General features: G+C 66.5%; 51 protein-coding genes, 1 tRNA gene and 1 riboswitch (2 of these 53 only partly in view). Of the genes, 22 read left to right on the top strand and 30 right to left on the bottom strand.

From position 1 onward, the window contains the following. Together glyA and L3V85_RS16165 are read right to left on the bottom strand one after the other, a co-directional pair. Positions 1-56, bottom strand: the 5' portion of a protein-coding gene (gene glyA / locus L3V85_RS16160; RefSeq protein WP_237680073.1) for a serine hydroxymethyltransferase. The gene continues 1,189 nt to the left of window position 1, outside the view; the window shows 56 of its 1,245 coding nt (coding positions 1-56); it begins with the start codon at positions 54-56; its stop codon lies beyond the left edge, outside the window. 41 nt (positions 57-97) lie between these two features. Further along, a riboswitch (ZMP/ZTP riboswitch) is annotated at positions 98-223 on the bottom strand. A gap of 30 nt (positions 224-253) precedes the next feature. Further along, the gene (locus L3V85_RS16165) at positions 254-1,105 is read right to left on the bottom strand and encodes a lytic transglycosylase domain-containing protein (protein ID WP_237680074.1); all 852 of its coding nucleotides are present in this window, start codon (positions 1,103-1,105) and stop codon (positions 254-256) included. A 673-nt stretch (positions 1,106-1,778) separates the two neighbouring features. On the opposite strand from L3V85_RS16165, the gene L3V85_RS16170 reads away from it, so the two are divergent. After that, the gene (locus tag L3V85_RS16170) at positions 1,779-5,600 is read left to right on the top strand and encodes a DUF748 domain-containing protein (RefSeq protein WP_237680075.1); all 3,822 of its coding nucleotides are present in this window, start codon (positions 1,779-1,781) and stop codon (positions 5,598-5,600) included. Between the two features lie 203 nt (positions 5,601-5,803). Beyond that, positions 5,804-8,647: a DUF349 domain-containing protein gene (locus L3V85_RS16175; protein ID WP_237680076.1), complete on the top strand. Its 2,844-nt coding sequence runs from the start codon at positions 5,804-5,806 to the stop codon at positions 8,645-8,647. A gap of 70 nt (positions 8,648-8,717) precedes the next feature. On the opposite strand, the gene L3V85_RS16180 is transcribed toward L3V85_RS16175, so the two are convergent. From L3V85_RS16180 to L3V85_RS16205, 6 genes are all read right to left on the bottom strand, one after another. Continuing rightward, the gene (locus L3V85_RS16180) at positions 8,718-9,314 is read right to left on the bottom strand and encodes a hypothetical protein (RefSeq protein WP_237680077.1); all 597 of its coding nucleotides are present in this window, start codon (positions 9,312-9,314) and stop codon (positions 8,718-8,720) included. Between the two features lie 81 nt (positions 9,315-9,395). After that, positions 9,396-10,199 (bottom strand): zinc-dependent peptidase, encoded by an 804-nt coding sequence (locus L3V85_RS16185; RefSeq protein WP_237680078.1) that lies wholly within the window; start codon positions 10,197-10,199, stop codon positions 9,396-9,398. A 17-nt stretch (positions 10,200-10,216) separates the two neighbouring features. Further along, the gene (locus tag L3V85_RS16190; RefSeq protein WP_237680573.1) at positions 10,217-10,987 is read right to left on the bottom strand and encodes a UDP-2,3-diacylglucosamine diphosphatase; all 771 of its coding nucleotides are present in this window, start codon (positions 10,985-10,987) and stop codon (positions 10,217-10,219) included. Positions 10,988-11,018: 31 nt separating this feature from the next. Then, positions 11,019-11,531, bottom strand: coding sequence for a peptidylprolyl isomerase (locus tag L3V85_RS16195; RefSeq protein WP_237680079.1), 513 nt, complete (start codon positions 11,529-11,531; stop codon positions 11,019-11,021). A gap of 26 nt (positions 11,532-11,557) precedes the next feature. Beyond that, complete coding sequence (locus L3V85_RS16200) at positions 11,558-12,151, bottom strand: peptidylprolyl isomerase (RefSeq protein ID WP_237680080.1); 594 nt, start codon at positions 12,149-12,151, stop codon at positions 11,558-11,560. 86 nt (positions 12,152-12,237) lie between these two features. Further along, positions 12,238-12,825 carry a tetratricopeptide repeat protein gene (locus tag L3V85_RS16205; RefSeq protein ID WP_237680081.1) on the bottom strand — a complete coding sequence of 196 codons (588 nt, stop codon included), beginning with the start codon at positions 12,823-12,825 and terminating at the stop codon, positions 12,238-12,240. Between the two features lie 189 nt (positions 12,826-13,014). Here L3V85_RS16205 and cysS point away from each other — a divergent pair, with 189 nt between their 5' ends. From cysS to L3V85_RS16235, 6 genes are all read left to right on the top strand, one after another. After that, positions 13,015-14,391, top strand: coding sequence for a cysteine--tRNA ligase (cysS, locus tag L3V85_RS16210; RefSeq protein ID WP_237680082.1), 1,377 nt, complete (start codon positions 13,015-13,017; stop codon positions 14,389-14,391). A 17-nt stretch (positions 14,392-14,408) separates the two neighbouring features. Next, positions 14,409-15,059 (top strand): DNA-3-methyladenine glycosylase family protein, encoded by a 651-nt coding sequence (locus L3V85_RS16215; protein WP_237680083.1) that lies wholly within the window; start codon positions 14,409-14,411, stop codon positions 15,057-15,059. A 15-nt stretch (positions 15,060-15,074) separates the two neighbouring features. Further along, complete coding sequence (locus tag L3V85_RS16220) at positions 15,075-16,055, top strand: acetyl-CoA carboxylase carboxyltransferase subunit alpha (protein ID WP_198084781.1); 981 nt, start codon at positions 15,075-15,077, stop codon at positions 16,053-16,055. Positions 16,056-16,068: 13 nt separating this feature from the next. After that, positions 16,069-17,046, top strand: a complete 978-nt coding sequence (tilS, locus tag L3V85_RS16225) for a tRNA lysidine(34) synthetase TilS (RefSeq protein WP_237680084.1) — start codon at positions 16,069-16,071, stop codon at positions 17,044-17,046. Positions 17,047-17,100: 54 nt separating this feature from the next. Next, positions 17,101-18,369, top strand: coding sequence for an aspartate kinase (locus tag L3V85_RS16230; protein WP_237680085.1), 1,269 nt, complete (start codon positions 17,101-17,103; stop codon positions 18,367-18,369). Positions 18,370-18,396: 27 nt separating this feature from the next. Continuing rightward, positions 18,397-18,489: transfer RNA gene (locus tag L3V85_RS16235), tRNA-Ser, on the top strand. A 170-nt stretch (positions 18,490-18,659) separates the two neighbouring features. Here L3V85_RS16235 and L3V85_RS16240 read toward each other — a convergent pair. The 13 genes from L3V85_RS16240 to L3V85_RS16300 form a co-directional block, all read right to left on the bottom strand. Continuing rightward, positions 18,660-20,027, bottom strand: a complete 1,368-nt coding sequence (locus tag L3V85_RS16240; RefSeq protein ID WP_237680086.1) for an NHL repeat-containing protein — start codon at positions 20,025-20,027, stop codon at positions 18,660-18,662. 198 nt (positions 20,028-20,225) lie between these two features. Next, a complete protein-coding gene (ileS, locus tag L3V85_RS16245) occupies positions 20,226-23,006 on the bottom strand; it encodes an isoleucine--tRNA ligase (protein ID WP_237680087.1) in 2,781 nt (926 codons plus the stop codon). Continuing rightward, entirely contained in the window at positions 22,994-24,148 is a 1,155-nt protein-coding gene (gene argE, locus L3V85_RS16250; RefSeq protein ID WP_237680088.1) for an acetylornithine deacetylase, read from the bottom strand. The genes ileS and argE overlap by 13 nt, the downstream gene beginning before the upstream one ends. A gap of 279 nt (positions 24,149-24,427) precedes the next feature. Beyond that, positions 24,428-25,054: a Rieske 2Fe-2S domain-containing protein gene (locus L3V85_RS16255; RefSeq protein WP_237680089.1), complete on the bottom strand. Its 627-nt coding sequence runs from the start codon at positions 25,052-25,054 to the stop codon at positions 24,428-24,430. A gap of 28 nt (positions 25,055-25,082) precedes the next feature. Next, positions 25,083-25,808, bottom strand: a complete 726-nt coding sequence (locus L3V85_RS16260) for an alanyl-tRNA editing protein (RefSeq protein ID WP_237680090.1) — start codon at positions 25,806-25,808, stop codon at positions 25,083-25,085. A 24-nt stretch (positions 25,809-25,832) separates the two neighbouring features. Beyond that, a complete protein-coding gene (locus L3V85_RS16265) occupies positions 25,833-26,735 on the bottom strand; it encodes a DMT family transporter (RefSeq protein WP_237680091.1) in 903 nt (300 codons plus the stop codon). Between the two features lie 80 nt (positions 26,736-26,815). Next, positions 26,816-27,115, bottom strand: a complete 300-nt coding sequence (locus L3V85_RS16270; protein WP_237680092.1) for a DUF1330 domain-containing protein — start codon at positions 27,113-27,115, stop codon at positions 26,816-26,818. Positions 27,116-27,130: 15 nt separating this feature from the next. Then, positions 27,131-27,943 carry a hypothetical protein gene (locus L3V85_RS16275; protein WP_237680093.1) on the bottom strand — a complete coding sequence of 271 codons (813 nt, stop codon included), beginning with the start codon at positions 27,941-27,943 and terminating at the stop codon, positions 27,131-27,133. 48 nt (positions 27,944-27,991) lie between these two features. Next, positions 27,992-28,984, bottom strand: a complete 993-nt coding sequence (locus L3V85_RS16280; protein WP_237680094.1) for a class I SAM-dependent methyltransferase — start codon at positions 28,982-28,984, stop codon at positions 27,992-27,994. Positions 28,985-29,282: 298 nt separating this feature from the next. Next, a complete protein-coding gene (locus L3V85_RS16285) occupies positions 29,283-30,122 on the bottom strand; it encodes a helix-turn-helix transcriptional regulator (RefSeq protein WP_237680095.1) in 840 nt (279 codons plus the stop codon). 137 nt (positions 30,123-30,259) lie between these two features. Continuing rightward, the gene (locus L3V85_RS16290; protein WP_237680574.1) at positions 30,260-32,167 is read right to left on the bottom strand and encodes a sensor histidine kinase; all 1,908 of its coding nucleotides are present in this window, start codon (positions 32,165-32,167) and stop codon (positions 30,260-30,262) included. A 168-nt stretch (positions 32,168-32,335) separates the two neighbouring features. After that, positions 32,336-32,692, bottom strand: a complete 357-nt coding sequence (locus tag L3V85_RS16295) for a c-type cytochrome (protein WP_237680096.1) — start codon at positions 32,690-32,692, stop codon at positions 32,336-32,338. Positions 32,693-32,721: 29 nt separating this feature from the next. Beyond that, on the bottom strand, positions 32,722-33,162 hold the full coding sequence (locus L3V85_RS16300) for a DUF3592 domain-containing protein (protein WP_237680097.1): 441 nt from the start codon (positions 33,160-33,162) through the stop codon (positions 32,722-32,724). Positions 33,163-33,294: 132 nt separating this feature from the next. On the opposite strand from L3V85_RS16300, the gene L3V85_RS16305 reads away from it, so the two are divergent. Further along, the gene (locus L3V85_RS16305) at positions 33,295-33,966 is read left to right on the top strand and encodes a hypothetical protein (RefSeq protein ID WP_237680098.1); all 672 of its coding nucleotides are present in this window, start codon (positions 33,295-33,297) and stop codon (positions 33,964-33,966) included. 25 nt (positions 33,967-33,991) lie between these two features. Here the strand turns inward: L3V85_RS16305 and L3V85_RS16310 are convergent, their stop codons facing one another. From L3V85_RS16310 to L3V85_RS16330, 5 genes are all read right to left on the bottom strand, one after another. Next, a complete protein-coding gene (locus L3V85_RS16310; protein ID WP_237680099.1) occupies positions 33,992-34,174 on the bottom strand; it encodes a hypothetical protein in 183 nt (60 codons plus the stop codon). A 123-nt stretch (positions 34,175-34,297) separates the two neighbouring features. Then, positions 34,298-35,104, bottom strand: coding sequence for a polyphosphate kinase 2 family protein (locus L3V85_RS16315; protein WP_237680100.1), 807 nt, complete (start codon positions 35,102-35,104; stop codon positions 34,298-34,300). A gap of 42 nt (positions 35,105-35,146) precedes the next feature. Then, positions 35,147-35,581 carry an RNA-binding S4 domain-containing protein gene (locus L3V85_RS16320; protein WP_237680101.1) on the bottom strand — a complete coding sequence of 145 codons (435 nt, stop codon included), beginning with the start codon at positions 35,579-35,581 and terminating at the stop codon, positions 35,147-35,149. Between the two features lie 18 nt (positions 35,582-35,599). Then, entirely contained in the window at positions 35,600-37,030 is a 1,431-nt protein-coding gene (locus L3V85_RS16325; protein WP_237680102.1) for a sensor histidine kinase, read from the bottom strand. Beyond that, on the bottom strand, positions 37,027-37,707 hold the full coding sequence (locus L3V85_RS16330) for a response regulator transcription factor (RefSeq protein WP_237680103.1): 681 nt from the start codon (positions 37,705-37,707) through the stop codon (positions 37,027-37,029). Before L3V85_RS16330 ends, L3V85_RS16325 begins: the two co-directional genes overlap by 4 nt. A gap of 131 nt (positions 37,708-37,838) precedes the next feature. Between L3V85_RS16330 and L3V85_RS16335 the strand changes: the two genes are divergently transcribed. From L3V85_RS16335 to L3V85_RS16345, 3 genes are all read left to right on the top strand, one after another. Further along, positions 37,839-38,798, top strand: a complete 960-nt coding sequence (locus tag L3V85_RS16335) for a Bug family tripartite tricarboxylate transporter substrate binding protein (protein WP_237680104.1) — start codon at positions 37,839-37,841, stop codon at positions 38,796-38,798. A 98-nt stretch (positions 38,799-38,896) separates the two neighbouring features. Further along, positions 38,897-39,433, top strand: a complete 537-nt coding sequence (locus L3V85_RS16340) for a tripartite tricarboxylate transporter TctB family protein (protein WP_237680105.1) — start codon at positions 38,897-38,899, stop codon at positions 39,431-39,433. Position 39,434: 1 nt separating this feature from the next. Further along, positions 39,435-40,958, top strand: coding sequence for a tripartite tricarboxylate transporter permease (locus tag L3V85_RS16345; RefSeq protein WP_237680106.1), 1,524 nt, complete (start codon positions 39,435-39,437; stop codon positions 40,956-40,958). An 88-nt stretch (positions 40,959-41,046) separates the two neighbouring features. Here L3V85_RS16345 and L3V85_RS16350 read toward each other — a convergent pair whose 3' ends face one another. From L3V85_RS16350 to L3V85_RS16365, 4 genes are read right to left on the bottom strand one after another with little or no spacing between them, the layout of a single operon-like run. Further along, complete coding sequence (locus tag L3V85_RS16350) at positions 41,047-44,163, bottom strand: efflux RND transporter permease subunit (RefSeq protein WP_237680107.1); 3,117 nt, start codon at positions 44,161-44,163, stop codon at positions 41,047-41,049. A gap of 20 nt (positions 44,164-44,183) precedes the next feature. Next, complete coding sequence (locus L3V85_RS16355) at positions 44,184-45,320, bottom strand: efflux RND transporter periplasmic adaptor subunit (RefSeq protein ID WP_237680108.1); 1,137 nt, start codon at positions 45,318-45,320, stop codon at positions 44,184-44,186. Next, positions 45,317-46,843 carry an efflux transporter outer membrane subunit gene (locus tag L3V85_RS16360; RefSeq protein WP_237680109.1) on the bottom strand — a complete coding sequence of 509 codons (1,527 nt, stop codon included), beginning with the start codon at positions 46,841-46,843 and terminating at the stop codon, positions 45,317-45,319. Before L3V85_RS16360 ends, L3V85_RS16355 begins: the two co-directional genes overlap by 4 nt. Continuing rightward, on the bottom strand, positions 46,840-47,535 hold the full coding sequence (locus L3V85_RS16365) for a TetR/AcrR family transcriptional regulator (protein WP_237680110.1): 696 nt from the start codon (positions 47,533-47,535) through the stop codon (positions 46,840-46,842). Before L3V85_RS16365 ends, L3V85_RS16360 begins: the two co-directional genes overlap by 4 nt. Positions 47,536-47,680: 145 nt before the next feature. Here L3V85_RS16365 and L3V85_RS16370 point away from each other — a divergent pair, with 145 nt between their 5' ends. The 10 genes from L3V85_RS16370 to L3V85_RS16415 all read left to right on the top strand — a co-directional run. After that, a complete protein-coding gene (locus L3V85_RS16370) occupies positions 47,681-49,213 on the top strand; it encodes a sigma-54 interaction domain-containing protein (protein WP_237680111.1) in 1,533 nt (510 codons plus the stop codon). 56 nt (positions 49,214-49,269) lie between these two features. Continuing rightward, complete coding sequence (locus L3V85_RS16375; RefSeq protein ID WP_237680112.1) at positions 49,270-49,608, top strand: hypothetical protein; 339 nt, start codon at positions 49,270-49,272, stop codon at positions 49,606-49,608. Next, complete coding sequence (locus L3V85_RS16380; RefSeq protein ID WP_237680113.1) at positions 49,605-49,880, top strand: hypothetical protein; 276 nt, start codon at positions 49,605-49,607, stop codon at positions 49,878-49,880. The genes L3V85_RS16375 and L3V85_RS16380 overlap by 4 nt, the downstream gene beginning before the upstream one ends. 144 nt (positions 49,881-50,024) lie before the next feature. Continuing rightward, positions 50,025-51,212, top strand: a complete 1,188-nt coding sequence (locus tag L3V85_RS16385; protein ID WP_237680114.1) for a substrate-binding domain-containing protein — start codon at positions 50,025-50,027, stop codon at positions 51,210-51,212. A 192-nt stretch (positions 51,213-51,404) separates the two neighbouring features. Then, complete coding sequence (locus tag L3V85_RS16390; protein WP_237680115.1) at positions 51,405-52,862, top strand: extracellular catalytic domain type 2 short-chain-length polyhydroxyalkanoate depolymerase; 1,458 nt, start codon at positions 51,405-51,407, stop codon at positions 52,860-52,862. Between the two features lie 44 nt (positions 52,863-52,906). Next, positions 52,907-53,674: an ABC transporter ATP-binding protein gene (locus tag L3V85_RS16395; RefSeq protein ID WP_237680116.1), complete on the top strand. Its 768-nt coding sequence runs from the start codon at positions 52,907-52,909 to the stop codon at positions 53,672-53,674. 139 nt (positions 53,675-53,813) lie between these two features. Continuing rightward, positions 53,814-54,542, top strand: a complete 729-nt coding sequence (locus L3V85_RS16400) for an ABC transporter ATP-binding protein (RefSeq protein WP_237680117.1) — start codon at positions 53,814-53,816, stop codon at positions 54,540-54,542. After that, positions 54,539-55,519: a branched-chain amino acid ABC transporter permease gene (locus tag L3V85_RS16405; RefSeq protein WP_237680118.1), complete on the top strand. Its 981-nt coding sequence runs from the start codon at positions 54,539-54,541 to the stop codon at positions 55,517-55,519. The genes L3V85_RS16400 and L3V85_RS16405 overlap by 4 nt, the downstream gene beginning before the upstream one ends. Before the next feature lie 16 nt (positions 55,520-55,535). Then, positions 55,536-56,603 (top strand): branched-chain amino acid ABC transporter permease, encoded by a 1,068-nt coding sequence (locus L3V85_RS16410; RefSeq protein WP_237680119.1) that lies wholly within the window; start codon positions 55,536-55,538, stop codon positions 56,601-56,603. Further along, on the top strand, positions 56,600-56,656 hold the start of the coding sequence (locus L3V85_RS16415; protein ID WP_237680120.1) for an alpha/beta fold hydrolase. The gene runs 837 nt beyond the window's last position; only the first 57 of its 894 coding nucleotides appear in the window; the start codon lies at positions 56,600-56,602; its stop codon lies off the right edge, out of view. Before L3V85_RS16410 ends, L3V85_RS16415 begins: the two co-directional genes overlap by 4 nt.

Raw genomic sequence — 56,656 nt, forward strand, 5'->3', positions numbered from 1 at the left:
ATCGCGGCCCAGATTTCGGGATCGGTCTGTTCGACCAGGATATTGCGTTGGTACATGGCAGTCCTTTGAAGACGAGGTCCTTGTTCTTCAACCAAACAAGGGCTGCCCAGGCGAACGGCTGAACGCCTGTGGTGACCAGGCGGCACGCTTCCCAGTGGTATTCCACGTCAGCGCGTGGCACCTTTTTCGGGTGCTGCGCCTATCGCCAGTCGCGTACGAGGCCGAGTGTAGCTCACACCCGGCCAAGGCAGCTTCAGGAAACGCCGGAAAGCAGGGCGACCTTTGCGGGTTCGGAGCCTTCATCGGCCTTGACCGGCGCGGGTGCCGGCGTCACGACCGGAATCGGCTGTGCGCGCACGGTCGTGCGAGGCGGCAGCACAGACGGCGCGCGGCCGCTGGCAACCTGCAGCAGGCGCTCGTGCTCGGCCATCACCTTGCCGGCGTAGCCGCCGTCGTCTTCGAGGTTGGCCGCGCCCACGTAGTAGCGCAGGCCGCCTTCGAGAGAGCCGGCACGGGAGATGCATTCCTGAAGCACCTTCACGCCGACGCGCATGTTGGTCACCGGGTCGAAGGCGGTGAGCGTGCCGCCCGCGCTTTCGTACTTGTCGCCATGCACGCGGGTCATGACCTGCATCAGGCCCTGGGCGCCGACGTGGCTCTGGGCAAAGGGATTGAAACTGGATTCCACGGCCATGATGGCCAGGATCAGCGTCGGGTCGAGCTTGGTGCGCTTGCCGATGTTGTAAGCCTCGGCGACGAGCACGCTCAGCGGCTCGGGCGCCACGCTGTACTTCTTGCTCAACCAGTAAGCCACGGCGGCCTGCTGCTTGGGCAGGTCGCTGGGACTCGCGGCCGTGGTGCGCTCGATGGCGGTCGGCTCGAGGTCGGTGGCTTCAGGCGCGGGCTTGCGCGACTGCAGCCAGCCCATCAGTTGCTCCTCGCCGGTCTTGCGCAGGTCGGGCCGCGCCACGAGGGCGAGGGCCGCGAACACGATGGCCAGACCGACCAGTGCAAACCCGTTATGGGTAATTTCAAAAAAGCCGTCTGCCACATCGGACACGAAGGTCCGTAGCCCGCGGGCTGTGGCATCGAACGCCTTGTTCATCGCTCTTCCTTTCTGTGCGGCACCTGAAACGCAAAGCCGGTGAGGGCGATGGATGAAGGCAGCGGCGCTTGGATTGGTACGAATCAGGCTCCGCGCATGGAGTGAAGGAGGGTTAGGAGCGCGGTGACCTGATCAAGCCGGTTGGGATTCGGCAGCGGATTCAGGGAGGCTCTGCTGCGTCGGGCAGTCAGAGCAGGGCGGATTCTAGCGTGGGTTAATACCGGGTCAAGCATAAGAAATTGAATCGTTATGCTAATAGTTGTTTAAAAAAGTCGCCGTTTCGAAACGTTTTGGCTTACGGGAAACCCCTTTGTAATTTGCATTTGCAAAGCAAGGGAGGGACGCCTAATCTGAACAGGCCTGAGGTTTCAGGCGTTTTTCCGAGGTCAGGCAGCCCGAGGTGCAAGTCGAAGGCTCGAACGACCGAGGATCCACGGTGGCAATCTCTTGCTGCCAGCACGGCGGGAACCATTGACTTCCGGTCGCGCGAATCGATGGCATGGGTCTAGCGCCCGCCATCAAGCCCGGTGACAAGACTTTCGTCGAGCCACCGGGCTTTCTTTTTTGCCCCTGCCGGAGCCGCTTCCCCTGTGTTTCCGGTATTTCTTCCGCAGCGGGCGTTCGGCTGCTTTGGCAGTGGAGTGTTGACGCGTGTTTGCGGCACACTCCGGCGATGGACGTAGCTTCGATCAAACAAAACAAATGGGTGCGGCGTGGGATCGTCGCGTTGCTGTCGTTATTGGCCTTCTGGGCCATCGCCTGGCTGGCGGTGCCGCCGATCCTCAAGAGCCAGCTTCAGAAAATCGCGAGCGAGAAGCTCGGCCGGCAGGTGACCGTCGGCAAGGTCGACTTCAAGCCTTGGACGCTCGAACTCACGCTGAACGACCTGCGCATCGCCACCGCCGACGGCAGCAAGCCGCAGGTGGCCATCCAGCGCATCTACGCCGACGCGGAGCTGCAATCGGTCTTCCGCCTCGCGCCGGTGATCGATGCGGTGACGATCGACGCGCCGGCCATCCTGCTCACGCACCAGGCCGACGGCAAATACGACATCGACGACATCCTGGCCAAGCTGTCTTCCGGCCCGCCAGCCGACCCGAATGCCAAGCCCGCGCGCTTTGCCATTTACAACATCGCGATCAATGGCGGCTCGGTCGACTTCGACGACCAGACCGTCAAGCGCAGGCATGAGCTGCGCGACTTCGTGCTCAAGGTGCCCTTCCTGAGCAACCTCGATTCGAAGCGTGACGTCAACACCGAGCCCAAGCTTGCCTTCGTGCTCAACGGCAGCAAGTTCGACTCGGGCGCGCTGACCACGCCCTTCGCAGAAAGCCGCAAGACCGACGCCCGCGTGCAGTTCAAGGGGCTCGACCTGGTGCCTTACCTCGGCTACATCCCGGGTGGCCTGCCGGTGCGCCTGCAGGCGGGCAGCCTCGACGCCGACCTGAAGATCGGGTTCGAGCACGGCGCCACCAACGGTCTGAAGATTTCCGGCACGGTCGAGGCGCACACCACCAAGGTGGCCGACGCGCGCGGCCGCGACCTGCTGGCTTTCGAGTCGCTCAAGCTCGCGCTGGACGACGTGCGGCCGCTGGAGTCGGTGTTCCACCTGAGCGAGGTCGCGCTGGTCAATCCGCAGCTGGCGGTGGCGCGCGACGCCGCCGGCCAGCTCAACCTGCTGGCGACCGACCCCGCCACCGGCGCAACCGAAAAGGCCGCGGCCCTGCCGGCGGCGCCGGCCACCCCTGCGGCCGGCCAGCCCGCTGAAAAGCCGGTGCTGAAGGTGCAGGTCGACAAGATCGCGCTGAGCGGCGGCCGCATCGGCTGGCGCGACGAAACCGTCAAGCCCACTGCGGCCGTCGACGTGACCGAGCTCGGGCTCGACGTCACGGCCGTCATCTGGCCCATGGACAAGCCAGCCCAGTTCAGCGGCAGCACCGCCATTGCCGGCGCCTCGCTCAAGTTCAAGGGCAGCGCCACCGACAAGATGGCCGACGTGGAAACCGAAGTCGATGCGCTGCCGCTGTCGCTGGCCGCTCCTTATCTGGCGCAGAGCCTGGAGCCCACGCTGGACGGCAAGCTCAGCGGCCAGATCGACATTTCCTGGGCCCAGCCCGACCTCAAGTTCAAGGCGCGCCGCCTGGCCGCCGACGGGCTCGCGCTGACGCAAGCCAAGACGGCGTTGGCCAGCGTGGGGCGCTTCGAGCTGATCGACGCCGAGGCCGACATGACGAAGCACACGCTGAACGTGGCCTCGTTCACCGCCACCAACCCCAAGGTGCGCATCGAGCGCGACAACGAAAAGCGCTGGATGTTCGAGCGCTGGCTCAAGACGCCGGCCGGCGGCGGCACCAAGGAGGCCGAAGCCAAGGTGGCCGCACCCAAGCCGGCCGCCGCCGAGGCGCCGCAGCCCGGTGCCAACACCAAGCCCTGGGCGTTGACCGTCGGCAAGCTGGCCATCGACAACGGTGCGCTCTCTTATGCGGACAAGGCTTCCGCCACCCCGGTGACGATGGAAGTCACCGCGTTCAAGCTGCTGGCCCAGAAGATCGCACCTGAAACCAACACCGTTTCGCCGCTGGAGGTGTCGGGCCGCATCGGTTCCGGGCGCTCCGACCCGGGCCGCTTCGACTACAAGGGCAACGTCGTGCTCAAGCCGCTGGCGGCCGAGGGCCGGCTCGAGGTGGCGTCGTTCCCGGCGCATGCCTTCAAGGCCTACTACGCCGACGCGCTCAACGTCGACATCCGCCGCGCCTTCGCGAGCTACCGCGGCACGGTGCACTACACGACCACGCCCGCCGGCATGAGCATCAAGTTGGCCGGCGACACCGCGCTCGACGACTTCCGCGCCAACAGCGTCTCGCTGACGCAATCGCCGGGCTTTGACCGGAACACCAACCAACTGCTCAGCTGGAAGACGCTGAGCCTGCGCGGCCTGCAAGTCAGCATGGCGCCCAACGCCGCCCCGACGGTCGATGTGCGCGAAACCACGCTGACCGACTTCTTCGCCCGCGTGATCGTCGACCCCACCGGCCGGCTCAACCTGTTGAGCCTGACCAAGAAGGGCGAGGCGGAAGCCACCGCAGCAGCCGCGGCGGCTGGCGAGGCCAGCACCCGCAAGGGACCGGGCGGAACGACTACCACCACGACGGCCCGCGCGCCGGCTCAACGGTCCACAGGCCGCGCGGTGTCGGCCGAGGAAATGGTCGGCGGCGCCCCCGAGCCCGCCAAGCCGGTGGCAACCGCCGCGGCCACGCCCGCGCCCGCTGCTGCCGACACGGGCCTCGCGCCAGTCATCAACTTCGGCCCGATGAGCCTGGTGAACGGCAAGATCGACTTCACCGACCTGTTCGTCAAGCCCAACTACTCGGCCGACCTCAGCGAACTGACCGGCAAGCTCAGCTCCTTCTCGTCCAATCCGCCGAAGGGCGAGGGCGGCCGGCCCGCGCTGGCCGACCTCGAGCTGCGCGGCAAGGCGCAGCAGACCGCCGCGCTGGAAATCACCGGCAAGCTCAATCCGCTGGTCAAGCCGATCGAACTCGACATCACCGCCAAGATGCGCGACCTCGACCTGGCGCCGCTGTCGCCGTATTCGGTGCGCTACGCCGGCCACGGCATCGAGCGCGGCAAGATGAGCATGGACGTCAACTACAAGGTGGCGGCCGACGGCCAGCTCACGGCCACCAACAAGCTGGTGCTCAACCAGCTGCAGTTCGGCGACGAGGTGGCGGGCGCGCCCGCGAGCCTGCCCGTGAAGCTGGCGGTGGCCCTGCTGGCCGACCGCAATGGCGTGATCGATGTCGACCTGCCGCTGAGCGGTTCGCTCAACGACCCGCAATTCAGCGTCGGCCCGCTGATCTGGAAGGCCGTGGTCAACCTGATCGTCAAGGCCGTGACGGCGCCGTTCAGCCTGCTGACCGGTGGCCTGGGCGGTGGCAGCGGCGAGTCGAGCGCCATCACCTTCGATGCCGGCAGCTCCGACCTGAGCGCGGCCGCCAAGGAAAGCCTCGACAAGGTCGCGAAGGCGCTGACCGACCGGCCCACGCTGCAGATGACGGTCGTCGGCACCGCCAGCCTCGAGAAGGAACGCGACGCCTACCAGCGCCAGCGCGTGCGCCAGCTCACCCTGGCCGAGAAGCGCCGCGTCGCCGTGCGCGGCGGCCAGACCGGCACCGACGTGCCGCCCGTCACTGATGCCGAATACCCCGAGCTGCTGACCGCCGTCTACAAGCGCGCGGACATCACGAAGCCGCGCAACCTCGTCGGCCTCGCCAAAGACCTGCCGCTCAAGGACATGGAAAATCTGCTGTTCGCGAGCGTGCCGGTCGACGAAGAGTCGATGCGGCAGTTGGCGGTCGAGCGCGGCGCTGCAGTGCGCGACTACCTGCTCGCGAAGAACCTGCCGAGCGAGCGCCTGTTCCTGGGCGCGGTGCGCACCACCGCCAGCGGCGCCGACTGGAAGCCGGGCGCGGAACTCAGCCTGACCATGAAGTGACCGGGCCGAACCTCCTCAGGGACTTGGTTTTTTTCTACAGCTTGCTATATATGTAGTCCGACAATCTCCCAGCCAGCAACCCCGGGGCTCGCCACGGTTCCAGGACGGAATTCGGTGGCCGGCCGCAAGTGGGTGAAAATGTCGATGTGCGCCGGCCTTTGCCGGCGCCTTCGCTTTCTCTACTAAGACAACGATTTCGCGCAGTGACCTCTACTTCTTCCAAGCCACACGACATTCAGGCCCTCGACACGCTGACCGGCGGCGCCTTCACCGCGCCGACTTCCGGCGAGCGCGCCGCGCGCATCCGCGACTGGCTCGCTGGCAACCCCGCGCCCGAGCAGATGCAGGAAGTCTTCAAGGAACTGAGCGGACGTGACAAGGGCGCCGCGCGCCTGCTGCGCGAAAAACTCGACGAACTCAAGCGCGCCAAGGGCCAGGAGGCCATTGCCGCCGAGTGGGCACAGAAGGCCGAGGCGCTGCTGGCGCAGTCCAAGCTCAACATCGCCGACGCACTGGCGTGGCAGCGCGACGCCGCCAAGGCCGGCGCACCGCTGTCGCGCGAACCGCTGGCCGGGCTGAAGCTCAAGCTGGCCGAGCGCGTCAAGGGCATCGAAGACTTGCAGCACCGCGCACAGGTGCACCGCGAAGCCGCCGTGCTGCTGGCCCAGCGCTTCGAAGTGCTGTCGACCAAGGGCTGGCAGGACGCCCAGGCGGCTGAAGAATCGCTGCGCGCCGACGTGTCCCACTGGCAGCAACAGGCGACAGAAATCACCGGCGACGCCAACTGGACTAGCCTGGACGCCAAGTTCGCGCCGCAGCTCGAATCGTCGAAGTCGCAACTGCTGGTTGTCTCCGACTCCTTCCATAGCGCGCTGGCCCTGGCGATTGCCGCCGCTGCAGACGCCGCGGCGCCGCTGCCGCCGGTGCCCGTGTGGGCCGACGAACTGCGCGCCGCGCGCGGCGAAGCCGTGGCGCCGAAGCCCGCCGCTCCCGCACGCCCCGCCGCGCCCAAGGTCGATCCGGCCGTCCGCGCTGCCGCGCAAGACGCGGTGCAGGCTGCGCTCGCCAAGCTCGAGCAGGAAACCGCCGAAGGACACGGCAAGGCCAGCGCCGGTGCCGCCGCCGCGCTGCGCGCCGTGCTCAAGGAGCATGGCAAGCTGGTCGAGGCACCGCTCGAAGCCCGTGTGCACGCCGCACTCGTGGCCGCCGGCGAACTCGAAGGCTGGCAGCGCTGGAGCGCCGACAAGGTGCGCGAAGACCTCGTCGCCAAGGCCGAAGGCCTGCTCAAGCGGCCCGAAGGCCAGGCCCTCGGCGGCCGCAAGATGCAGGAAACGCTGCGTGCCCTGCGCGACCAATGGAAGCAGGCCGACCAGGGCGGCGTCCCGAACCACGCGCTGTGGAAGCGCTTCGACGAAGCCTGCAACGAGGCCCACAAGGTGGTCGAGGCCTGGCTCGAGAAGGTTCGCGCCGACGCGGCCGAGCACCGCGCCCACCGCGTGGCACTGATCGAAGAAGTCAAGGCCTGGGCGGCGGAACACGCCGGTGCCACCGACCTGAAGGCGCACAACCGCGCGCTGCACCAGTTTGCCGACCGCTGGCGCGACGCCGGCCATGTGGGCGAGAAGGTGTTCGCCGAACTGCAGCCGCAGTGGAACGAAGCCTTCGGCGCCGCCCGCGCACCGTTCGAGACCGCGCAGAAGGCGAGTGTCGAACGCCGCCAGGCCATGATCGCCGAGGCGACCGAGCTCGGCGCCCAGCCGGTGCTGCGCATCGACGCCGTCAAGGCGCTGCAGCAGCGCTGGCAGGCCGAGGCACAAGGCGTGCCGCTCGACCGCCGCCACGAACAGAAACTGTGGGACGCCTTCCGCGCCCCCATCGACGAGGCTTTCAACCGCAAGACGGCCGAGCGCGAAAAGGCTTCGGCCGCAATGAGCGAGCACGACCGCCATGTGCTCGAGGCCTCCAAGGCGCTCGATGCCGCCAATGCCGGTGGCGACGTGCAGAAGATCCGCGCGGCCATCGCCCGCCTCGAAGGCGCGCTGCGCGGCGAAGCGCCGCCGCCGGCCCCGAAGGCGGAGCAGGCCGCCCCGGCGAGCGACGGTCCGTCGGTCGGTGCGACGGAGGTCGTGGCACCGGGCCAGGCGGCCGCCGAATTAGGCGAAAGCGCCGAACAGGCGCCGAGCCCGAGCGATGCGGAAGCCTCGCCCGGCACGCACACAGAGGCACCCGCTGCTTCGGCCGACCTGGTGGCGCCCGCCGACGGCGCCGATGCGTCGGCTCGCTCCGATGCAGTTGCGGAAGCACCCGCGGCCGCGCCGAAGCCGGCGCCCAAGCCCGTGGTGGCCATGCGCGGCGACGACCGCCCGAGCAGCAAGAAGACCGAGGCGGCGCCCGCCGCTCGCGGTGCCGGCGGCCGCTTCGGCGACCGGCGTGACGCGGGTCGGCCCGGCGCGGGCGGTCCGGGTCGCCCCGGCGGCGATCGTGGCGCTCCGCGTTCCGACGCGCGCGGGGACCGTGGCGATCGCGGCGCGCCTGGTGGCCGCTTCGGCGACCGTCCGCCGCGTTTCGAAGACCGCGGCCCGCGCCTCGGCGATGCGGCTTTCCGTGCCCAGCGCGAAGCGCTCGAGCGCGCCGACATGGCGCTGCGCAAGCTCGCCGCGCAAGCGCACGGCGAAGCCCTGACGCAAGTGCTTGGCGCCTGGGAGCAGCGTGATGCCGCCCGCCTGCCCAGCGTCCAGGAGCTGGGCCGTGCGGTCACGCCGGCCGTGCGCACCGGCTGGTCGCAGGCGATCGGTTCCGCGCCGACGGCTGCTGCCGGCGATGCCGCCGAAGCGCTGCTGCGCCTCGAAATGGCCGCCGAAGTGCCGACGCCTGCAGAACAGCTCGACGCACGCCGCGCGCTGCAGCTCAAGCTGCTGACGAAGCGCGGCGATCCGGCGCCGGCCCAGACCTGGGGCCAGGATGCCGGCAAGGTGCTGGCAGCCGCGCACGACGCAACGAGCGCCCGCCGCCTGCAGAACGCGCTGAAGGCACTGCTGCGCAAGTAAGCGCACATGAAAAAGACGCCCTCGAAGGGCGTCTTTTTCTTTGGGCCGCAGGGTGGTTACTGCGGCGTTGTCAGACCTTCTCGCCGATCACGGGCGTCTGAACCGCGCTGGCCTGTTCGGCCACGTAGCCGCTGGCAATGCGGCGCCGGACGAAGAGCCCGCCGATGCCCAGCAGCAGGGCGACGGCGCCGACGATCAGCGTGCCCTTGTCGGTGGCGCTCGATGCCGCTGCCTTGTCCTTGTTTTCCATGATCTTCTGCACGTCCGCGAGCGAGACCACCGGCTGCCCCTTCAGCTTGACCTCGTAGACCAGGTTGTTGTCCGAGGGGTCGACGCGCACGTCGACGGCTTCGTCGATCAGCGGCTCCAGCTTGCTGCGCCCGACCGCATAGTCGACGCGCCATTTCTCGGTGCTGCCGTCGGCCACCTTGGCATCGAGCACGAAATAGTGACGCGTCGTGCTGCCGCCTCGCCGGCGCTTGGTGGTTTCGGTGATTTCGCTTCCGCTGACGATGGTGCCGCTTTTGGCCACCAGGTCTTCGACCGCCGTGCCGTGCGTGTCGGCGTTGGCCTTGAACTGCGCGTAGCCCGCCCACCCCAGTATCCCGATACCGAACACCAGCGCGAGCCATGCCTTGCCGGTGATTTGATAGATCCAATCCCTCATGTTGTTTACCTTTTTTGCGAGTTGATAACCCGTCAATGCTAAAGGCTAAAGTGCTATTGAATAGATAGCAAACAATCGAGATCAGGCGTGAGATTGAGGCCTTTTAGGCAGAAAGAATTCATCGAAAATCGCGAGCACTTCGGGGAAGTCCCGGCCGAAATTCGGGCGGTTCACGAAGTAGGCCTCGCAGGCGACCGCGAAGAACTCGCTGATCGACGTGGCCCCATACGCATCGAGCCACGGCGGCTCGGCGCCGAAGCGTTCTGCCAGTATGGTTTTCTCGCGGAAGTCGTCATAGGCGGGCTTCAGTACCGCCATCCATGCCGCGCGTGCCTCGCGCGGATTGCGCTTGCCCGCAAAGCCGGCCGGCAGCGGCGGGCAGCCGTTGGCGTCGCCGTTGCGCATGTCGATCTTGTGGGCGAACTCGTGGATCACGACGTTGTAGCCGCGGTCCGAGGTGATGCTGCTCGCGAGCACGTCGTCCCAGCTCAGCATGACCGGGCCACGGTCCATGGCTTCGCCGGCCACGACCTCGTTGTACTCGTGCACGACCTGCGCGTCGTCGACCACCTTGCGGCGGGCCACGACCTCGGAGCGGTGCACCACGATGCCGACGAAATCGTCGTACCAGTCCAGGCCGCCCCTGAGATGCAGCACCGGCAGCACCGCCTGCGCCGCGATGGCCAGCGCCACTTCGTTGGTGATGCTGAAGTTGCGGGCGCCGTGGAATTCCTTGTCGCGCAGGAACTCGGCCGTGAGGGTGCGCAGCCGCTGCCGGTCGGCGGCGGGACGGTCGGCGAGGAAGGCGTATCGCTTGAGCACGGCCTGCCAGGCGGCATCAGGAATCGGGGGCAGGGCGCGCAACCGGCGCAGCCACTTGAACATCGGTGGCGGCGGCGCGGCTAGCGCAGATCGACGCGCTGCGCGCCGGCGGAGGAAAGACAGAGCAGCTGCGCGCGCGGCGGGTGGGCGGCGGCGTCCCAGTCGCTCAGCACGATGCGGCGCAGGCCTTCGCCCAGGTCGTGATCGGCGGGGCGGTGCGTGTGGCCGTGCACCAGCACATGGGCTTGTGCCTGCTGCAGCCATTGGCGCGCGGCGGCGGTGTCGACGTCGGCCCAGACGACCGAGGGATCGCGCTTGCGGTCTTCGCTCTGCACCCGCATCGAGCGCGCGAGCGCCCGGCGTTCTTCGAGCGGGCGCGCGAGAAACGCGGCCTGCCATGCGGGCGTGCGCACCTGGGCGCGGAACTTGAGGTAGTCGGTGTCTTCGAGGCAGAGGGCGTCGCCGTGGCTCAGCAGCCATCGTTGGCCATGCAGCACCAGCACCGTGGGGTCGTCGAGCAGCGTGAAGCCGCATTGCGCCGCGAGCGCGGAGCCGACGAGGAAGTCTCGGTTGCCGTGCATGAAGTACACCGGCAGCCGCTGCGCCGTGCGGCGCAGCAGTTCGGCGCATTGCGCCTCGAAGCCGGGTTGGGCGGCGGCATCGTCGCCGACCCACACTTCGAACAGGTCGCCGAGGATGATCAGCGCGTCGGCCGGCGTGGTCTGCAGGTAGCCCTGCCAGGCCTCGAAGGTGGCGGGTTCTCCGGCCTGCAGGTGCAGGTCGGAGATCAGGTCGACGGTGCGCCACGTGGGCGGCGCCACCAGCTCTGCGAAAGCCGGGTCTGCCACCATGTTCATGCCGCGCCGCGCCTGTTGCCGCTCATCATTCAGCGGTGACGACGGCCTTCTCGATCACGACGTCCTCGAGCGGCACGTCGTCATGGAAGCCCTTGCGGCCGGTCTTCACGGCCTTGATCTTGTCGACCACTTCGGTGCCGGCGATGACCTTGCCGAACACGGCATAGCCCCAGCCCTGGGCCGAGGGTGCGGTGTGGTTCAGGAAGCCGTTGTTCGACACGTTGATGAAGAACTGGGCGGTGGCCGAGTGGGGCGCGCTGGTGCGGGCCATGGCGACGGTGTAGTTGTCGTTCTTCAGGCCGTTGTTGGCTTCGTTCTCGATCTCGGCGCCGGTGGGCTTTTGCGTCATGCCGGGCTCGAAGCCGCCGCCTTGCACCATGAAGCCGGGAATCACGCGGTGGAACACCGTGTTGTCGTAGTGGCCCTTCTTGACGTACGAGACGAAGTTCTCGACCGACTTGGGCGCCTTGGCGGCGTCGAGTTCGAGCGTGATCACGCCGTAGTTCTTGATGTGCAGTTCGACTTGGGGGTTGCTCATGAGGGACTCCTTCTTCGGAAAACGGATTACTTTGCCACCACGGTGGCGGACTGGATGGTGATGGGCTCGACGGGCACGTTCTGCATGCCGCCCTTGTTGCCGGTCTGCACGGCGCGGATCTTGTCGACCACGTCGGTGCCGGAGACGACCTTGCCGAACACGGTGTAGCCGTAGCCGTCGGGGCTGGGCGCGTTGAGCGAGTCGTTGTTCTTCACGTTGATGAAGAACTGCGAGGTGGCCGAATCGGGGTTGCCGGTGCGGGCCATCGCAATGGTGTACTTGTCGTTCTTCAGGCCGTTGCTGGCTTCCAGCGGAATGGGCGCGCGGGTGGGCTTTTGCTTCAGGTCGGCGGTGAAGCCGCCGCCCTGGATCATGAAGCCGTCGATGACGCGGTGGAACACCGTGCCGTCGTAGTGCTTGTCCTTGACGTACTGCAGGAAGTTCTCGACCGACTTGGGTGCCTTGGCGGCGTCGAGCTCGACCACGATGTCGCCGGCCGAAGTGGCGAGCTTGACGCGCGGCGAGGCCGTCTGTGCGTGGCCGGCGGCGGCGAAGGTGAGGGCTGCGGCCAGCACCAGGGCGCTGCGGCGGCTGAATCGGGAAAAGGCGTGGATCGTCAAGTGATGCTCCGTATGCGTATGAGAAAGAGCCGGGGCCGCGCGACGAAGAGATCGCCGTCGCGCAGGAGACCTTGCTCGCTTGCTTCTTACTTGCTGGTGCGGCCGACCGGCTTGCGGATGACGGTGGGCGCGGCGGGCAGCGCGGCGGCCTCGGCTTCGGTCTTGGGCGTGAAGATCTGGCGGATCAGCGCCAGCTTGGGCGCGACGCTCGGGTTGGTGCTGGCGAACTGCTGGGCGCGCACGTATTCCTGGGCCGCGAGGCGGGCGTACACGTCGCCGAGGTTCTCGTGCGCCGTGGCGTAGTTCGGGTTGAGCTTGATGGCCTGCTCGAGGGCCGAGCGTGCCTGGTCGAACTTGCTTTGCGACGCATAGAGCGCGGCCAGGTTGTTGTAGGGCTCGGACAGCTCGGGGAAGTCTTGCGTGAGCTGGGTGAAGGCGGCGATGGCCTCGTCCTGCTTGTTCTGCTCGGTGAGGATCACGCCGCGCAGGAAGCGCATCTGCGGGTCGCGCGGCTTGCCGGCGATGTAGGTGTCGGCCTTGGCGAGCGCCTCGGCCGGCTTGCCCTGGCGCAGCAGCGTATTCACGTCGTCATACTCGTTGGCATGCGCGGCGCCCCACAGGCTGAAGAGCAATACGAAAGCAAGGGAGAGTCTGGAGAAAGCGGCGTGCTTCATGAAGCCTCGGAGTGGGAAGTGCGGGCTTGGGGAACACCCGGGAGATACTCGGCAGCAGCCGTTTATACTAGGTTGCATTGTAGCCGAGGGGCCATGTCCAACCCCTCGCGACCACAGCCCCCGTCACCCCTGAAAAACACCGTCGTTCGCCCGTGCCGCACGTGCGCGAAGCGACGTTTTCCGAATCTCATGAGTCTGCGCATCTACAACACGCTGTCGCGTGAATTGGAGGAATTCTCCCCCCTGCAACCCGGACAGGTGCGCATGTACGTTTGCGGCATGACGGTCTACGATTTCTGCCATATCGGCCACGCCCGCATGATGATGGCGTTCGACGTGGTGCAGCGCTGGCTGCGCGCCAGCGACTACGCCGTGGCCTACGTGCGCAACATCACCGACATCGACGACAAGATCATCGCCCGCTCGGTGCAGCGCGGCATCACCATCCGCGAGCTGACCGACGAGGTGATCGCGGCCATGCACGAGGACATCGGCGCGCTCGGCATCGAGCCGCCCACCATCGAGCCGCGCGCCACCGAATACGTGCCGCAGATGCTCGGCATCATCGAGAAGCTGGAGCACAAGGGCCTGGCCTACCGCTCGGACAACGGCGACGTGAATTACGCGGTGCGCAAGTTCCCGGGCTACGGCAAGCTGTCGGGCAAGTCGCTCGACGAACTGCACGCCGGCGAGCGCGTGGCCGTGCTCGACGGCAAGCAGGACCCGCTCGACTTCGTGCTCTGGAAGGCCGCCAAGCCGACCGAGCCCGCCGACGCCAAATGGGAAAGCGCCTACGGCACCGGCCGGCCGGGCTGGCACATCGAGTGCTCGGCCATGAGCTGCGCCACCCTGGGCGAGACCTTCGACATCCACGGCGGCGGCGCCGACCTGCAGTTCCCGCACCACGAGAACGAAATTGCCCAGAGCGAAGGCGCCAACGGCAAGCCGCTGTCGCGCTTCTGGGTGCACAACGGCTTCGTGCGCGTGGACAACGAGAAGATGTCCAAGAGCCTGGGCAACTTCTTCACCATCCGCGAAGTGCTGCAGAAGTACGACGCCGAGAGCCTGCGTTTTTTCCTGGTGCGCACGCACTACCGCAGCGCGCTCAACTACAGCGACGCCCACCTCGACGACGCCCGCAATTCGCTCAAGCGCCTGTACACCGCGCTCGACCTGGTCGCGCCGGCCGACGTGTCCATCGACTGGACCCAGCCCTATGCCGCGCGCTTCAAGGCCGCCATGGACGAAGATTTCGGCACGCCCGAAGCCATTGCCGTGCTGTTCGAGCTGGCCGGCGAAGTCAACCGCACCAAGTCCGCCGAGACGGCCGGCTTGCTGAAGGCGCTGGCCGGTTCGCTGGGTTTGCTGCAGGGCGACCCGCGATCCTTCCTGCAGGCCGGCAGCACGCTGGACGACGCCGCCATCCAGGCCCGCATCGCGGAGCGCGCCGCTGCCAAGGCGGCAAAGAATTTCGCCGAAGCCGATCGCATTCGCCAGGAACTCCTCGAGCAGGGCATCGTGCTCAAGGATTCGCCCACGGGAACGACCTGGGCGGCCGCGCAGTGAACGGTACGACGAATCCCATGCCCGCCACCAAGAAATCCAGCGTACAGATCTATACGCCGGACTATTGGGAAGAGGCATGCAAGCATCTCTCCAAGAAAGACCGCGTCATGAAGCGGTTGATCCCGAAGTTCGGCGACGCCTGCCTGGAGTCGCGCGGTGACGCGTTCACCACGCTGGCGCGCAGCGTGGTCGGCCAGCAGATTTCGGTGAAGGCCGCGCAGTCGGTCTGGGACAAGTTCGCCGCGCTGCCGCGCAAGCTGACGCCGGCCAACGTACTCAAGCTCAAGGTCGACGACATGCGCGGAGCAGGGCTCTCGGCGCGCAAGATCGAGTACCTCGTCGACCTGGCCCTGCACTTCGATTCGGGCATGGTGCACGTCGATTCGTGGAAGGACATGTCGGACGAGCTCATCATCGAAGAGCTCGTGGCCATCCGCGGCATCGGCCGCTGGACGGCCGAGATGTTCCTCATCTTCCACCTGATGCGCCCGAACGTGCTGCCTGTGGACGACCTGGGGCTGCTCAACGGCATCAGCGTCAATTATTTTTCCGGCGATCCGGTCAGCCGCAGCGATGCCCGCGACGTCGCCGTGGCCTGGGCCCCGTATTGCAGCGTGGCGACTTGGTATATTTGGCGATCACTGGACCCGGTTCCAGTCGCATATTGAACACAGGAGAAGACGTTGGCGAAACGAACCTTCCTCGACTTCGAGCAGCCCATTGCTGAACTCGAAACAAAAATCGAAGAACTGCGCTATGTACAGACCGAATCGGCGGTCGACATTTCTGAAGAAATCGATCAGCTCGGCAAGAAGAGCCAGCAGCTCACCAAGGACATCTACAGCGACCTGACGCCCTGGCAGATCACCAAGATCGCCCGGCATCCGGAGCGCCCCTACACGCTCGACTACGTCAACGAAATCTTCACCGATTTCGTCGAACTGCACGGCGACCGCCATTTCTCGGACGACCTGTCGATCGTGGGCGGACTGGCGCGCTTCAACGGCGTGCCTTGCATGGTGCTGGGCCACCAGAAGGGCCGCGACACCAAGGAGCGCACCGCGCGCAACTTCGGCATGAGCAAGCCCGAGGGCTACCGCAAGGCCCTGCGGCTCATGAAGACGGCCGAGAAATTCAAGCTGCCCGTGTTCACCTTCGTGGATACGCCCGGCGCCTACCCAGGCATCGACGCCGAAGAGCGCGGCCAGTCGGAAGCCATCGGCCGCAACATCTTCGAGATGGCGCAGCTCGAGGTGCCGATCATCGTCACGATCATCGGCGAGGGCGGCTCCGGCGGCGCGCTGGCCATTTCGGTTGGCGACCAACTGGTGATGCTGCAGTATTCGATCTACTCGGTCATCAGCCCCGAAGGCTGCGCTTCCATCCTCTGGAAGACCAGCGACAAGGCCCAGGAAGCGGCCGATGCACTGGGCATCACCGCGCACCGCCTGAAGGCGCTGGGCCTGGTCGACAAGATCGTGAACGAGCCCGTGGGCGGCGCGCACCGCGACCATCGCCAGATGGCCGCGTTCCTGAAGCGCGCGCTCAACGACGCCTTCCGCCAGGTCAGCGACCTGAAGCCGAAGGAACTGCTGGAGCGCCGCTACGAGCGCCTGCAGAGCTACGGCCGCTTCAACGACACCAAGGCCGACAACGGCAGGTAACGCAGTCTCCGTCATGAACTCCGCTTTCGAACGCGCCATGGCCGCGTTCGAGCCGGCGCATTGGCCGCTGGCGGTGGGGTTCAGCGGCGGCGCCGATTCCACGGCCTTGCTGGCTGCCTGCGCGACACGCCGGCCGGGCGAGGTGGTCGCCTTCCACGTGCATCACGGGCTGCAGGCCGCGGCCGACGATTTCGAACAGCATTGCCGCGACGTCTGCGAGCGTCTGGCCGTGCCGCTGCGCGTGCATCGTGTCGATGCGCGGCATGCGCGCGGAGACAGTCCGGAAGATGCGGCCCGCCGCGCCCGTTACGGCGCGTTTGCCGAAATGGCGCGCATGAGTGAGGGAAGGGCGGCTGTCAAATCGATAGCGCTGGGCCACCACGCCGACGACCAGATCGAAACCCTGCTGCTGGCGCTTTCGCGCGGTGCGGGGCTCCCTGGGCTGGCTGCCATGCCGGCGCGCGCGGAGCGCAGCGGGCTCGAAATTTATCGCCCGTTGCTGGCTGTGTCGGGTGCCGATATTCGCGAATGGCTGGCCGGGCGTGGCCTGCCCTGGATCGAAGACCCGACCAACGGCGACGCGCGCTATACCCGCAACCGGATTCGCGCCGTGGTGCTTCCGGCATTGGCGCAGGCTTTTCCGCAGTTCCGCGCCACCTTCGCGCGAAGCATCGGCCATGCGGCGCAGGCGCAGGAGCTGCTGGACGAATTCGCCGCGCAAGATCTCGAGACGGTGGGCAACCCGCCGCGCATCGCGACGCTACAGACCCTGTCGCATGCCCGGCAGGCCAATGTGCTGCGCCATTGGCTGATGCAGGCCCACGGCTGCGCGCCCAGCGCGGCGCAGCTCGACCAGTTGCTCAGCCAGGTCCGCGCCTGCACCACGCGCGGCCACCGGATTCATCTCAAGGTGGCCGCCGGATTCATCGAGCGGCAGGGCGATTTCCTGCATTGGTACAATGCCCCGCCCTCGCCGAAGACTTTGCTCTGACAGCTTGCAGGGCGCCGTCTTCAAGCGGCCCTTTTCTTTTCTCTGATTTCACCCATGGCATTGATCGTTCACAAATACGGCGGTACGTCGATGGGCTCGACCGAGCGCATCAAGAATGTCGCCAAGCGCGTCGCCAAGTGGGCGCGCGCAGGCCACCAGATGATCGTGGTTCCGAGTGCCATGAGCGGCGAGACCAACCGCCTGCTCGGCCTGGCCAAGGAGCTGGCGCCCAGCAAACCCGGCGTGGCCCACAACCGCGAACTCGACATGCTGGCCTCGACCGGCGAGCAGGCGTCTTCGGCGCTGCTGGCCATCGCGCTGCAGGCAGAGGGCGTCGAGTCGGTCAGCTACGCCGGCTGGCAAGTCTCGGTGCGCACCGACAACTCCTACACCAAGGCCCGCATCGAAAGCATCGACGATGCGCGCGTGATGGCCGACCTGAACGCGGGCAAGGTGGTGGTCATCACCGGCTTCCAGGGCGTGGACGACGACGGCAACATCACCACGCTCGGCCGTGGCGGCAGCGACACTTCGGCCGTGGCCATTGCCGCGGCCATGAAGGCGAACGAGTGCCTGATCTACACCGACGTGGACGGCGTCTACACGACCGACCCGCGCGTCGAGCCCGATGCGCGTCGCCTGACGACCGTGAGCTTCGAAGAGATGCTCGAAATGGCGAGCCTGGGCTCCAAGGTCCTGCAAATCCGCTCGGTGGAATTCGCCGGCAAGTACAAGGTGCCGCTGCGTGTGCTCTCGAGCTTCACGCCGTGGGACATCGACATCAATGAAGAGGCCAAGTCCGGCACGCTGATCACTTTCGAGGAAGACGAAAACATGGAACAAGCCGTCGTATCCGGCATCGCATTCAACCGCGACGAAGCCAAGATCTCGGTGCTCGGCGTGCCCGACAAGCCCGGCATCGCGTATCACATCCTCGGTGCCGTGGCAGACGCCAACATCGAAGTCGACGTGATCATCCAGAACCTGAGCAAGGACGGCAAGACCGACTTCAGCTTCACCGTGCATCGCAACGAATATGCGAAGACGGTCGACCTGCTGCAGTCGAAGGTGATGCCTTCGCTGGGCGCGACCGAGATCGTCGGCGACACCAAGATCTGCAAGGTCAGCATCGTGGGCATCGGCATGCGCAGCCACGTGGGCGTCGCGAGCAAGATGTTCCGCGTGCTGAGCGAAGAGGGCATCAACATCCAGATGATCTCGACCAGCGAAATCAAGACCTCTGTCGTGATCGACGAAAAATATATGGAACTTGCAGTGCGCGCACTGCATAAAGCCTTCGATCTGGATCAACCGAGCGCCTAAGTAATGGCATAATCGTGGCTTCTTTCAGGAACTGTGACCGAGTGGCCGAAGGTGCTCCCCTGCTAAGGGAGTATGGGGTGTAGAGCCTCATCGAGGGTTCGAATCCCTCCGGTTCCGCCAAACAAGCCCAGTAGCTTTCACGCTACTGGGCTTTTTTGTTTTTTGCAGCTGTGCTGCATCGAGAGCACTCAAGCGTCGTGCAGTTTCGGGAGCCCGCACAACACCACTCGGTACCGCCCGTGGGCAACGCCCACCGCGAGCGGTGCGACGTTGACCTCCGGCCGTGCCGCTCAGGGCGCGCCGACTGGTGCGATCTTGCGGATGCGATTGCCCAGGGTATCGGCCACATAGATCGTGCCGTCGGCTGCGACTGCCACGCCGGACGGTTGGCTGAACGTTGCCGCCGAGCCGATGCCGTTCTGCGAGCCCATCACGCCGGCCTGGCCAGCCACCGTGGACACCACGCCCTGCGGCGTGATCTTGCGCAGGATGCTGTTGCTCGTGTCGGCTACATAGAGGTTGCCGGCGGTGTCGAAGGCCAGGCCGCCTGGGCGATTGAAGGTTGCACTGAGGGCCTCGCCGTCCGCGGCGCCTGGTGCTCCCGAGCCCGCGAAAGTCGTGACCACGCGCCCTTTCACCCTGCGGATCCGGTTGTTTTCGCTGTCGGCCACGAAGATGTCGCCCGCGGCGTCGACCGCGATACCGTAGGGCCGGTAGAACGACGCCGCGCTGCCGGTGCCCTCGGCATAGCCGAACCCGCCGGAGCCGGCCAGCGTCTCAACGTCGCCCGCCGGCGTGATCTTGCGGATCAAGGAAGTGTTGAGTTCGGCCAGGTAGAGGTTGCCGGCACCGTCGACCGTCATCGCGATGGGGCCGGTGAAGCTGGCGGTCGCGGCGTTGCCGTCGACCGAACCAGCCGTATTGGTGCCTAAGAAAGTGGTGACGTCGGCCGCCGGGGTGATCCTGCGAATGCGGTTGCCGGAGAATTCCGCGGCGTAGAGATCGCCAGAAGGCGCAAGGGCGATGGCGGTCAGTGCGTTGAACGAGGCAACCCCGCCGTTGCCGTTGATCGTCTCGAACTTGCCGTCGCCCGCAAAGGTGGTGACGTCGCCATTGGCCGTGATCTTGCGCACGCGGTTGCCGGCCACGTCCGACACGATCAGGCCGCCGTTCTTGTCGATGACGATGCCGAAGGGGTCGGCAAAAGTCGCCGCAGTGCCTTTGCCGTCAAGCGCGCCGGAGGCGCCGGAGCCGGCGAGTGTCGACACTTGTGGTTTGGCCGCCGAGCAGGCCACGGCCACGTCGCCGACGTCGGCCGTGACGGTGCCGCTGCCCTTGGTCACTGTGCAGAATTGCCAGAAGGGCTGGGTGCGCACGGTCACCGCGTAATTCGATCCCGCTGCGATTGCTGTGGCAAAGCTGAACTTGCCGTCGGCCGTCACCTGAAGGTCGTCGCCCGCGTTGTTCTGCAGCACCAGGCTGCCGGCCAATCCGGTCACAGTGCCGCCGACCACATACTTTGTGACGACGGGGGGCACTATTGGAAGAAAAGCGCCCCCACCGTTGTTTCCGCCTCCGCCGCCACAGGACGCCAACAGCGCAATCGCACCGGCAACGGCGCCGCAGCGCCCATAGAAGAAACTTGCTTGAAACGTCATCCTCTGCCCCTTAATAATTTATTGGCACACAAGAAGCTCCCCTGGAGCCCAAGCTTCCAAGAGAGTTTCTAGTTGTTGATTTTTGTAACAGCGACGTTCCGCGCCTATCCCTGGAATTGGGTATTTCTGATATTTCTAGGGGACTGAAAGGCCGGCTCAGACGGCTTCATCTTCAGGATGGAAGCATTGGCGTGCGCCTCAGGCGTCGTTCAACTCCAGGAGGCCGGACAACACCGTCCGGCACCGCCCGCAAAGCATCTTCTGCTCGGCGTCATCCGTCACCGTGGCGTCGTGCCGCCAGCATCTCATGCAGCGCAGCGACGAGGTGCGCCTGACCTTGACCTCGACGGCATCGCTCTCTTTGAGCGCCACGTCGGCCACCATGAAGATCGACGGCAGTTCCGAGCCCAGCAGCGCAAGCGATTCGACGATTCCCACAGGCGCTTCGATGACGATGCTCGCCTCGCTCGATCGGCCGATGGCGCCTGACGAGCGAATGTCTTCTATCGCCTTCATCACGTTGGGCCGAAGCAGCCTCACCTGCCGCCAGAACTCCGAAACCTTCGAGTCGTCGATGCGAGGCGGCATGGCCTCGTCCCAGATGTGGACGAACACGCTGTCTTCCTGCGACTTGAACAGCACAGCCCAGGCTTCTTCCGCGGTGAAGCTGAGGATCGGCGCCGTCAGAAGCAGCAGGTTCTTCAAGATGGCGTGCAGCGCGGTCTGCGCGGAGCGTCTTTCGCGGCTGTCGCGCGCGCTGGCGTACAGCCGGTCTTTCAGCACGTCGAGGTAGAACCCGCCAAGCTCGTCCGCGCAGTAGCCGTGCAGCAGCCGCGTCACGGCGACGAAGTCGTACTCCCGGTAGCTTTTGCGGCATTGCTCGGCAAGCTCGCGGCAGCGAAGCATCGCGTACTGGTCGACGCTCTCGAGATCCTGCGCGCGCATGCAGTCGGCGGTCGCATCGAAGTCCGACACGTTCAGCAGCAGGAAGCGGATTGTGTTGCGGATGCGCCGGTACATCTCGACGACGCGGTCCAGGATTTCCTCCGACACCGAGATGTCCGTCGAGTAGTCGGTGCTCGCGATCCACAGGCGGATGATGTCGGCGCCCCGCGTGCTGGCCACCTGCTGAGGGCTGACGGTGTTGCCCAGCGACTTGCTCATCTTCTTGCCGTCACCGTCGACGGCGAAGCCATGCGTCAGCACTGCCTTGAACGGCGCGCGTGCATCGGCCGCGCAACCGGTCATGAGCGACGAGCCGAACCAGCCGCGATGCTGGTCGGAGCCTTCCAGATACAGGTCCGCGGGATAGCCGTGCGCGTCGGGGCGACGGGCGTCGCGGTACACGGTGGCATGAATGGAGCCGGAGTCGAACCACACGTCCAGGGTGTCCGAGAGCTTTTCGTATTCGGCCTCGTCAACGCCCAGGTCGGCGGGCTTCAGGCGCGTCCAGGCAGAGATGCCTTCGCGCTCGATGCGCAGCGCCACTTCCTCGACGAGGCGCGCGGTCTGCGGATGCAGCGACTTGTCGCTGCGCCTCACGAAAAAGGGCAACGGAACGCCCCATGTCCGCTGCCGCGAAACGCACCAGTCGGGCCGGCCGTCGATCATCGCTTCCATGCGCGAGCGGCCCGACGCGGGGTAGAACGGCACGTCCCTGATCGCTTCGCGCGCGGTCTCGCGCAGCGTGCGTGTGTCGCCTGTCGCCCGGCGGTCCATGCCGATGAACCACTGCGTCGTCGAGCGAAACAGAATCGGCGTCTTGTGGCGCCAGCAGTGCGGGTACGAGTGCTCGATGCGCTCCTGTTTGAGCAGCGAGCCGTCGGCCTGCAGCATGTCGAGAATCAGCTTGCTGCCCTCCTCGAGCCCCATGCCGCCGACCATCGGCAGCCCGGCCACGAAGCGCCCGGCACCGTCGATCACGTTCTCGCCGCCAATGCCCAGGCTGCGGCACAGCTCGAAGTCTTCGGCGCCGTGCGCAGGTGCCAGGTGGACCAGCCCTGTGCCGGTGTCCAGCGAAACGAAGTCGGCCGCCACCAGAGGCACTTCGGTGTCCAGCAAAGGGTGCTTCAGCCGCAGGCCGACGAGGTCGAGGCCGGGCGCGACTGCGCAGAGTTCGTGATCAATGCCGAGCCCTGCGAGCAGCTTCCCGCCGGTTTCCGCCGCCATGACCAGCATGCCGTTCGGCGTGTCGTACAGCCCGTAGCTGGCTCGAGGATCGAGGCCCACCGCCACGTTGCCCGGCAGCGTCCACGGCGTCGTGGTCCAGATCGTCAACCGGGCCTGTTTGCCCGGCATGGGCTGGCACTTGAAGCGCGAGGCGAAATCGACCGCGTCCAGCGCCAGCAGGCCGACATAAGCGGTCGTCGAGCGCTTGGGCGCGTATTCGAGCTCGGCCTCGGCCAATGCCGACTGGCAATCGACGCACCAGTTGACCGGCTTCTGCCCGCGAAACAGCAGGCCGCGCTGGCGGATGCGGTCGAGAAAGCGGATCTCGTTGGCTTCGGTCTCGAAGTCCATGGTGCGAAAGGCCCTGTCCCAGTCGCCCAGGAGGCCCAGCCGCAGAAAGTCTTTCTTCTGGCTCTGCGTCTGCTGCAAGGCGTAATCGCGGCACAGCTGCTGCACCTGTTCCGTCGGCAGGCCCCGGCCATTCGTCTGCTCGATGCGGTGTTCGATGGGCATGCCGTGGCAGTCCCAGCCGGGAATCCATTGCGAATCGAAGCCGTCGAAGAAGCGGCTCTTGAACACCATGTCCTTGAGCACCTTGTTCACCGCGTGCCCGATGTGGATGTCGCCGTTCGCATAGGGCGGCCCGTCGTGCAGGATGAAAGGAGGGCGTCCGGCCGCCGCGGCGCGCATGCGTTCGTAGACGCGCTGCTCGGCCCATCGCTTGACCAGTTCGGGTTCGCGCGTGGGCAGGTCGCCCTTCATCGGGAACGGTGTCTTCAATAGGTTCAGGGTGTCTTTCAGGTCGGGCATCGGGTCTTTTCTTTGGAAGTGGTGGGAGCGAAAGCGGTGGTGGGCGCCATTGCCCATGCGCCGGCCGACTGCATGAAGCGATCGGCGGCCTGCAGCTGCGTGGCGCAGATCCATTCGTCCGGCTGGTGCGCCTGCGCGATCGAGCCGGGGCCGCACACCACTGTCGGAATGCCTACCTGCTGGAAGAAGCCCGCCTCGGTGCCGAAGGGCAGATCGGCCTCGGGCCAGAGCGCGCCGAGTTCGCGCGCGACCGAGACAGCCATGTCGTTGTTTCGGCTCGAAAGCGCAGGAACCCCCGCGACCTGGAAGGCCTCGACCGTGACGCCGGTGGGCAGGTCGGCGAGCGCGCCCCGGACCGCATCGCGCACCAGCTCCGCCGCCGTCTCGTCCTGCGGGCGAAACTCCCACAGCACTTCGCAGCAGCCCGGCACGATGTTGATCGCCGTGCCGCCGTCGATGCGGCCGATGTTGAGCGTGGCCCCGCCGCCCCGCGAGGCAAGGCTGCGGCGCAGCCCCGCGAGGCAAGTGACGAGATAGGCGGCGGGCTCGATCGCGCTGGCGCCGAGCGACGGATCGCTCGAATGCGCGGGCAGGCCGCTGAAGAGCGCGCGATGCCCGAAGAAGCCCCGGTGCCTGACGCCGATCCGCATCTCGGTCGGCTCGCCGATGATGGCCAGGGCCGGTGCTTCCACCTGGGTCTTCAGCCGGTTCACCAGGCGCGGCACACCGAGGCAGCCGATCTCTTCGTCGTAGGAGAACGCAAGATGAATGGGCCGGCTCAATGCGCGTTGCTGCCACGACGGCACCGCGGACAGGCAGGCGGCGATGAACCCCTTCATGTCGGCCGCGCCGCGCCCGTGGAATCGGCCGTCGCGCTCGACCAGCGTGAACGGGTTGGCGCTCCAGTTCTGGTCGGTGACCGGCACGACATCGCTGTGCCCCGACAGCACCATGCCGCCGGCGGTGTCGGGGCCGATGGTGGCGAGCAGGTTCGCCTTGCGCTTGTCCTCGCTGTGCACGAGCTGCACCTTCGCCCGATGCGCCGCGAGATAGTCGGCCACCCAGTGGATCAGCTCGAGGTTCGAACGGTGCGAGGTCGTGTCGAAGGCCACCAGGGTCCGCAGGATGTCGACGGTCGTCATGCGGCGCCCCTTGCCCGACGGGATTCGGAAAAAAGGACAGTCATCTTGTCTCTATGGAATTTGTTGGGAAGCAAACGGACAGAAAAAAGCTAGAAACAACAGAAGGCGGTGCAGATATAGCAATAGAGGAACGGGACGCACATCGAGCGCCGCGTCATCGAGGAGCAGGACCTCAGGGCTGGATTGGCGAAGTGTTTGCGTCATGTGATTGCCTTGCTGTGTGATGCAGCATGACAGGGGGAGACGCAGCGATATTGGTGAAAATTTCGAGTGCGGCGGCTAGATGCATTCGCCGTCGAGCTGCATGCTGAGGCCCATCGCGTGGAACAGCTTCTGGTACTCGTTCAGCGCGATTTTTCGAAGCGCAAAGTGGTTGTCTGAAAAATCGAGTTTTTCCACGTCCATGAAAACTTCGTTCTGAAGTTTGATCGGCGATGCAAATCCGCTCTGCAAGACTTCCGAGGTTTCGTGCCGAACGACGGGGATCTTCGGCTCGCCGCCGGGCATCAGGCATGTCCAGATAAGGCCGTGGCGCTCGACCACCGGAAACATCGAAATCCTCAGGCACTCCGGCGTCTTCAATGCAAGTTTTTCGGGCGCCTTGCGGCATTGGCCATTGGGGCCGAAGCGCAGCCCGTGGTACGCGCAGACCAGTTCGTCGCCCTCGATGCGCCCCGTGGTCAGCGGCAGCCCGCGGTGCGGACACATGTCGCGTCCGACGCGAACTCCATCGCGCATGCGGTAGACGGCCAGACGCACGTCCAGCAGGACCCGTTGCACCGGCTTCGGCAGCACAGCGTCGGCACGCGCGACCGGAAACCACTGCGCGGCGAGCACCGGCCAGTCGTCGTCGGAGAAGCTGCAGTTCGCCGGCCGGAATCCTTCAGGCAGCGCGCCGGTGGTCATCGCTTCGCTCGGCATGTTCGGCCCGACGCTACTTGACCAGGCCGATCCGGATCCTCCGGTTGTGCTGGCCCTTGTTCTCGATCTTCAGGATGCGCAGCGGTGCCGACTGCGAGGTCTTCGAGAGGTGGGTTCCGCCGCAGGCCTGCCGGTCCAGCCCCACGATCTCGATGATGCGCGTGCTGCCGTCGGCTTGGCTCGGCGGCGCGACCGAGCGGCTGCGCAGCACGCCGGGTTCGCGCGCGAGCGACGCCGCGTCGAGGTACACCGCGTTCACCTGCAGCCCGTCGGAGATCAGCGTGTTGAGTTCCGGCTCGAGCTTGCGCAGTTCGTTGTTGTCGGCCGCGGGCAGGTCGAAGTCGATGCGGGCGGTGCCGTCGGCCGCCATCTGCACGCCGGTGACCAGCGAGCCCTCGAAGCGCTGATAGACCAGCGCATTGAGGATGTGCAGGCCCGTATGCAGCTGGCTCATCATGAAGCGGAACTCCGGGTCCACGCTCGCGACGATCTTCTCGCCGGGAACGGCGGCCGCTTCGGTTTCGTCGAAGCAATGCCAGGCGTTGCCGCCTTCCATTTCGACGTGGCTGATCCTGAGCTCGCCGCCGTTCCACCGCAGCGTGCCGCGATCCGCCAATTGCCCGCCGCCGCCCGGATAGAAATACGAACGGTCGAGAAGAACGGCATTCGCGCGGCGCGCTATGACGTTGGCTTCGAACTGGAGGCAATCGGGCTCGGTGTGGCAAAGATAAGTTGACATGAATTCCTCGGATTTGCGGGACGCTCAGGAGAACTTTCGTGCGGTGACGATGCCGACCAGGATGATCACGCCGCCCACGAATTCGGTGACGCTCAGGTACTCGTGAAACAGGTAGGCGCCGAGCACGGTCGCGATCACGGGCTGAATCAGCAGCGTGATCGAGGAAAGCGCCGCCGGAAGCTTGGCCAGCGCATAGGCGATGAGGCCCTGGCCGCCCACATGGGAAATGAGCGCCAGTGCCAGCAGCATCAACATGCCGTGCAAGGTGTGCGGCACCAGCGACTCGCCGCGCAGCAGCGTGATGGGCAGCAGGACGATCAGCGTGCCGACGCTGCTCCACGCCATGACGGTCATCGTCCGGTAGTTGGAGCGCACCAGGCTCACCGCCAGCAGATAGGAGCCATAGAACACGGCGGTCAGCAGCCCCAGCAGATTTCCCGCCATGTAGCTGGAGCCGAAATCGAGACGATGGCCAATGAGAATGAATGCGCCGGCCAGCGCGAAGAGCATTCCGAACAGGAACCCGGAGTTGAATTTCTTGCCCAGGAACAGGTTGGAACCGAGCACGACGAAGATCGGCGCGAGGTTGGCCAGCAAGTTTGAGTTGGCCAGCGTGGTCAGGGTCATCGACCAGTGGTAGAGCGCCAGATTCCCCGAAAAGATGAATCCCACGAGGATGAGCTTGACCGGTATGAGCGGCCTGCGCTCCGCGGGCTGGGCCGGTTCGGATCTTGCGGCAAGCATGTCGAGCAGAAAGAAGATTGGAATGGCCAGCGCGACGCGATAGACCGCGCTTGCGGTCGGGGGCAATTCGCTGTGCCGCAGAAAGACGCCGCCCAGCGCCAATGCCGCCGCGCCGAGAAACAGCGCAACGAAGGAAAATAGACTGTTTTTTGAAGTGGCGGGAAGTGCGATGGATGTCGTCATATTCAATTCCGACACGATCGAGTCTCCATCGATCGTGCCAGTCGGTTTGTTTTATTGAGCTTTGATGGGATGGGCGAAATTCACCGCCCTTCAAATCCCTCGATCACCATGAGTTGCATGTCCGCCGCGGCGCCCTCGCGCAATCCTCTTGCGTAGGTGTATTCCGGCGATTCGTAAAACTTCCTCGCGGCATCGGCGGATTTGAATTCCACGAGCACTACGCGCCGATCGTCCGGAGCGCCTTCCAGATGCATGCGATCGCCTCCGCGCGTCAGGAATTTGCCGCCGAATTTTTCGATGATCCCGGGCGTGAGCTGCTTGTATTGGTCGTATTGATCCGGGTCCACGATGGACATCCGGCCAATCAGATAGGCGACCATCGCTGTGCCGGCCGCTCAGACGTACGCGGCCTTCTTCTCGGACACGCCCGACCGCAGCAGGGCCGCGTCCAGCACGTCCCAGAGGCCGGTCAGCGAGTCCAGGAAGTCGTCGGCGCCTTCGACGACCAGGTGGGCGTATTCCGTCTTCAGCGCCAGTTCCACCGCGGTGCGGGCGTTCTGCTCGTGATGCTGCTCGGCGCCGACTTCGCCCCAGTGCTCCAGCAGGTAGTGCATCTCGGGCACGTCGAGCGGCGCGTCGTAGATGCCGCTGTCCACCAGGCAGTATTTTTCGCCCGGGATCAGCTGCTGGTTGGAGATCATCTCCAGCGCCAGCGTGGTGCCGAGGTTGCGGTAGGTGGTTTCGATGTCGGTGAGCTTGCGGTGCTCGAAGACACCGATGGCCTTGCGCACCTGCGCCGTCATGCCGGTCTTCAGGTCATAGCCGGGCAGGGAGCCGAGCAACTGGTTGGAGAAGTCCTTGAGCTTGGCCTCGACTTGTTCCTGGTTGTAGAGGTCCGAGAAGACGGGCGCTTCGGCGGACTGGTTGACGATGTATCCCGCCATCGTGGCCAGTTCCGGGCCGTGCCCCGATTCGCTTTCGACGATTTCCTCGAGCAGCTCGCTCTGCCGGTGCAGGCCGTGCTCCTTGAGGGCGTCCGGAAAATTCCAGCCGGGGCGCGTGGATGCGCAAAAGCTCTGGATCTGGTGGAAAAGGGCCCCCACGACGGGAGGTTCGGGGTCGACCTTCACCCAATTGTTGAAAATCGGGTGGGAATAGCATCGGTGATTTTTAACTCTATCAACCAGATCGGAAATGGTAACGCTCATTTCTTGCTCCTAATTACATGCGGTTAAAAAATACAGTGGGGAAATTAATTATCTACTTGCCATCAGCATTCGCCCTCCAGGGTGATCGAGGATTTCAATCCGCACGTTGGAAAAACCGGCGCGGGTTAATTTTTCAGTCCACTCCTTTTCGCTGAGGAGCTTTCTGGACATGAAATGGTTGTGCAGGTGGTTGAATGCAGCGGCGAACGGCTTTTCCCAATTCGATTGGGCGACCGGTATCGCATCGACAATGATCAGCGTGCCCTTGATTGCATTGGCGCAGCACGCGCGCAGCAGTGCATCGAGCGTTTCTTCCTCGGCGGGAAGAAGATCGTGCATGACGAAACCGGCATGAATGATGTCCGCATCGCGTATGAGCGACGGGTCCGTCACGAGGATCTGAATGGGCGCGGTCACGAACTGGAGCCTGTCGCTCATTCCCGCTTCGCTGGCCGCGTGCACCGCTTGTTCGGTGGCCGATGGGCTCAAATCGATTCCGATGCCCGTGGAGCCTGGGATTTTCCGGAGCATGCGAATCAGGAATCCGCCCGAGCCGGAGCCGAGGTCGACGATTTTCTTGGGCGCCATCGCCACGATGGCGTTTTCCGGCTGCGGATAGAACGATTTCTCGCCCATCCATTTCGAGGTGCGCGCGACCAATCCGCCGCTGCGGGGATATTTGAGCTGCGCCTCCTCGTTGTTCTCGGAGAATTCTTTTGCGTTATTGATCAGCGGCGCACAGGCACGCAGCGCCCAGGACAGATATCCCACCTCGTTGATCAGTTCGTCGAAATGGTTGCTGGTCCTGTAGGTGGCCGTCGGCTTCTTGTCCAGTTCCTCGATGATCCCGGCCTTGCTCAGGGAATCGAGGTAGGCGGCAATGACGGGTTCCTTGATTCCGCTCGAGCGGGACACCGTGGCGGCGTCCAGCACGGGCGAGTTCTGGAGGGTTTCGATAATTCCGTATTCCGCGCCTATTTCAAGCAGGATTGCAGAGCCTGCGAGCGAAGAACCGGTAATGCCGCGATCAACATTTTGCATGTGCCACCTGTGTATTCAGTGTTGTGAAAATAAAAGGATTACTTTGCGATAAGTGAGACCGTTCGATTGCACGATAGACAGCGTGCCGGGCTTCGTATTGGTAAAAATTGCGGGCGTGAAGAAGCCCGCAATGCAAAAAAGCGGGATTGCGGAGATTTCGCGGCGCATAAAGGCTGCGAGAAGATTTGAGGGTGGCGAACGCAGGCAGCGTCGCGAATGGCGCCAGCCTGAAGATGCCGTTCAGGCGGCGAAGGAAAGGCCCTTCAGTTCGGGGCCAGGGCGCCGGGGCGGCGCCCCGTCAGCACATGCCGGCGCGCACGTACTGCAGAGGCGTCATGCCGAAGGTGCGCTTGAAATGCTTGGTGAGCGCGCTCTGGTCGTAGAAGCCGCTGGCAATGGCGGCTTCGATCAGCGGCCGGCCCGCCGCGAGCTGGGCGATGGCCGCCCTGAGCCGCAACTGCGTGAGATAGGTGTGCGGCGTGAGGCCGATGGTGCGGTTGAATGCGCCGATCAGCTGGAACGGCGTCAGGTCGGCGGCGGCGGCCATCTGTTCCAGGGTCAGCCGCTCCGCGAAGGCGTCGTGCAGCAGTTCGAGTACCGGCGCGAGCACCTGCGCATCCGCCGGCACGCCGAGCACGCGCTGGCCGGCCTGCCCGTGGCTCTGAAAGAGGCTGCCGAAGCTGTGCACGAACAGCTCCTGCTGCCGCAGGGCATCCCACTGCTCCCTGTGGCCGTCGAAGGCACGGTGCAGCTCCAGGAAGCTCGCGATGAGTTCCCGGTCGCCGAGGATGTTCGACATGAAGTACCGGGTCTGGTCGATGCCCAGTGTGGTCAGCAGGTGCCGGATGCCCGGCTCGGCCAGGTAGAAGGCGCGATAGCGCCACCGCGAACTGCCGCCCATGCGGCCCGAGTGCGGCTCGGAAGGATTGAAGACGAGCAGCGCCTGCTGGTGGGCGATGTCGGTGCGGCCGCGGCTCTTGAACTCGGCGCCGCCGACCTCGGTGACCGCGATCACGAAGGAATGGTGCACATGGGGTGCGTATTCATGCGTCGTGAAATCCGCATGCAGCATGTCCATGCCCGGCAGGTCGGGCACATGCCAGTAGCGCGAAGTGTTCCGAGGGTCAAGCCTTGCCAACGAAAGCCTCCGTTCGGGTCGACGGTTGCGACGCTTCATGCGTCCGACCGGTTGCGTGGCACCTAAATGGTGAGCGAAGCCGTCGCGAAGCTTCGATCAAGCAAACGCTGTGCCATTTTCCACTGTTCGCGCCCGCCCTAGGCGGCCTCGGCCTCGCGTATCAGCGGCAGCCACAGCATGAAGCGCGTTCCCGTCGGCCGCGATTCCCAGCTGACGGCGCCCCCGATCGACCGCGCCCGCCGCCGCTGGTTCTGCATGCCCCGGCCCGACGGCGAGGCCAGCACCTTGTCGACGTCGAAGCCCGGCCCGTTGTCCTCGATCGTCACGCGCACGCCGGAGTCAACCAGCGCGGTCTCCACCCGGATCTCGGTCGCACGGGTGTGGCGCAGGATGTTCGAGATGCTCTCCTGCACGATGCGCAATATGTGCAGCGCGCTCGACGGGTCGAGCCAGGGCAGGGCGGGCAGCTCCTGCACTTCCCAGCGCAGCGACACGCCGGTGCCCTCGAGCCGCGGCGCAAGGCGGTAGCGCAGGGTGGCGAGCAGCAGCAGCAGGTCGGCATCGACCGGCTCCAGCGAATCGAGCGTGAGCTTCAGGTCGTCGAGGCAGCTCTTGAGGATCTGCGAGACCTTCTCGTCGCTCATGCCGCCGCCCTCGACCGACCGGATCGCGCTGACCAGCGAGGAGCCCAGGCCGTCGTGCATGTCCTGCATCAGGCGCTGGCGCTCTTCGCTGATGGTCCGCAGGCGCTCGACATCGCGCAGCCGCTGGTGGCTCAACTCGAGCTCGGCCTCGCGCTTGCGCAGCCGCTCGGCCAGGCTGTCGTTCAGTTGCTCGACCGCGCCGATGGCATGCACGTAGCGCCGGTACATCAGCACGCCGAACACGCTGAAGCTCACGGCGTTGGTGTAGGCGCCCAGGTACCAGCCTTCGGGGCTGATGAAGTTGTTCTGCAGCAGCCAGTCGGTGATGCCCAGCAGCACGCAGATGCCGATGCCGGCCGCCACCAGACGTCCCTCCGTGGAGCGGCGCCATGCGCTGATGCTGCCGATCAGGCACACGGCGGTGCCCATGAGGGCCGCGACCGCGTAGATCAGCGGCGTCACGCGCGGCGTGTTCTGCACCAGGTTCAGCCCGGGCATGGTCAGCACGCCGACCGCGCTGGTGGCCAGCACCACGGCCCAGGTCAGCCACTTGAGCCGCCGCTGGTGCAGTTGTCGCAGGAAGAAATGCACCACCAGCACCAGCCAGAACAGCGAATTGACAGTCAGCCACGCGAACCAGTCGTTGGCGATCGGCTGGCCCACGTAGAAGTGCAGGCCGCGCATGAACGACGTGGCCGACAGGTTGAAGAACAGCAGGTAGCCGACTTCGTCGCGGCGCCTGAGCCAGACGAAGAGCGCGAACACGCCCACGGCCATGAAGGCGGCGCTGAGCATTGCCGGCAGTTCCTGCTGCAGCCACTGGCGCAGGCCGTGGCGGCCCCGCAGCGCTTCGATGGGGCCGACCCACAGCGAGGACACCGCGATCTGCGCGTTGCGCGAGTGCTCCAGGCGGATGAGGATTTCGTGCGGCGGGGTGTTCTCGGGGCCACGGTCGAGCTCGACCCACAGCGGGGTGCGGGTGCTGTTCCACAGCGGGCCCAGTTGCTGGGCGCGGTGCACGAGGCGGCCGTCGGCATAGACGGCGACGGTGCCGTCGGTCTTGATGCGGGCGCCGTACAGCGCCAGGGGACCGTTCGAGGGTGGCAGGTGCCGCGTGGAGACCCGCAGCCAGGTGGTGCGCGTCGGACGGGCCGCGCGGGACATGCCGACGGCGGCGTCGCTGTCGGCCTGGCGCAGCAGTGCGATGGGCGGGGCCAGCGGCAGCTCGATCGGCTGCCAGGCATCGGGCAGGTCGCCGGCTTGCTGCCGCAGGGGCGGTGCGCTGAAGCCCGTGGTGTCCTCGACCTGCCAGTCGGCCTGCTTCAGGTGCAGCGCGGCATTCGATTTCTGCAGGCCGGAGCTTCCGCCGAAGAAGGCGCCGATGACGGCCAGCAGCGTCATCGACAGGACGAGCACCACATTGGCGAAGAAGGGCGCGGGGCGGGAGTTCAAGGCAGAGCGTTCGGGTGGTGCGCCTGAAACTGGCGCACCGCGTATGTAACCCATTTTCGCTCTTTGTTACTAATCTTGTTTTCCCTCGCGGCCTTGACCAGGAGGGACGGCCGGCTTTCAGCGCGCGGCGGACCGGGACAGCACCCAGTGCGCCAGCGCCCGGGCGTCGGCCTCCGACACATGGGCCTGCCGCGGCATGATGACCCGGCCCCAGGTGCCGACGCTGCCTTCGCGGATCTTTTCGGTCAGGCGCGCGGGGGCGTCGCTGTCGCCGCGGTAGCGCTCGGCGATCTGCGCAAAGCCCGGCCCCACCTGCTTGTGGACCAGGCCGTGGCAGGAAAAGCAGCCGTTCTTGCGAGCAAGGTCGGCGGGTGGCGTCTGGGCCGTGGTGGTGATCGAATGGGCGACCAGCAGAAGAAGGGTGGCGCTTGCGAGGACGAGTCGGGCCGGACGGCGCTTTTCGCGGGAAGGCATGAACGGGAAAGCTCGAGGGGAATGAGGGATCAGGTGCCGGGTTTCAGGTCGCGCTGGATGCGCCGCAGGATTTCCGCGAACAGCAGGAAGGCGGCGCCGATGATGCCCGCCATGGCCGGACCGCCCCACAGTTCGAACGCGTCGTCGAGCATCACATGGGTCGGGTTCGATGGCTGGACGTAGATCTGGACGCTCTCGCCGGCCTCGTAGCGCGGCGTGCCGCTGCTGCTCGAGGTGGTGAAATCGATCAGCGCCCCTGACGGCGCCTTGAAGCGCACCAGCGGCCGCCAGGTGCCGTCAGTGTTGTTCTTGTTGCTGCTTCGCACATGCTGCAACTCAACCACCTGGCCCTGCACGCGGTCGGCCGAGGCAATGAACTGCAGCTTGCCGAAGAGCAGATAGCAGCACAGCACGAGCAGCGCGCCGCCGATGAGCGCGAAAAAGAACTTGGCGAAAGTCTCTATCTTCATGAGGCTGGCGGCTGATGGAATCGCCTCATCGTCGCAAATCCTGGACGTCGTTCATTCGCGACAAGGCGATTCAAGAGTAACTATATGTATGGTTAAATCCTTCGAACAATCGTTAGAAGACGAGGGATTCCCATGAAGTTCCTGCTGAGCATTGCGGCCGCCGCTGTCGCACTGGCCGGATGTGCGAGCCAGCCGATGACGCCGACCGAACCCGGAACGGGGACCGGCCTCTCCTATGTGCCGAATGTCGCCATGGAAGGCGTGGACAGGGCGCGCTACGCCAGCGACGTCAGCGCCTGCCGCGAGGCAGCCACGCGCATCGTCGCGCGCAGCGAGGCCAACACCGATTTGATGTGGGCCGCGATCGGGGTGGGGCTCGTCACTTGGTACAGCCAAGGCATGGGCACCGGCTTTGCAGTGGCCGGCATCGGAACTTCGGCCGTCGATTTCGCGGGTCAGCCTTCCGCCGCATTGGTGGCCGAGCATCAGCAGATCGCCATCGTCCACTGCATGGCCAAGCGCGGCTATCGCAATCTCGATCCCAACGTGCGCGACTCGTTCTACGGCAACACCTTCGACCCGGGCGTCGTGTACAAGCCGCGCCGCACCGGTGTCGACACCTACAACGTCGAGATGCTGGCCAAGGCCGGCCGCTGCAAGCTGCAGCCGCGCGCCGAACTCACGGCCAAGGGCCCAGGCTACGAAACCTATAACGTGCCTTGCGACAACGGTTCCACCTGGGCGGTGCGCTGCGAGTTCGGCAAGTGCCGCGTGCTGGCTCAGGCGCTGATCCGCCGCTCCTGAGCCCTTCTACTTCTAGCGTCTGCGCTCAACGCCAGACGTAGTGGCCCGGCACGAAGTGGCCGCGCTCGCGATGCGCCGGCACCCACACCTTGTGCGGGCGATGGTGCGGCCGGTCGTAGCCTGGGCCGTGGCGCGGCGGCATGGGCTGGGCCATGGCCGCAGTGGACGCGAGCATGCAGGCTGCAAGTGCGAAGAGTATTTTTTTCATGTTGGAGTCCTTCTTTGGGTTGCACCTGGATCGGTACGAAGCCCAGCTTAGTGGGCTGCCCGGGGCGGCTCCGTAGGCGAAGTCGCACTTTACAAAGGGGACACCAAAGAAGTCCCGCAGGCATTACTTGATGATCATCCCCTTGAGCGCCGGGTCCGGCGGCGGGGGCTTGAGCTTCATCTGCCGCATCGTCTTGACCAGCAGTTGCGCGACCATCACGTTGCGGTGCCGCTTGCTGTTGGCAGGTATCACGTGCCAGGGCGCGTGCTCGGTCGAGGTGGCGGCCAGCGCGCTCTGGTAGGCCTGCTGGTAGGCGTTCCACTTGGTGCGCACCCGCAGGTCGTCCATGCTGAACTTCCATTGCTTGCCCGGCGTGTCGATGCGCGCCTGCAGGCGCTCGCGCTGCTCGTCCTTGTCGATGTGCAGCATGCACTTGATGACGACCGTGCCTGTTTCGGTCAGCAGCCGTTCGAAGTCGTTGATCTGCGCGTAGCGGCGCTTGGCTTCGGCCTTGTCGATCCAGCCTTCGACCACCGGTACCAGCACGTCTTCGTAGTGGCTGCGGTTCCACACCATGATCTCGCCAGTGCGCGGCACCGCGGCGTGGCAGCGCCAGAGGTAGTCGTGCGCGCGCTCTTCGTCGTTGGGCGCCTTGAAGGCCGTCACGCGCACGCCCAGCGGCGAGGTCCGCGAGAACACCCAGCGCACGGTGCCGTCCTTGCCGCTGGTGTCCATGCCCTGCAGCACCAGCAGCAGCTTGCGGCGGCCCTCGGCGTGCAGCAGGTCCTGCAGCTCGTCGAGCTCGACGGCGAGCGCGTCGACTTCGGCGCGCTGCGAGGCTTCGTCACCTTCGCAGAAGGGCGTGTCGTCGGGGTCGATGTGCGAGAGCTTGAACTTGTCGCCTACGCGGTATTTCTTGAAGCTGGCCATGCAACGGGTTCCTCGAAGAAAGAAAGCCCACAGCGTAAGCGATCAGCGTTCGGTGTCGTCCGCGTCGAGCGACGCGCTCCAGCGGCTGTCCCATTCGGCGTGCCGCGCCGCGCCGTCGAGCTCGCGCCGGTCGCGCTTGGTGGGGCGGCCCTGTTCGATGGCCAGGGCCGGCTCGCTGCCCATGCGGCGCAGTTCGCGGAAGGCGGCCTGGGCGGCAATGCTCTCGGGCGTTTCTTCATAGAGCTGCTGCGCCACCGGCGCCGGTCCGCGCTGGCCGCTGAGGCCGCGCACCGTCACCGTTCGGGTCAGCGCGCCCAGCCGCATGGCGACGGTGTCGCCGGCCTTGATTTCGCGCGAGGCCTTGGCGACGTCGCCGTTCACCTGCACGCGGTTCTTGCCGATTTCCTCCGCGGCCAGCGAGCGCGTCTTGAAGAAGCGGGCGGCCCAGAGCCATTTGTCGATGCGCAGACGTTCCATGGATTTCAGGAGTGAATATCAGGAATTGTGCCGCCACAGCGGCAGATGCACGACCGCGTCGAGCCCGACCACGCGTGCGGCGCTGTCCGACGTGGCGGGCGCGACACGGTTGTCCAGCGCGATGCGCCCGTCCAGCGCCAGCACGATCTCGCGGCAGATCGCCAGCCCCAGCCCCGAGCCGCTCGAAGCGCTGCCCGCCGAGAACGGCGCGAACAGCCGCTGGCGCAGCTCCGGCGCGATGCCCGGGCCGTCGTCGCGCACCATGAGCACAGCCTCGTCGCCCTCGCCGCGCACCGACACCGACAGCGCCGCGCCCGTCGGGCTCAGCTTGATCGCGTTGTGCAGCAGGTTGCGCGTGAGCTCCTGCAGCATCCACTGGTGGGCCCGCACAACCACCGGCGCGTCGATGGCCAGCTCGAAGTCCAGCGCCTTGTCGGCCACCAGCGGCGACAGGTCGAGCGCGATCTGTCGCACGATGGCGCCCAGGTCGAGCGCCACCGATTCCGGCTGCTGGCGCAACTGCTCGACCTTGGCGAGCGACAGCATCTGGTTGGCCAGCGTGGTCGCGCGCTCCACCGTCTGGCTGATTTCGCCGAGGGCCTGCTCCGGCGCCACGTCGCCGCGCCGCGCCGACTGCACCTGCGCCTTGAGCACCGCGAGCGGCGTGCGCAGCTGGTGCGCGCTATCGCGCACGAAGCGCTTCTGGTGGTCCAGCAGCCGCTGCAGCCGACCCATGACCTCGGTGGTGGCGTCGATCAGCGGGCGCAGCTCGCGCGGTGCGTCGGGCGCGTCGATGGGCGAGAGGTCGTCGGCCGCGCGTTTCTCGATGGCTTCGCCCAGCTCGCGCACCGGCCGCGTGGCGCGCTGCACCACGAACAGCGTGGCGAGCGCGATCACGCCCATCAAGAGGAACTGCCGCCACAGCGTGTCGACCAGCAGCTTGCGCGCCAGCGTCTCGCGGATCTCGAGCGTCTCGGCCACCTGCACCACCGCCATGCCGCGGCCGCGCGCACTGGCCACCGGCTGCAGCAGCACCGCCACGCGCACCGGCTGGTTGCGGAACTGGGCGTCGTAGAAATCGACCAGCGCCGCGTACGCGCTGCGGTCGGGGATGCGCCCGCGCCAGAACGGCAGTTCTGCAAAGCCCGAGATCATTTCGCCGTCGAGCGCCGACACCCGGTAGAAGAGCCGGCTGCGGTTGTCGGCCTCGAAGGCCTCGAGCGCGGAGTAGGGCACGATCGCGCGCAGTTGCGCCATCTCGTCGTAGCCCTCCACGTCGAGCTGCTCACCGATGGTCTTGGCGGAGGCCAGCAGCGTGCGGTCGTAGGCGGTGGTGGCGGCGGCCAGGCTCTGGCGGTACAGGCTCACGCTGTTGATCACGATGAAAACGGCAATCGGCGCGAGGATGCCGAGCAGCAGCCGCGCGCGAAGCGAGGAGATATGCCTCATGCTTCCGGTCGCAAGAGATAGCCCAGCCCGCGCATCGTCATGAGCACGGCGCCGGTGCCCACCAGCTTCTTGCGCAGCCGGTAGACCACCACCTCGATGGCTTCGTACTGCACCTCGGTCTCGCCCGGGAACACCAGCTCGAACAGTCGCTCCTTGGTCACCGCGTGGCCCGGCTTCATCATCAGCGCCTTCAGGAGCGCCAGTTCGCGCGGCGTGAGCTCGAGCAGCTCGGCCCGGTTGTAGATGGCGCCGTTGGCGGGCTCGAAGCGCAGCCCGCCGATCTGCTGCGGGTTCAGCCCCATGTCGGTCATCACGCCGTGGCTGCGGCGGCGCAGCGCACGGATGCGCGCTTCCAGTTCGTCGAGGTCGAAGGGCTTGGGCAGGTAGTCGTCCGCGCCGGCGTTCAGGCCCATGATGCGGTCGCCGACGGTGCCGCGCGCCGTCAGCAGCAGCACCGGCGTGCGCAGCCCTTCGGCCCGGGCCTGGGCCAGCACCTGCAGGCCGTCGAGGTTGGGCAGGCTCAGGTCGAGCGCCACCACGTCGGGCTCCAGCGCACGCCACATGGTGACGGCTTCGGCGCCGTCGCCGCACACGCGCACGTCGATCCGCTGGCGGCCAAGGGTGCGCTGCAGGGTGATTTGCATCGAGGGGTCGTCTTCGACCAGCAGCAGCTTCATACGGTCACGGGTGGGGGAGGCTTCGGTGTTTTCCCCAGTTTGTCGGACAGCCAACTGACAGCGGGGCGGCGCATGATACTCAGCTTCAAGTCAGGTTCCTTTCAAGTTACTTTCAGCATCAGGAGACAACAATGCGTCGCGACACCTTTCTGAAGTCATTGGCCGCGCTGGCCGCCGCCGGGGCCCTGCCACTGTCCGCCCGGGCCGCCGCCAACGTCAAGATGATGATCCCGGCCAACCCCGGCGGCGGCTGGGACACCACCGGCCGCGCCCTGGGCAAGGCTCTGACCGACGCCAAGGTGGCCGACACGGTCACCTACGACAACAAGGGCGGCGCCGCCGGCGCGCTGGGCCTGGCCCAGTTCGTGAACGGCTCCAAGGGCGATGCCAACGCGCTGATGGTCATGGGCTCGGTCATGCTGGGCGGCATCATCACCGGCAAGCCGCCGGTCAACCTGTCGCAGGCCACGCCCATCGCGCGCCTGACCACCGAATACAACGTGTTCGTGCTGCCGTCGAACTCGCCGTTCAAGACCATGAAGGACGTGATCGAGCAGCTCAAGAAAGACCCGGGCAGCGTCAAGTGGGGCGGCGGTTCGCGCGGCTCCACCGAGCACATCGCAGCGGCCATGATCGCGCAGAAGGTTGGCGCCGATCCCTCGAAGATCAACTACGTGGCCTTCCGCGGAGGCGGCGAGGCCACCGCCGCGGTGCTGGGCGGCAACGTCACCATCGGCGGCAGCGGCTACAGCGAGTTCGCCGAATACATCGCCGCCGGCAAGATGAAGGCCATTGCCGTCACCTCGGGCCAGCGCCTGCCGGGCATCGACGTGCCCACGCTGAAGGAACAAGGCATCGACGTGGAAATCGGCAACTGGCGCGGCGTGTACGGCGCGCCCGGCATCTCCGCCGAGCAGCGCAAGGCGCTGACCGACATGGTGCTGGCCGCCATGAAGAGCGCGTCGTGGGCCGAGTCGCTCAAGAAGAACGACTGGACGCCCGCCGTGCTGTCTGGCGAGCCTTTCACCAAGTTCGTCGACGACGACTTCGCCAGCCTGCGCGCCATCATGACCAAGTCCGGCATGGTCTGACCCCGGCGCGCACCTCTGGCCCGCCCCACGGCGCGCTGTCCTCGAAAGAGTCGACAGCGTGCCGTTTTCAAATCCAGCTCCACATCCCGGGAGAAAAAATGACAACTCCAGACTCCTCGGCCCCGCCGCAGCCCGCGGCCACGTGGCCGCAAACCCTGGTCGGCGCCGGCGTGCTGCTGACCGGCCTTGCGCTGGCGTTCGGCGCCATCGGCATTTCTTCCGAAGCCGGCTACGGCGGCGTCGGCCCCAACTTCCTGCCCTGGCTGGTGTCGGTGGTGCTGGTGCTGTGCGGCGGCTGGATCGTGTGGGAGGCGCGCACCGGCGGCTTCCGCGAACTCGACGCGCCCTCGGGCGCCGACCATGCCTACTGGCCCGGCTTCGTCTGGGTGTCGGCGGGGCTGCTGCTCAACGCCGCGCTCATCACCACGCTGGGCTTCATCCTGAGCTGCACGCTGTGCTACGTGCTGGCCGTGCAGGGCCTGCGCCGCGCGAGCGGGCAGGGCGGCGTGAATTCGCCGCGCACCTGGCTGACCGACTTCATCGCGGGGCTGTGCATCTCGGCGCCGGTGTTCTGGACCTTCACTCAATTCCTGGCCATCAACCTGCCCGGCCTCACTTCGACTGGCTGGCTCTGACATGGACATCTTCAACGCACTCATGGCGGGCTTCGCCGCGGCGATCACCCCCGTCAATCTGCTCTGGTGCCTGGTCGGCTGCGCCCTGGGCACGGCCGTGGGCGTGCTGCCCGGCATCGGCCCGGCGGTGGCTGTGGCCATGCTGCTGCCCATCACCGGCAAGGTCGACGTCACGGCCTCGATGATCTTCTTCTCGGGCATCTACTACGGCGCCATGTACGGCGGCTCGACCACTTCCATCCTGCTCAACACCCCCGGCGAAACCGCCAGCATGGTGACCGCGATGGAGGGCAACAAGATGGCCAAGAGCGGCAGGGCGGGCGCCGCGCTCGCCACCGCCGCCATCGGCTCCTTCGTGGCCGGCACCATCGCCACGGTGATCGTCACGCTGTTCGCGCCCTTCGTGGCCGAATTCGCGGTCAAGCTCGGCCCGCCCGAATACTTCATGCTGATGCTGCTGGCCTTCACCACGGTGAGCGCGGTGCTCGGCAAGAGCACGCTGCGCGGCATGACGGCGCTGTTCGTCGGCCTGGCCGCGGGCTGTATCGGCCTCGACCAGATCTCCGGCCAGGGCCGCTACACCGGCGGCGTGCCGGAGTTGCTCGACGGCATCGAGATCGTGCTGGTGGCCGTGGGCCTGTTCGCGGTGGCCGAGGTGCTCTACGCCGTGCTGTACGAAGGCAAGGTGGTCGAAGGCCAGAACAAGCTGAGCCGCGTACACATGAGCAAGCGCGACTGGAAGCGCTCGATTCCCGCGTGGCTGCGCGGCACCGCCATCGGCACGCCTTTCGGCTGCATTCCCGCCGGCGGCACCGAGATCCCGACCTTCCTGAGCTACGCGGCCGAAAAGAAGCTGGCCAAGGACGCCGACGCCCGGGCCGAGTTCGGCACCAAGGGCGCCATCGAAGGCGTGGCCGGCCCCGAAGCCGCCAACAACGCCACGGTGACTGCCGCGCTGATCCCGCTGCTCACGCTGGGCATTCCCACGTCGAACACCACTGCCATCCTGCTGGGCGCGTTCCAGAACTACGGCATCCAGCCGGGCCCGCAGCTGTTCACCACCTCGGCCGCGCTGGTGTGGGCGCTGATCGCCTCGCTCTACATCGGCAACGTGATGCTGCTGGTGCTGAACCTGCCGATGGTCGGCCTGTGGGTCAAGCTGCTGAAGATTCCGAAGCCCCAGCTCTACGCCGGCATCCTGATCTTCGCGACGGTGGGTGCCTACGGCATGCGCCAGAGCGCGTTCGACCTGTTCCTGCTCTTTGGCATCGGCCTGCTGGGCGTGGTGATGCGGCGCTTCGACTTCCCGACCGCGCCGGTGGTGGTCGGCATGATCCTGGGCCCGCTCGCGGAAGCGCAGCTGCGCAACGCGATGTCGATGGGCGAGGGCAGCGCCATCGTGTTCCTGCAGCGCCCGATGTCGCTCACGCTGATCGTGATCGTGGTGGCCGTGCTGGTGCTGCCGCGTCTTGCCAAGCGCATGAGCGAACGCAAGCTGGCGCGGTTGGCCCAGATGGACGCGTAAGGATCTTTGAAGCCTGCTTCGAGACGGGCCGCACAAATAAAGAAGCCGCGGCATTTGCCGCGGCTTCTTTCATTTCCGCCAGGGTGTTTTACCGTCCTGCCGCGGGCGTCTCGACCAGGTCGTCGTCGATATGCGGGTCCGCCGGCTGTCCGCGCAGCTTGCGCACCGTGCGCCGGATCCAGTGCTCGATGTCGTCCACGTAGGTGAACACCGCCGGCACAACCAGCAGGCTCAGCACGGTCGAGGTGATCAGCCCGCCGATCACCGCCATCGCCATCGGCGAGCGGAAGCTCGAATCCGCCGAGCCGAAGCCGACCGCGATCGGCAGCATGCCGGCACCCATGGCGAGCGTGGTCATGATGATGGGCCGCGCGCGCTTGTGGCAGGCGTCGCGCAGCGCGTCCCAGCGGCTCATGCCGTGGTCGCGGCGCGCCACGATGGCGTATTCGACCAGCAGGATCGAGTTCTTGGTCGCGATGCCCATCAGCATGATCAGGCCGATCAGCGAAGGCATCGACAGCGCCTTCTGCCCGATCAGCAGCCCCACGAAGGCCCCGCCCAGCGCCAGCGGCAGCGCGCACAGAATGGTCACCGGGTGCAGGAAGTCCTTGAACAGCAGCACCAGCACGATGTAGATGCACAGCACGCCCGTCAGCATCGCCAGGCCGAAGCTCGCGAACAGCTCCGTCATCACCTCGGCGTCGCCCACCTCGGCAATGCGCACGCCGGGCGGCAGCTTCTGGATCGACGGCAGCTTCTGCACCGCGGCTTTCGCGTCGCCCAGGCCCACGCCCGACAGCTCGATCTCGAAGTTCACGTTGCGCGAGCGGTCGTAGCGGTCGATCACGGCCGGGCCGCCTTCCATGCTGAGCGAGGCCACCTGGTTCAGCATGACCGGGCCGCGCGTGCCGGGCACCGAGAGGCGGCCGAGCAGGTCGATGTCTTGTCGCGCGGAGTCTTCCAGCTTCACCACGATCGGCACCTGGCGCTGCGCGAGGTTGAGCTTGGCGAGCGACTGGTCGTAATCGCCCAGCGTGGCCACGCGCAGGGTCTCGGCAATGGCGGAGCTGGTCACGCCCAGGTCGGCGGCGCGGGCGAAGTCGGGGCGCACCGCGATCTCGGGGCGCACCAGGCTCGCGGTGGAGGTGATGTTGCCCAGGCCGGGAATGGTGCGCAGGTCTTTCTCGACCGCGCTCGCGGCACTGGCCAGCGCCACCGGGTCTTCGCCGGTCAGCGCCAGGATGTATTTCTCGCCCGAGCCGCCCAGGCCCACCGTGCTGCGCACGCCGGGCAGCGTTTCGAGCGCGCTGCGGATCTGGTTCTCGATGACTTGCTTGCGCGGCCGGTCGCCGCGCGGATCGAGCTTGATGGTGAGCGTGGCCTTGCGCGTCTCGGGCGTGCCGAAGCTGGCGAACGGGTCGCCGCCCGCGCTGCCGCCGGCCACCGTGGTGTAGACGCTCTTGACGTGCGGTATCTGCATCACGCGGCGGCGGGTTTCTTCCGCAGCCGCCGTGGTCTGCGCGAGCGTGGAGCCCGGCGCGAGCGACAGGTACACCTGCGTCTGCGAGTTGTCGTCCGGCGGAATGAAGCCGGTCTTGAGCAGCGGGATCATCGCCAGCGAGCCGAAGAAGAAGAGGGTGGCCAGCACCATCGTCTTGAAGCGGTTGTGCGTGCTCCACTCCACCGCGCGCATGTACCAGCGCAGCCAGCCCGGCTCCGTTTCGGCCGTGACCACGGGCTTGAGCATGTAGGCCGCCATCATCGGCGTGAGCACGCGCGCCACCACCAGCGACGCGAACACCGCGAGCGCGGCGGTCCAGCCGAACTGCTTGAAGAACTTGCCGGCAATGCCGCTCATGAAAGCCGTGGGCAGGAACACCGCGATCAGCGTGAAGGTGGTGGCGATCACCGCCAGGCCGATTTCGTCGGCCGCCTCCATGGCCGCCTGGTAGGGCGTCTTGCCCATGCGCAGGTGGCGCACGATGTTCTCGACCTCCACGATGGCGTCGTCCACCAATATGCCCACCACCAGCGACAGCGCCAGCAGCGAGATCACGTTGACCGAGAAGCCCAGCAGGTGCATGCCGATGAATGCCGGGATCACCGACATCGGCAGCGCCACGGCCGACACGAAGGTGGCGCGCCAGTCGCGCAGGAAGAGCCACACCACCACCACCGCCAGGATGGCGCCCTCGTACAGCAGGTGCAGCGAGCCGTTGTATTCCTCTTCCACCGGGTCGACGAAGTTGAAGGCCTCGGTCAGTTCGATGTCGGGGCGCTGCGCGCGCATGTCGGCCAGCGCCTTCTGCACCGCGTGGCCCACTTCCACTTCGCTGGCGCCGCGGCTGCGAGCCACTTCGAAGCCCACCACCGGCTTGCCGTTGAGCAGCGCGGCCGCGCGCGGCTCGGCGATGGTGTCGCTTATGCGCGCCACCTGGTCGAGGCGGATGCGGCGGCCGTCGGTCAGCACGATCTGCATGTCGGCGAGCTGGTCGGCCGACTTCACGGTGGCCATGGTGCGCACCGGCTGCTCGCTGCCGCCGAGGTCGAAGCGGCCGCCCGCGCTCTCGGTCTGCACCTGGCGCAGCTGGCGTGAGATGTCGCCGGCCGAGGCGCCCAGCGCCTGCAGCTTGACCGGGTCGAGGTCCACGTGCACCTGGCGCGTGGCGCCGCCCACGCGGTTGACCGCGCCCACGCCGGGCAGCGCCAGCAGCCGCTTGGTGACGTCGTTGTCCACGTACCAGCTCAGGGCCTCGTTGTCCATCTGCGACGACGCGATGGTGAAAGCCAGCACCGGCTGGCCCGCCAGGTCGAGCTTGGTGACGACCGGGTCTCGCACGTCGGCTGGCAGGTCGGCGCGTACGCGCTGCACGGCGGAGCGCACGTCGTCCACGGCTTCCTGCACCGGCTTTTCGAGGCGGAACTCGACGATCAGCGTGGCGGCGCCGTCCTGCACCTTGGTGGTGATGTGCTTGAGACCTTGCACCGTGGCGATGGAGTTCTCGAGCTTGCGCGCGACGTCGGTTTCCAGCTGCGAAGGCGCGGCGCCGGGCAGCGAGGCCGAGACCGTCACGGTCGGCAGGTCGATGTCCGGAAAGTTCTGCACCTTCATCGCGTTGAACGACAGCAACCCACCGAAGGTGAGCAGCACGAACAGCATCACCGCCGGAATCGGGTTGCGTATGGACCAGGCGGAAACGTTCATGGCGAGTCCTTTGTTTTTGCTTACTTGGCGGCCGCCGCGGTGGGTGGCGTGTCGACCACGCGCACCAGGTCGCCGTCGTTGAGGAAGCCGGCGCCTTGCACCACCACCTTCGCGCCCTGGGGCAATGCGCTGGTGATCTCGATGCGGTCGTTCAGGCGGCGGCCGACCTGCACCTTCAACTGCGCCACGTGGTTGTCGGGCTTGAGCAGGAAGACGTTGTTGAAGCCGTCGCGCGGCACGATGGCGCTCTGCGGCACCGTGGGCGCCGTGCTGCGGCCCAGCTCGAAGTCGCCGCGCGCGAACATGCCGGCCTTGATGCCGGTGTTCTGCTGCACGTTGGGCAGGTCGACGTACACCAGCGCCGCGCGCGTCTGCGGATCGACCGTGGGCGCGATGCTGCGCACCTTGCCGCGCACCTGCGCGCCGCTGGCGCTGACCACGAAGGCATTGGTGCCCACCGCGATGCGGCTCAACTCGGCCGAGGTGACTTCGGCGCGCCACTCGAGCCGGCCCTGGCGGATCAGCTTGAACAGCTCGGTGCCGGCCGCCACCACGCTGCCGACCGTGGCGGTGCGCGAAGAGATCACGCCGTCGTCGGGCGCCAGCACCTGCGTGTTTCGCCCGCGCACTTCCTGCGCGGCCAGCACGGCCTCGGCCGCCTCCACTCGTGCCTTGGCGGTCTGCTCGGTGGTCTGGTACTGGTTGATCTGCTGCTGGCTCAGCGCGCCGGTGGCCTGCAGCGTGCGGGCGCGCGCGGCGTTGCCGGCGGCGTCGGCCGCGGTGGCGCGGGCTTCGGCCAGCGAGGCGCGCGACTGCGCGATGTCGGCGCGCACCGTCTCGGGCGAGAACACGGCCAGTACCTGGCCCTTCTTGACCGTGTCGCCCACGTTCACCCGCACTTCGGCGAGCTTGAGCCCGTTCGACTCGGAACCGACCACGGCCTCCTGCCAGGCCGCCACGTTGCCGTTGGCTGCGAGCGTGAGCGTGAGTTCGGTGGCTTCGGGAGCGGCGACGGTGACGGTCAGCGCCGGCTTGGGTGCCGGCCCGGCGGCAGCGGCCTTGTCGGCCGGCTTGCGCGTCATGAACACGACCGCCGCGATGACGACGGCCAGCACGATCAGCAGGGTGACGAGGGTGGAACGCTTCATTGTTTTCATGGCGACGTCGCGACCTTGGCGGCCGGGGTGGTGTTCATCGAGGACGATTCAGACGATTCGGACGGCTGCCCGGGGCGGCTCCAGCCACCGCCCATCGAGCGGTACAGCGCGACCCAGGCCTCGGTGCGCTCGCGCTGCAGCGACACGCGCGCGGTCTGCGCCGCGAACAGCGTGCGGCGCGAGTCTTCCAGCTCGAACAGGCTGGCCAGGCCGCTGCTGTAGCGCGCCTGGGTGGCGTCGAAGGAGGCCTGGTAGTTCTTCACCGCCGTGTCGGCGTCGTTCGCGCGGCCGTCGGTGGCGTCGAGGTTGACGAGCGCTTCTTCGACCTCGCGCACCGCCTGCCGCACGTTGGCGCGGTAGATCGACACCGCCTCGGCATAGCGCGCCTTGGCGGCGTCGGCATTGGCCTTGCGCGAGCCGCCGTCCAGCAGCGGCACGCTCAGCGACACCGGGCCGATGGTCCAGTTCTCGAGCGACTGCTGCAGGCCGCTCACGCGGTACTGCGTGCGGCCGATGGAGCCCGAGATGGTGAGCTTGGGGTAGCGCTCGGCCTCGGCGGAGCCGACGTCGGCGCTGGCCGACGCCACGCCGAGTTCGGCCGAGTACACGTCGGGCCGCTGCGAAATGGCTTCGGCAGGCACGCTGGCGATGCTGCCCACCGCGGGCAGCGCGCGCTGCGCGGGGGAGGCCGCGAGCTTTTGCTCGAGCGTGCTTTCGTCGATGCCGCTGAGCGCGACCAGCGCCTTGCGCTGCACCGCGCACTGGGCGCGCTGCTGGGTCAGCCGGCCGGAGGCGTCGGCCGCGCTGGCGCGGGCCAGCGCGGCGTCGGCGGGGGCGGTGAAGCCGGCGCGCATCGACAGGTCGTTCAGGCGAGAGGTCTCGGCGCGCGAGCGGGTGTCGGACTCGGCCACGCGCAGTTGCTGCTGGCAGGCGCGCTCGGCGAAGTAGGCGTTGGCGGTTTCGGCCGCCACCGATACCCGGGCGTCATGCCACTTGGCATCGGCGCTGCCCAGCTTGGCCTGGGCGGCGTCGCGGTCGGCGCGCAGGCGGCCGAACAGGTCGACCTCCCATTTCGATTGCAGGCCGACCTGCAGCGTGGTGATGGGCGTCGTGGCTCCGAGGCTGCTGCTACTGCTGCTCGAAGCCGACCCGCCCGAAGGCGCGCCGGACGCGATGCCCGCGGTGCCCCGGCTCGCCGATGCCGTGCCGTCCAGGCTCGGCAGCAGCGCCGCGCCGGTCTGCACGCGCGTGAAGCGCGCCTCCGCCACGCGCGCCGCGGCGCTCGCGACATTGGGGCTGGCGGCCTCGGCGGCGGCGATCAGCTCGACCAGCAAGGGGTCGTCGAGCTGGCGCCACCAGTCGGCCAGCGACGCGAGCGAGCCGCCGTGGGGCAGGGGAGCGTGCCACTGCGCGGGCGTGGGCGCCTCGACCTGCGCCGGCGGGCGGTTCAGCGCGCAGCCCGAGAGGCCGAGGCCGAAGCCCAGCGGCAGGCACAGGGCGGCAAACAGTCGGAGTCTTCTCATTTCATTGGCTTTCTCTCGTCGCGGCGGCGCGCCGCCTCGGCCGCAACCAGCGCCATCGCGTAGCCGGTCAGGCGGTCGGCCCAGGTGTCGATGCCGCGCGCCGTGCGCAGCAGCGAGGGGCGGATGGCCTCGATGAAGTCCTGACTCACGTAGAGCTGCATCGACAGCCCGGTGATCGCGAACGTGAGGCGGTGGATGTCGTCGTCGGCCCGCGCCACGCCCAGGTGGCGGCACAGCAGGTCGGCGATGGCGCGGTGCGGGCCCTTGATGTCGTGCTCGAGTTCCTTGGCCCAGCGGCTGGTGGGCTCGAGCATCTCGCGCATGTGCAGCTGAATGCACTGGCGCACGATCTCGCCCTGCTTGAGCGGGTCGATCATCGACACCATGCAGATACGCAGCGTTTCTTCCAGCGGCCGCCCCGGCACCTTGCAGGCGGCCACCAGGTCGCTGGAGTCGCCGCCCATCGGCTCGTTGAAGGTGGCCGCGTACAGGCCTTCCTTGTCGCCGAAGTAGTAGCTGATGGCCGAGATGTTGACGTCGGCCTCCTTGGCGATCTCCCGCGTGGAGGTCTTGGCGAAGCCCTTCTGCGCGAACAGCCGCAGCGCTGTGTGCAGCAGCCGGTGGCGTGCCTCTGCGCCGTCGGCGCGCGGTGCGCGGCGCGGGGCCTGGGTGGTGGTGGCTTTCGCGTTCATGCCTGGCATTAAACCACGCGAAAAATCAAACGATTGATTAACTTAAGGCTTCATGAAGGGCTTCGGTTACACGATGATTCCGGGCATTTCCTGAAGTGGGGCGCCCCTGCATTTGTTGCCGATTGATGCACGCTACGATGCCGCCATGCCAGTTTCTCCTTCTCTGCCGCCCGCCCTGCCGCTCGATGCGCAGGGAATCCTCGCGCTCGCCGCGCGCTCGATGTTTCATTTGTTTTCAAGCATCAGTCAGGGCATGTTCCTGGTCGACCGCGGCGGGCGCATCGTATGGGTGAACGAGGGCTACCGGCGCTTCCTGCCGGCGCTGGGCTTCTCGTCCATCGACCAGTTCATGGGCCACATGGTGGAAGACGTGATCCCCAACACGCAGATGCGCCGCGTGCTCGAGACCGGCGAGCCGATATTGATCGACCTGCTGACCAACAAGGCCGGCACCTTCGTGGTGAGCCGCATCCCGCTGCGCGAGGAGCGCGAAGGCGCGGATGGCGGCATGGGCGAGGTGATCGGCGCCATCGGCATCGTGCTGTTCGACCAGCCCGAGACCACGCTGCAGCCGCTCATCAGCAAGTTCGCATTGCTGCAGCGCGACCTGGACGACGCCCGGCGCGAACTCGCGAGCCAGCGCAACAACCCGCTCTACCAGCACGCGGCCGACGGCCAGCGGCGCTCCAAGTACACCTTTGCGAGCTTCATCGGCAGCAGCCCGGCGGCGGTGGAGGTCAAGCGCCACGCGCGGCGTGCCGCGCAGTCGACCAGCCCGGTGCTGCTGCTGGGCGAGACCGGCACCGGCAAGGAACTGCTGGCGCATGCCATCCATGCGTCGTCCGCGCGCGCCAAGGGGCAGTTCGTCAGCGTCAACATCGCGGCCGTGCCCGACACGCTGCTCGAAGCCGAGTTCTTCGGCTTCGCGCCGGGAGCCTTCACCGGCGCCGACCGCAAGGGCCGCGAGGGCAAGTTCAAGCTGGCCGATGGCGGCAGCCTGTTCCTCGATGAAATCGGCGACATGCCGCTGGGCCTGCAGGCCAAGCTGCTGCGGGCGCTGCAGGAAGGCGAGATCGAGCCGCTGGGCTCCAACAAGCTGGTGCCTTTCGACGCCCGCGTGATCGCCGCCACCTCGCGCGACCTGCCGGAACTGGTGCGGCGCGGCCAGTTCCGCGAAGACCTGTATTACCGCCTCAATGTGCTGCCGCTGCGCGTGCCGCCGCTGCGCGAGCGGCGCGCCGACATTCCCGCGCTGGTCGAGGCGCTGGGCGAAGACATGGCGCTGCGCAGCGGAGAGGCGCCCCCCGAACTCACCCCCGACGCGCTCGCGCTGCTGGCCGGCCAGCACTGGCGAGGAAACATCCGCGAACTGCGCAACGTGCTGGAGCAGGTGACCATGCGCAGCGATTCGCAACGCATCGACTCGGCGCAGCTCGAACGCATCCTGCGCGAGGCCGGGCTGGAGCAGATCGAGCTGCCTGCCACCTTGCAAAGCGCGCACGACACCGACGAAGAGGCGGCGCTGCTGCGCCCGCTCGCGCAGCAGGTGGCCGAGCTGGAGCGCAAGGCGATCGCGGCGGCGTTGGCGTCCACCGGTGGCAACAAGCTGGCGACGGCGCGGCTGCTGGGGATTTCGCGTGCGACCTTGTATGAGCGCATGACGAGCCAGGAGCATTGAGCGCAGGTGCCGAGGCGATACTTCCGGCTTTCAATGCAACCCGAATTCAACGAACCATGAAGGCTCTCGTCCGCGCCGCCGCCTGTCTTGTTCTTTCCGCCGCCGCCGGCCTCGCCAGCGCCGCGCCCGCACCCCAGTGCGCCAGCGAAGCCGTCTCCCGCGCCAAGAAGCTGCTGACCTTCCACTTCGGCGAGGACGACCGCATCCAGATCGACCCCGACGTCAAGGAAATGGCGCCGATCCGCAACCCCGCCAACAAGAACCAGCAGTTCAAGGTGCTGGAGGTGTGGGGCTCTATCTACAAGGGCAACTACCGCATGCGGCTCATCTATTACGTGTCGGGCAAGGACTGCACGTTGATGGGCCAGGAGATCCTGGAGTTCGCAAGCCTGTGAGCGTCCAGGCCCTGCGCGCCACCTTCGGGCCCAACTGCCACTGGTGCGGCCTCCCGATGGACTTCAGCGAGCCGGCCGGCCGCCCGGAGTCGGCCACCATCGAGCACCTCGTCGATTCCACCTTCGGCGGCGTGCGCTCGCCGAAGCACCGGCGTCTGGCGCACGCTGCCTGCAACCATGCGCGCAACGAATTCCGCATGCAGGCCGAGCGCCAGTTCAGGCAATGGATCGCCGAGCGCCAGGCCTCCGCGAAAACCCTGAACGATAAATAGACAGTTGTCTGAAAAAAAGACAGCGACAGTGTTCTGAATTCAGCCGAACGGCGTTCTTCTCGAATGAAGAAACGTTTGTTATCAACGGCTTAGGAAATGGCACGAACTGTGCAATATTCAGTCACCATTTTCAGGAGACAAAGAATGAACCGTCGCCACCTCGTCGCCCTGGCCGCGCTCGCCACCTGCGCAGCCGCTGTTCCCGCCTGGGCCCAGTCCAACGAAATTCGCATAGCCCACATCTACAGCAAGACGGGCGCGCTGGAAGCCTACGGCAAGCAGACCCAGACCGGCCTGATGATGGGCCTGAACTACGCCACCGAAGGCACGATGATGGTCAACGGCAAGAAGATCGTGGTCATCGAGAAGGACGACCAGGGCAAGCCCGACCTCGGCAAGTCGCTGCTGGCGGCCGCCTACTCGGACGACAAGGCCGCGCTGGCCATCGGCCCAACCGCCTCGGGCGTGGCGCTGGCCATGCTGCCGGTGGCGGAGGAATACAAGAAGATTCTGCTGGTCGAGCCCGCGGTGGCCGACTCGATCACCGGCGACAAGTGGAACAAGTACATCTTCCGCACCGGCCGCAATTCGAGCCAGGACGCGATCTCCAACGCCGTGGCCGTCGACAAGCCCGGCGTGACGGTGGCCACGCTGGCGCAGGACAACGCCTTCGGCCGCGACGGCGTGAAGGCCTTCGGCTCGGCGCTCAAGAAGGCCAAGCTGGTCCATGAAGAGTACCTGCCGCCCGCCACCACCGACTTCACCGCCGGCGCGCAGCGCCTGATCGACAAGCTGAAGGACCAGCCGGGCCGCAAGATCATCTGGATCGTCTGGGCCGGCGCGGGCAACCCGTTCAAGATCGTCGACCTCGACCTCAAGCGCTACGGCATCGAGATCGCCACCGGCGGCAACATCCTGCCGGCCATGGCCGCCTACAAGGCGCTGCCGGGCATGGAAGGCGCGGCCTACTACTACTTCGGCATCCCGAAGAACCCGGTGAACGACGCGATGGTGTCGGCCCACTACAAGGAATTCAAGACGCCGCCGGACTTCTTCACGGCCGGCGGCTTCTCGGCCGCGATGGCGGTGGTGACGGCGCTCAAGAAGACGGGCGGCGACACCAACACCAACAAGCTCATCAGCACCATGGAAGGCATGAGCTTCGACACGCCCAAGGGCAAGATGACCTTCCGCAAGGAAGACCACCAGGCGATGCAGTCGATGTACCACTTCAAGATCAAGGTCGACCCGGCGTTCGCCTGGGGCGTGCCGGAGCTGGTGCACGAGATCAAGCCCGAAGAGATGGACATCCCGATCAAGAACAAGCGCTGATCACGGCGCCGATCGTCACCTGAACCCCGCGGCGCAAGAAAGGCGCCGCTCCCTTTTTCGCCCCGGATGGCCGCCGGGCGAAGCGCCAGCCTGCGCCCGTTTTCTCTCGATGGGGTAGGGCGGACCGGCGCGATCCACGGCCGATTCGTGAGCAAGCAAGCGTTCGACAAACCACAACAGAAGGAGACAGCGATGCCAGCGATGCGATTGAACTGGAAGGGACTTGCCGCGGCTGCGGCGATGACGGTGGCGGCGCATGCTGCGACGGCGGCGGTGCCGCTGCCGTCGCTCGGCGCCAACCCGGCGGAGGTGAGCGTGTCCGGCCTGTCGGCCGGCGGTTTCGCGGCGGTGCAATTGCACGTGGCCTATTCGGCCACCTTCAAGCGCGGCGCCGGCGTGGTGGCCGGCGGGCCGTTCTACTGCGCCGAAGGCTCGGTGCTCAATGCCACCGGCCGGTGCATGACGCACGGCAGCAGCATCCCGGTGTCGTCTCTCGTGAGCACCACCAACAGCTGGGCCGCGAGCGGCGCGATCGACCCGGTGTCCAACCTGGGCAGCTCCAAGGTGTACATGTTCTCGGGCACTTCCGACAACACCGTCAAGCAGGCGGTGATGGACGACCTGAAGACCTACTACCAGAGCTTCGTGCCCGCGGCCAACATCGTCTACAAGAACAACATCGGCGCCGGCCACGCGATGGTCACCGACGACTACGGCAGCGCCTGCAGCACCACCGCGGCGCCCTACATCAACAACTGCGGCTTCGACCTGGCGGGCGAGATCCTCACGCAGCTCTATGGCCCGCTGAACCCGCGCAACAACGGCACGCTGGGCGGCACCTTCACCGAGTTCAACCAGTCGGAGTTCGTGTCCGGCCACGGCATGGCCGCGACCGGCTGGATCTACGTGCCGCAGGCTTGCACCACCACCTCGTGCCGCGTGCACCTGGTGCTGCACGGCTGCAAGCAGAACTACTCGGACGTGAGCGACCAGTACGTGCGCAAGACCGGCTACAACCGCTGGGCCGACACCAACAACATCGTGCTGATCTATCCGCAGACCAGCACCGCGGCCACCAACAGCTGCTGGGACTGGTGGGGCTACGACAGCGCCAACTACGCGAAGAAGTCGGGCCCGCAGATGGCGGCGTTCAAGGCCATGATCGACCGCGTGACCAGCTCCGGCGGCGGCACCGGCGGACTGCCCGCGCCGACCGGCGTGGGCACCTCGGGCGCGACCAGCAGCAGCATGGTGATCGGCTGGAACGCCGTGAGCGGCGCCAGCGGCTACAACGTGTACCGCGGCGGCAGCAAGGTCAACGCCTCGCCGGTCACCGCCACCAGCTACACCGACAGCGGCCTGGCCGCGTCGACCAGCTACAGCTGGACCGTGGCCGCGCTGAACGCGAGCAACGTCGAAGGCGCCATGTCGACGGCCGCCACCGGCGCCACGACAGCGGGCAGCGGCGGAGGCACCGGCACCTGCTACACCTCCAGCAACTACACGCATACCATCGCCGGACGCGCCTATGCCTTGTACGGGCTGACCTACGCCTACGGCTCGAACCAGTCCATGGGGCTGTGGAACATCTACGCGACGACCACGCTGAAGCAGACCGGCCCCAACTACTACGTGATCGGCAGCTGTTGAGGCCGCCGTGCAATTTTCCGACTCCTGATTTGCAATGACCAACGATGCTTGAGACCCGAGATCTGACCATCCGCTTCGGTGGGCACGTGGCCGTCAACAGTGTGAGCTGCGCTTTCGCGCCGGGCACGCTGACGGCCATCGTGGGCCCCAACGGCGCGGGCAAGACCACTTACTTCAATCTGATCTCGGGCCAGCTCAAGGCGAGCGCCGGCACGGTGTCGCTCGACGGGCAGCCGCTGTCGGGGCTGTCGCCGTCCGCGCGCACGCACGCGGGGCTGGGGCGGGCCTTCCAGCTCACCAACCTGTTCCCCAACCTCACGGTGCTGGAGAACGTGCGCCTGGCGGTGCAGGCCACGCGCGAAGGCGCCCACCGGCGCGGCCTGAACCTCTGGAGCATCTGGAGCGACCACAAGGCGCTGACCGAGCGGGCCGACCAGATCCTGGCCGAGGTGGCGCTCAAGTCGCGCGAACACGCGACGGTGGCGAGCCTGCCGCACGGCGACCAGCGCAAGCTCGAAGTGGCATTGCTGATGGCGCTGGAGCCCAAGGTCTTCATGTTCGACGAGCCCACGGCCGGCATGAACGCGGCCGAGGCGCCCGTCATTCTCGACCTGATCCGCAAGCTCAAGCAGGACAAGACCAAGACCATCCTGCTGGTCGAACACAAGATGGACGTGGTGCGCGAGCTGGCGGACCGCATCATCGTGCTGCACAACGGCACGCTGGTGGCCGACGGCGAACCGGCCGAGGTGATCGCCTCGCCCGTGGTGCAAGAGGCCTACCTGGGCGTTGCGAAGGAGGCCGCCGCATGACGCGTCCGATGATGAATTTCTCCCTCTCCTTCCGGGGGAGGGCAGGGGTGGGGGCCGACGGCCTCCAATTCGCCGCGGTCGCGCCAGCGCCGCTTGCCCCCATCCCAACCTTCCCCCGGAAGGGGAAGGAGCAATACCGATGACAACTCAGAACCTGTTGAGCCTCGAGGGCGTGCACACGCACATCGGGGCGTATCACATCCTGCACGGCGTGGACCTCGCCGTGCCGCGCGGCCAGCTCACCATGCTGCTGGGGCGCAACGGCGCCGGCAAGACGACCACGCTGCGAACCATCATGGGCCTGTGGCATGCGTCGCAGGGCAGGGTGCGCTTCGGTGACAAGGAAATCACCGCCCAGCACACGCCGCAGATCGCCGGCCTGGGCATTGCCTACGTGCCCGAGAACATGGGCGTCTTCTCCGACCTCACGGTGAAAGAGAACATGCTGCTCGCCGCGCGCGGTGCCAAGAATGCGCAGCAGATCGACGACACGCGCCTGAAGTGGATCTTCAAGCTCTTCCCCGCGGTCGAGAAGTTCTGGAACCACCCGGCGGGCAAGCTCTCGGGCGGCCAGAAGCAGATGCTGGCGGTGTCGCGCGCCATCGTGGAGCCGCGCGAACTGCTCATCATCGACGAGCCCAGCAAGGGCCTGGCGCCCGTGATGATCAACAACATGATCGACGCCTTCGCCGAGCTCAAGCGCAGCGGCGTGACCATCCTGCTGGTGGAGCAGAACATCAACTTCGCCCAGCGCCTGGGCGACACCGTCGCGGTGATGGACAACGGCCGCGTGGTGCACGCAGGCTCCATGGCGGAGTTCTCCGCCGACGCGCAACTGCAGCAATCGCTGCTCGGACTGGCTCTATGAAAATCGACTTCGACTGGAAGCCGCTGCTGCTGGCCCCGGTGCTCGCGCTCGCCGCGCTGCCGCTGACCGGCTCTTTCTCCACCTGGCTCACGCTCACCGTCGCGGGGCTGGCGATGGGCATGATCATCTTCATCATCGCCTCGGGCCTGACGCTGGTGTTCGGCCTGATGGACGTGCTCAACTTCGGCCACGGCGTGTTCATTGCGCTGGGGGCCTTCGTGGCCAGCAGCGTGCTCGGCCTGATGGGCGACTGGACCGGCTCGGGCGAGCTGTGGCGCAACCTGGTGGCGGTGTTCCCGGCCATGCTGGTCGCGATGGCGGTGGCCGGCGCGGTGGGGCTGGCCTTCGAGCGCTTCATCGTGCGGCCGGTGTACGGCCAGCACCTGAAGCAGATTCTCATCACGATGGGCGGCATGATCATCGGCGAGGAGCTCATCAAGGTGATCTGGGGCCCGGCGCAGATTCCGCTGCCGCTGCCCGAAGCCCTGCGCGGCTCGCTGCTGGTGGGCGACGCCGCGATCAGCAAGTACCGGCTGCTCGCGGTGGCCGTGGGCGTGGTGGTGTTCGGCGTGCTCGCATGGACGCTGGGGCGCACCAAGATCGGCCTGCTCATCCGCGCCGGCGTGCAAGACCGCGAGATGGTCGAGTCGCTGGGCTACCGCATCGGGCGCCTGTTCGTCGGCGTGTTCGTGGTGGGCAGCGCGCTGGCCGGCCTGGGCGGCGTGATGTGGGGGCTGTTCCAGCAGAACCTGGTGCCGCAGATGGGCGCGCAGGTCAACGTGCTGATCTTCATCGTCATCATCATCGGCGGGCTGGGCTCGACGGGCGGGGCGCTCATCGGCGCGCTGCTGGTGGGGCTGATGACCAACTACATCGGCTTCCTGCTGCCCACGCTCACGCAGTTCGCCAGCATCTTCCTGATGGTCGCCGTGCTGCTGTGGCGTCCGCAGGGCGTGTACCCCGTGGCGAACCGCTGAGAAGGAGAAAGCCGTCATGTTCCTCAAACGACTTCTCTCCAACGACATGCCGCGCAGCCGCCTGCTGGCGCTGCTGCTGGTGGTGCTGTTCCTCGCGCTGGCGTTCGCGCCGTTCATCTTCCCGGGCGTGAAGGCGCTCAGCGTCGCGGCCAAGATCCTGGTGTTCGTGGTGCTGGTGGCCAGCTTCGACCTGCTGCTGGGCTACACCGGCATCGTGAGCTTCGCGCACACGATGTTCTTCGGCATCGGTGCCTATGGCATCGCCATCTCGGCCTCGCGGCTGGGGCCCAACTGGGGCGCGGTGCTGGTGGGGCTGGGCGCGTCGCTGGCGATCTCGCTGGTGCTCTCGTTCGCCATCGGCTTGTTCTCGCTGCGGGTGCGCGCGATCTTCTTCGCGATGATCACGCTGGCCGTGGCCTCGGCCTTCCAGACGCTGGCCTCGCAGCTGTCGGACTTCACCGGCGGCGAGGACGGCCTGACCTTCAAGCTGCCCGAGCTGATCTCGCCGAGCTTCGAGTTCTCGGAAGAGCCTTTCCTCGGCGTGTCGCTCGACGGGCGCCTGCTGTGCTACTACCTGCTGTTCGTGGCGGCGGTGGTGCTGGTGCTCGCGCTGCTGCGCATCGTGAATTCGCCGTTCGGCCGCGTGCTGCAGGCCATCCGCGAGAACGAGTTCCGCGCCGAGGCCATCGGCTACCGCGTGGTGGTGTACCGCACCACGGCGGCCGTGCTGTCGGCGCTGTTCGCCACGCTGGCCGGCGCAATGCTGGCCATCTGGCTGCGCTACAACGGGCCGGACACCTCGCTGAGCTTCGAGATCATGATCGACGTGCTTCTCATCGTGGTGATCGGCGGCATGGGCACGATCTACGGCGCGGCCATCGGTGCGGTGCTGTTCGTCATTGCCCAGAGCTACCTGCAGGACCTGCTGCGCATCGGCAACGAAGCCGCGAGCGGCCTGCCGTGGCTGGCCGCGCTGCTCTCGCCCGACCGCTGGCTGCTGTGGCTCGGCGTGCTGTTCGTGCTGTCCGTCTATTACTTCCCCACCGGCATCGTCGGCAAACTGCGAGCAAGGGCTGCGCGATGAGCGACAACCACAACAATCAGATTCCACTCTCGCGCTATGCGCAGCTCGCGGGT

This window comes from Variovorax paradoxus (assembly GCF_022009635.1).
Lineage (GTDB): Bacteria > Pseudomonadota > Gammaproteobacteria > Burkholderiales > Burkholderiaceae_C > Variovorax.

Coding starts and splice junctions, on each gene's coding strand:
- L3V85_RS16320 (WP_237680101.1), bottom strand. CDS start 35,581: ATGGAACGTCTGCGCATCGACAAATGGCTCTGGGCCGCCCGCTTCTTC.
- L3V85_RS16290 (WP_237680574.1), bottom strand. CDS start 32,167: ATGACGCTGCTGGCCGTCATCGGCGCCTTCTTCGGCGGAAGCTCCGGC.
- L3V85_RS16350 (WP_237680107.1), bottom strand. CDS start 44,163: ATGAACGTTTCCGCCTGGTCCATACGCAACCCGATTCCGGCGGTGATG.
- L3V85_RS16190 (WP_237680573.1), bottom strand. CDS start 10,987: ATGGTGGCAGACCCGGCTTTCGCAGAGCTGGTGGCGCCGCCCACGTGG.
- L3V85_RS16385 (WP_237680114.1), top strand. CDS start 50,025: ATGAACCGTCGCCACCTCGTCGCCCTGGCCGCGCTCGCCACCTGCGCA.
- tilS (WP_237680084.1), top strand. CDS start 16,069: ATGAACTCCGCTTTCGAACGCGCCATGGCCGCGTTCGAGCCGGCGCAT.
- L3V85_RS16375 (WP_237680112.1), top strand. CDS start 49,270: ATGAAGGCTCTCGTCCGCGCCGCCGCCTGTCTTGTTCTTTCCGCCGCC.
- L3V85_RS16370 (WP_237680111.1), top strand. CDS start 47,681: ATGCCAGTTTCTCCTTCTCTGCCGCCCGCCCTGCCGCTCGATGCGCAG.
- L3V85_RS16390 (WP_237680115.1), top strand. CDS start 51,405: ATGCCAGCGATGCGATTGAACTGGAAGGGACTTGCCGCGGCTGCGGCG.
- L3V85_RS16405 (WP_237680118.1), top strand. CDS start 54,539: ATGAAAATCGACTTCGACTGGAAGCCGCTGCTGCTGGCCCCGGTGCTC.
- L3V85_RS16355 (WP_237680108.1), bottom strand. CDS start 45,320: ATGAAAACAATGAAGCGTTCCACCCTCGTCACCCTGCTGATCGTGCTG.
- L3V85_RS16205 (WP_237680081.1), bottom strand. CDS start 12,825: ATGAAGCACGCCGCTTTCTCCAGACTCTCCCTTGCTTTCGTATTGCTC.
- L3V85_RS16230 (WP_237680085.1), top strand. CDS start 17,101: ATGGCATTGATCGTTCACAAATACGGCGGTACGTCGATGGGCTCGACC.
- L3V85_RS16330 (WP_237680103.1), bottom strand. CDS start 37,707: ATGAAGCTGCTGCTGGTCGAAGACGACCCCTCGATGCAAATCACCCTG.
- argE (WP_237680088.1), bottom strand. CDS start 24,148: ATGACGACCGTCGACATCCTGCGGACCCTGGTGGCCTTCGACACGACC.
- L3V85_RS16410 (WP_237680119.1), top strand. CDS start 55,536: ATGTTCCTCAAACGACTTCTCTCCAACGACATGCCGCGCAGCCGCCTG.
- L3V85_RS16260 (WP_237680090.1), bottom strand. CDS start 25,808: ATGTCAACTTATCTTTGCCACACCGAGCCCGATTGCCTCCAGTTCGAA.
- L3V85_RS16295 (WP_237680096.1), bottom strand. CDS start 32,692: ATGCCTTCCCGCGAAAAGCGCCGTCCGGCCCGACTCGTCCTCGCAAGC.
- L3V85_RS16395 (WP_237680116.1), top strand. CDS start 52,907: ATGCTTGAGACCCGAGATCTGACCATCCGCTTCGGTGGGCACGTGGCC.
- L3V85_RS16300 (WP_237680097.1), bottom strand. CDS start 33,162: ATGAAGATAGAGACTTTCGCCAAGTTCTTTTTCGCGCTCATCGGCGGC.
- L3V85_RS16275 (WP_237680093.1), bottom strand. CDS start 27,943: ATGAGCGTTACCATTTCCGATCTGGTTGATAGAGTTAAAAATCACCGA.
- L3V85_RS16215 (WP_237680083.1), top strand. CDS start 14,409: ATGCCCGCCACCAAGAAATCCAGCGTACAGATCTATACGCCGGACTAT.
- L3V85_RS16180 (WP_237680077.1), bottom strand. CDS start 9,314: ATGAGGGATTGGATCTATCAAATCACCGGCAAGGCATGGCTCGCGCTG.
- L3V85_RS16310 (WP_237680099.1), bottom strand. CDS start 34,174: ATGAAAAAAATACTCTTCGCACTTGCAGCCTGCATGCTCGCGTCCACT.
- L3V85_RS16265 (WP_237680091.1), bottom strand. CDS start 26,735: ATGACGACATCCATCGCACTTCCCGCCACTTCAAAAAACAGTCTATTT.
- L3V85_RS16270 (WP_237680092.1), bottom strand. CDS start 27,115: ATGGTCGCCTATCTGATTGGCCGGATGTCCATCGTGGACCCGGATCAA.
- ileS (WP_237680087.1), bottom strand. CDS start 23,006: ATGCCCGACCTGAAAGACACCCTGAACCTATTGAAGACACCGTTCCCG.
- L3V85_RS16400 (WP_237680117.1), top strand. CDS start 53,814: ATGACAACTCAGAACCTGTTGAGCCTCGAGGGCGTGCACACGCACATC.
- L3V85_RS16340 (WP_237680105.1), top strand. CDS start 38,897: ATGACAACTCCAGACTCCTCGGCCCCGCCGCAGCCCGCGGCCACGTGG.
- L3V85_RS16195 (WP_237680079.1), bottom strand. CDS start 11,531: ATGAGCAACCCCCAAGTCGAACTGCACATCAAGAACTACGGCGTGATC.
- L3V85_RS16365 (WP_237680110.1), bottom strand. CDS start 47,535: ATGAACGCGAAAGCCACCACCACCCAGGCCCCGCGCCGCGCACCGCGC.
- L3V85_RS16345 (WP_237680106.1), top strand. CDS start 39,435: ATGGACATCTTCAACGCACTCATGGCGGGCTTCGCCGCGGCGATCACC.
- L3V85_RS16185 (WP_237680078.1), bottom strand. CDS start 10,199: ATGTTCAAGTGGCTGCGCCGGTTGCGCGCCCTGCCCCCGATTCCTGAT.
- L3V85_RS16280 (WP_237680094.1), bottom strand. CDS start 28,984: ATGCAAAATGTTGATCGCGGCATTACCGGTTCTTCGCTCGCAGGCTCT.
- L3V85_RS16165 (WP_237680074.1), bottom strand. CDS start 1,105: ATGAACAAGGCGTTCGATGCCACAGCCCGCGGGCTACGGACCTTCGTG.
- L3V85_RS16305 (WP_237680098.1), top strand. CDS start 33,295: ATGAAGTTCCTGCTGAGCATTGCGGCCGCCGCTGTCGCACTGGCCGGA.
- cysS (WP_237680082.1), top strand. CDS start 13,015: ATGAGTCTGCGCATCTACAACACGCTGTCGCGTGAATTGGAGGAATTC.
- L3V85_RS16325 (WP_237680102.1), bottom strand. CDS start 37,030: ATGAGGCATATCTCCTCGCTTCGCGCGCGGCTGCTGCTCGGCATCCTC.
- L3V85_RS16255 (WP_237680089.1), bottom strand. CDS start 25,054: ATGACCACCGGCGCGCTGCCTGAAGGATTCCGGCCGGCGAACTGCAGC.
- L3V85_RS16335 (WP_237680104.1), top strand. CDS start 37,839: ATGCGTCGCGACACCTTTCTGAAGTCATTGGCCGCGCTGGCCGCCGCC.
- L3V85_RS16240 (WP_237680086.1), bottom strand. CDS start 20,027: ATGACGTTTCAAGCAAGTTTCTTCTATGGGCGCTGCGGCGCCGTTGCC.
- L3V85_RS16360 (WP_237680109.1), bottom strand. CDS start 46,843: ATGAGAAGACTCCGACTGTTTGCCGCCCTGTGCCTGCCGCTGGGCTTC.
- L3V85_RS16315 (WP_237680100.1), bottom strand. CDS start 35,104: ATGGCCAGCTTCAAGAAATACCGCGTAGGCGACAAGTTCAAGCTCTCG.
- L3V85_RS16170 (WP_237680075.1), top strand. CDS start 1,779: ATGGACGTAGCTTCGATCAAACAAAACAAATGGGTGCGGCGTGGGATC.